The sequence below is a fragment of the Pseudomonas sp. NPDC087803 genome, from assembly GCF_044742995.1.
In the GTDB taxonomy this organism is placed as follows: Bacteria; Pseudomonadota; Gammaproteobacteria; order Pseudomonadales; family Pseudomonadaceae; genus Aquipseudomonas.
In genome coordinates, this window is sequence record NZ_JBIUVO010000011.1 from 69,270 (window position 1) to 111,134 (window position 41,865).

Sequence of the window (41,865 nt, forward strand, 5' to 3'; positions counted from 1 at the left end):
AGCGAGGGCACCCTGAAACTGGTGCAGGACGTGCTCGCCGATTACCTGAAGACCGGCCCGACCCAAAAAGAACTCGACGACGCCAAACGCGAACTGGCCGGCAGCTTCCCGCTGTCCACCGCGAGCAACGCCGACATCGTCGGCCAACTGGGCGCCATGGGTTTCTATAATCTGCCGCTGAGCTATCTGGATGACTTCATGCGTCAGTCCCAGAGCCTGACGGTCGAGCAGGTCAAAGACGCGATGAACAAACACCTGAGCACGGACAAACTGGTCATCGTCAGCGCTGGCCCGACCGTGCCGCAAAAGCCGTTACCGGCCCCATCTGATAAACCTGCCGAGCAACCGCTCGGGGTTCCGGAGCATTAATGGCTACTCGTCCTAAAAAACCTGCGCAGAACGTCCACAACGGTGTGAACCAGCTGCGCATCATTGGCGGCGAATGGCGCAGCCGCAAACTGAGCTTCCCCGATGCGCCGGGCCTGCGCCCGACGCCGGACCGCGTGCGCGAAACCCTGTTCAACTGGCTCGCGCCGTATGTGGCCGGGGCCAAGGTGCTGGACCCGTTCGCCGGCAGCGGCGCGCTGTTTCTCGAGGCACTGTCGCGTGGCGCAGCCATGGGCCAGGCGCTGGATGCAAGCCACGTTGCGGTGTCGAGCCTGAAAGAACACCTCGGCACCCTGCGCTGCACCAACGGCCAGGTGCAGACCGCCGACGCGCTGCGTTATCTGGAAACCCAGGTCGCCACGCCGTTCGATCTGGTATTTCTCGATCCGCCGTTCAACCAGAACCTGTTGCCAGCCGTCTGCACTTTGCTGGAAGAACGCCAATGGCTGGCGCCGGATTCGTGGATCTACACTGAAAGCGAGACCGCGCCTTCGACGCTGGGCCTGCCGGGCAACTGGCGCCTGCACCGCGAGCAGAAATCCGGGCGGGTGTATTACGCGTTGTGGCAACGTATGGCAGACATCGCCGGTTAACTGAAATTTTGCGCTAAATCTGTGGCGAGGGAGCTTGCTCCCGCTGGGTCGCGAAGCGGCCCCTTTTTCAGCAGCGAGGCCTGCTGCGCAGTCCAGCGGGAGCAAGCTCCCTCGCCACAAAAGCGTGCGTACTCTGCCCACAAAGCTGCATCGAGAATCATCGTGCCCGCTTCTTCAGAACGCTTCACCCCCGCCTTCGGCCTCGGCAATCCGCACCTGCAAACCTTGTGGGGGCCGCTGTGGCGCAAAACCGTCCACCTTGATCGCGAGCGTGAACGCCTGTGGCTGGACGACGGGGATTTCCTCGACCTCGACTGGCATGGCCCGCACAGCGCCGAGGCGCCGTTGGTACTGGTGCTGCACGGGTTGACCGGCTCTTCCAATTCGCCCTACGTCGCCGGAATCCAGGCGGCCCTCGCCGCGCAAGGCTGGGCCAGTGTCGCGCTGAACTGGCGCGGCTGCTCCGGTGAACCCAACCTGTTACCGCGCAGCTATCACTCCGGCGCCAGCGAAGACCTCGCCGAAGCCATCAAACACTTGCGCGCCAAGAGGCCACTGGCGCCGCTGTATGCGGTCGGTTATTCCCTCGGCGGCAATGTGTTGCTCAAGCATCTGGGCGAGACCGGCAGCGACAGCGGCGTGCTCGGGGCAGTGGCGGTGTCGGTGCCGTTTCGTCTTGATCAGTGCGCCGACCGCATCGGCCAGGGTTTCTCCAAGGTCTATCAGGCGCACTTCATGCGCGAGATGGTCGCCTACATCAAGAACAAGCAACGCCAGTTCCAGCATGACGGCCGCAAGGATGGCCTGGCGGCTCTGGCGGCGCTCGGTTCGCTGGAGAACATGCGCACCTTCTGGGACTTCGATGGCCGGGTCACCGCGCCGCTGCACGGTTTCACTGATGCCGAGGATTATTATCGCCGGGCGTCGAGTCGCTACTTTCTCGGCAAGATCCGCACCCCGACCCTGATCATTCAGGCAGCGGACGATCCGTTCGTATTCCCCCACAGCCTGCCGACGGCCGAGGAGCTGTCCGCCAGCACCCGGTTCGAGCTGCAGGCCAAGGGTGGGCATGTCGGGTTTGTCGATGGCACGTTGCGCCAGCCCGGTTACTACCTGGAACGGCGCATCCCGCAATGGCTGGCCCGTGTGCCGTCATGAACGACCGGGGCGAGTCGATCCGTTTCTGGCAAACCGCGCCACTGGCCGGGGTCGAGTTGCTGTCGGCGCGCTACATTGAGCATCGCTTCGCCCCGCACGTGCACGACGGTTATGTGATCGGCATGATCATGGCCGGCGCCCAGCGTTATCGCTATCGCGGCGCCGAACACCTGGCAGGCAGCGGCACGCTGGTGCTGATCAACCCGGACGAATTGCACACCGGGCACAAGGGCACCGAGGACGGCTGGCTGTACCGGGCGTTTTACCCCGATACCGGCCAGATCGTGTCACTGCTCGAAGAACTGGAACTGCCCACCGCGCCGATGCCGGCATTTGGCGCGACGCTGTACCGCGACCCGGACCTGGTCAACGGTTTCTGTCAGTTGCATCGCTTGCTGGAAAGCCCGGCCACCGCGCTGCAACAGCAGACGATGTGGCGCGAAATGATGATGCTGCTGTTGCAGCGACATGCGGCGGTGCAGATCAACGGCAAACCGGGCAAGGAACACCGCGCAGTGGTGATGGCCAAGGAGCTGCTGCATGCGCAACTGGCTGCGCCGCCGTCGCTGGAAGAACTGGCGGCTGCGGTGAACCTGTCGCCCTTCCACTTCGCCCGGGTATTTCGCCGCGCCACCGGCATGCCGCCGCACACTTGGCTGATGCAGCAGCGCATCGCCACGGCGCGGGGTTTATTGCAGAGTGGTTGCCTGCCGGTGGAGGTCGCCATGCAACTGGGCTTTGCCGACCAGAGTCATCTGAGCCGACAGTTCAAGCAGGTTTATGGCGTGGGGCCAGCGGCGTATCGCAGTGCCCGACAATCTATCGGCGACGATTAACCCCTGTGGGAGCGGGCTTGCTCGCGAAAGCGGTGTTTCAGCACACATCATGGTTGACTGACACACCGCTTTCGCGAGCAAGCCCGCTCCCACAGGGGTGATTTGTGGTGGTTATTCGCCGGTGGCGATGCCCCGAGAAGGCTCGTTGATCCACTCGCTCCACGACCCGGCATACAGCGAACCCAGCGGATACCCCGCCAGACACAACGCAAACAGGTTGTGACACGCCGTCACCCCGGAGCCACAGTAAGCGACCAGTTCCGCAGGCGAACGCTCGCCGAGTTTCGCGGCAAAGCGCTGCTTGAGCTGTTCCGCCGGCAGGAAGCGCCCGTCGCTACCGAGGTTTTCGCTGAACGCCGCACATTGCGCGCCGGGAATGTGCCCGGCAATCGGGTCGATCGGTTCCACCTCACCCTTGAAGCGCGGCAGGGCCCGGGCGTCGATCAGGGTCAGGCTCGGCTCGCCGAGGCGCTTGTGCAATTGTTCGGCGCTCAGCAGCAGTTTCATGTCCGGCTGACCACTGAAGTTGCCCCGGGTGACCGACGGCGCATCCAGGCTCAACGGCAGACCCGCCGCGTGCCAGGCCTTGAGCCCGCCGTCGAGGATGAACACGCCGTCGCGCTTGCCCAGCCACGCCAGCAACCACCAGGCACGGGCCGCATAGGCACCGGGGCCGTCGTCGTACAAAACCACATCGCTGTCGGCATTGATACCCCACGCCTGCAGACGTTCGATCAGCGCCGCCGGCTCGGGCAGCGGGTGACGTCCGGTCACACCTTTGATCACCTTGCCGCTGAGGTCACGCTCAAGGTCGGCGAAGCGGGCGCCGGCGATGTGCCCTTCGGCATAGCTGCGCTGCCCGTAGTCCGGGTCTTCGAGGGCAAAACGACAATCGAGGATCACCAGCCCCGGCTGCTCCTTGCGGGCATCCAGTGCATTCGGGCTGAGCAGTTGCGCAATCGGCATAGCGGACTCCTGTGAGCGACTTCGAAATGGGTTTAGCGCCCTTCCTCGAGGGCCTGGGCCAGCGGCACGTAGAACTCGTCGAACAAGGCATTCACCTCTTCGCGGGCCTGATCGGTGACGAATCCGGCTTCCAGCACCAGCACCTGATACACGCCACGCTTGATGGCCTGTTCGCTGAGGTGATTGGAGTTTTCCCGGGTGGTGCACAGAAAGCGCACCCACGAGGTGAGGATGATCCAGGCGTTGATCGTCAGGGACTCGATCTGCACCCGATCCATCTTGAGGATGCCGGCGGCGACGAAGCCCTCGTAGATCGCCATGCCCTGGATCACGCAGCGCTGGGAAAAGCGCCGGTAGCGCGCAGCCAGGTCCGGATCGCTGTCGAGCAGGTGCTCGAGATCGCGATGCAGAAAGCGGTAGCCCCACATCGCCGACAGCAGTTCCTTGAGGTAATAGCGCTTGTCTTCAACAGTGGCGGCACGCCCCTGTGGCGGGCGCAGAAAGCTGTCCACAAGCGTCTCGTACTCACTGAACAGCACGGCGATGATCGCCTGCTTGTTGGGGAAGTGGTAGTACAGGTTGCCCGGAGAAATCTCCATGTGCGCGGCAATGTGATTGGTGCTGATGCTGCGTTCGCCCTGCTGATTGAACAGTTCGAGGCTGTTCTGCACGATGCGCTCGCTGGTTTTTATTCGTGGGGCCATGGCTTGAGCTTTAATTCAGAGTGCGGTGAGGGGCATCTTACGACCTAACCGGAATTGGATAAAACAATGCTGTGTCGGGAAGTCATTTGACTTTCTAGAGCATAGACTCTAGAACGTCATCACTACAATAAATCCGGAGCCGACGATGACTGCCGACATTGCTTATCTGCAAACGCTGCAACAGCCCCTGGAAGAGCTGGATCGGCTGTTCGCGGCACAGCGCGCCGCCTATGCCGCCAACCCGATGCCACCGGCAGACCAGCGCCAGCAGTGGCTCAAGGCGTTGCGCGAATTGCTCAGCCATGAGCGGCAGGCGCTGGTCGATGCCATCAGCGCGGACTTCAGTCATCGCAGCGCCGATGAAACCCTGCTTGCCGAACTGATGCCCAGCCTGCACGGCATTCATTACGCCAGCCGCCACCTCAAGGGCTGGATGAAGTCGTCGCGGCGCAAAGTCGGCATGGCCTTTCAGCCGGCGTCGGCGAAAGTCGTGTACCAGCCGCTCGGCGTGGTCGGCATCATCGTTCCGTGGAACTACCCGTTGTATCTGGCCATCGGCCCACTGGTCGGCGCACTCGCGGCGGGCAACCGGGTGATGCTCAAACTCAGCGAATCGACCCCGGCCACCGGCCAGTTGCTCAAGACCCTGCTGGGGCGAATTTTCCCCGAAGATCTGGTCTGCGTGGTGCTCGGCGAGGCCGATGTCGGCGTGGCGTTCTCCCGGCTGCGTTTTGATCACCTGCTGTTCACCGGCGCCACCAGCATCGGCAAACACGTGATGCGCGCCGCGGCGGAAAACCTGACCCCGGTGACCCTCGAACTGGGCGGCAAGTCCCCGGCCATCGTCTCTCGCGACGTGCCGCTCAAGGACGCCGCCGAACGCATCGCCTTCGGCAAGACCCTGAATGCCGGGCAGACCTGCGTCGCCCCCGATTACGTGCTGGTGCCGCAAGACCGCGTCGGCGCATTCGTCGAAGCCTATCGTCAGGTGGTGAACAATTTCTATCCAACCCTCGCCGACAACCCGGACTACACCGCGATCATCAACGAGCGCCAACTCGCCCGGCTCAATGGTTATGTCAGCGACGCCACGAGCAAGGGTGCGCTGCTGATCCCGCTGTTCGAACAGGGCCAGGGCCGGCGCATGCCGCACAGCCTGCTGCTCAACGTCACTGACGAGATGACTGTGATGCAGGACGAAATCTTCGGCCCGCTGCTGCCGATCGTGCCGTACCAGGATCTCGATCAGGCGTTTGCCTACATCAATCAGCGCCCGCGTCCTCTGGCGCTTTACTACTTTGGCTACGACAAGCGCGAGCAGAATCGCGTGTTGCACGAAACCCACTCCGGCGGCGTGTGCCTGAACGACACCCTGCTGCACGTGGCGCAGGACGACATGCCGTTCGGCGGCATCGGCCCGTCAGGCATGGGGCATTACCACGGCCACGAAGGTTTCCTGACCTTCAGCAAGGCCAAGGGCGTGCTGATCAAACAGCGCTTCAACGCCGCCAGGCTGATTTACCCGCCCTACGGCAAATCGATTCAGAAACTGATCCAGAAACTGTTCATCCGCTAATCATCGTCATCGCCGGGTAATAACAACAATGCACCCAAGCCTGACCGAAACACCTGCCCTGTCGCGCCGTGGCCTGCTGAAATTCAGCCTCGGTGCCACGGCGTTTCTCGCCACCGCCGGCCTCGGCGCCAGCCTCAGTGGTTGTTCATCGAGTGTCGCGGCCAATGGCTTCGTCACCTTGCGCGACGGCGACCTGCTGTTTCTGCGCGCACTGATTCCGGTGATGCTCGAAGGCGCCGTGGCCGCCGAGAAAATACCCGGTGCGGTGGATGGCACCCTGAAGTCGCTCGACTACAGCCTCGATCACCTGTCGCCGGAAATGCTCAAGCTCACCCGACAATTGTTCGATGTGCTCAGCATGGCGGTCACCCGTGGTCCGCTCACCGGGATTTGGGGCAGTTGGGAAAACGCCAGCCCCGAAGCGCTGCGACACTTCCTCGAGCGCTGGCAGAACAGCTCATTGAGCCTGTTGCGCATGGGCCACAGCTCATTGCAGCAGATGGTGATGATGGCCTGGTACACCCGCGCCGAGTCGTGGGCGCATTGCGGCTATCCCGGCCCGCCTACCGTTTGAAACCGAGTCGCGCCCTTCGCGAGCAGGCTCGCTCCCACAGGGATTGCGGTGCAAATGTGGGAGCGAGCCTGCTCGCGAAGGCGCCCGCAAGAACAACAAAAACAAGAGAATCTGATCCATGCCCGTACCCGATCCGTTCCGCGAAGGCCTCGCCCGTGGCTGGAAGACCTACAACGGCGCACAACTGACCGGCGACCTGACGCTGGAAGCCGACGTGGCCATCATCGGCAGCGGCGCCGGCGGCGGCACCACGGCAGAAATCCTCAGCGCCGCCGGCTACAAAGTGCTGCTGATCGAAGAAGGCCCGCTCAAGACCAGTTCCGACTTCAAGATGCTCGAAGACCAGGCCTACAGCAGCCTCTATCAGGAAGGTATCGGCCGCATGAGCAAGGACGGCGCGATCACCATCCTCCAGGGCCGTGCGGTCGGCGGCACCACGCTGATCAATTGGACCTCGAGTTTCCGCACGCCCGAGCCGACCCTCGAGCACTGGGCCAAGGAGCACAACGTCAAAGGCCACAGCCCGGCCGAGATGGCGCCGTGGTTCGAAAAGATGGAACAGCGCCTCGGCGTCGTCCCGTGGATGGTCCCGCCCAACGCCAACAACGACGTGATCCGCAAAGGCTGCGAACAACTCGGCTACAGCTGGCACGTGATCCCGCGCAATGTGCGCGGCTGCTGGAACCTCGGCTATTGCGGCATGGGCTGCCCGACCAACGCCAAGCAGTCGATGATGGTCACCACCATCCCGGCGACGCTGGAAAAGGGCGGCGAACTGCTGTACCTGGCCCGTGCGGAAAAGCTGTTGATCAGCGGCGACAAAATCACCGGCCTGCAATGCGTGGCGATGGACGAGCGCTGCGTCGCGCCGACCGGCCACACCATCACGGTCAAGGCCCGGCATTACGTGTTGGCCGGTGGCGGCATCAACAGCCCGGCACTGCTGCTGCGCTCGGATGCACCGGACCCGCATCAGCGCCTCGGCAAACGCACTTTCCTGCATCTGGTGAACATGTCCGCCGGGCGTTTCGACGAGGTGATCAACCCGTTCTACGGCGCGCCGCAGTCGATCTACTCGGATCATTTCCAGTGGAAGGACGGCACCAGCGGGCCGATGGGCTACAAACTCGAAGTGCCGCCGCTGCAACCAGCGCTGGCGGCGACCTTGCTCGGCGGTTTCGGTACGCAGAACGCCGAACACATGGCCGACCTGCCGCACACCCACGCGATGCTCGCGTTGCTGCGTGACGGTTTCCACCCGGACAGCCCCGGCGGCAGCGTCGAATTGCGCGGCGACGGTTCGCCAGTGCTTGACTATCAAGTCTCGCCTTACGCCTGGGAAGGCCTGCGCCGCGCCTTTCACAGCATGGCCGAGATCCAGTTTGCCGGCGGCGCGAAAGCGGTGATGCCGATGCACGCGGATGCGCGCTACGTGAAAACCCTGGCCGAAGTCCGCACGCTGATCGACAGTTTGAGCCTTGAGCTGTACCGCATGCGCCTGGGCAGTGCCCACGTGATGGGCGGTTGTGCGATGGGTGAAGACCCGAAAAACGCAGTCACCGACAGCCTTGGCCGGCATCATCAACTGAGCAACCTGTCGATTCACGACGGCTCGCTGTTCCCCACCAGCATTGGCGCCAACCCGCAATTATCGGTGTATGGGCTGACGGCACAATTGGCGACATCCCTCGCCGATCGGCTGAGAAATCCGTGAAAACTGCGAATTATCGCGTCGTCTATAGTGCTTTCTTACCCAACAGGCGACTTGGCCGACCGGGACGGCTGCGATACCATCCGACTCCCCAACGGACTCCCGCCAGGACGACGCGATGAACCGAGTGTTGTACCCAGGTACCTTCGACCCTATTACCAAGGGCCATGGCGATCTGGTCGAACGCGCCTCGCGCCTGTTCGATCACGTGATCATTGCGGTCGCCGCCAGCCCGAAGAAAAACCCGCTGTTCCCGCTGGAACAACGGGTTGAGCTGGCTCGCGAGGTCACCAAACACCTGCCGAACGTCGAAGTGGTCGGCTTCTCGACGCTGCTGGCGCATTTCGCCAAGGAGCAGAACGCCAATGTGTTCCTGCGTGGCCTGCGTGCGGTGTCGGACTTCGAATACGAATTCCAGCTGGCCAACATGAACCGCCAGTTGGCCCCGGACGTCGAGAGCCTGTTTCTCACCCCGTCCGAGCGTTATTCGTTCATTTCCTCGACGCTGGTGCGGGAAATTGCCGCGCTGGGCGGCGATATCAGCAAGTTCGTGCACCCGGCCGTGGCCGATGCCCTGACCCTACGCTTCAAAAAGTAGGAGCTGCCGCAGGCTGCGATCTTTGTTTTTTGATCGCAGCTGTCAGTGCCCTTGATCGCACCCGCGTGCACTGCGCTCGCCAATGCGGCACAATTGCGCGCATTGATTTATAGCGCCCGGGCCTGCCGCCCCGGCTGGAGTTAGCATGTCCCTGATCATCACCGACGATTGCATCAACTGCGACGTCTGCGAACCCGAGTGCCCGAACGCCGCCATTTCCCAAGGCGAAGAGATCTATGTGATCGACCCGAACCTGTGCACCCAGTGCGTCGGCCACTACGACGAACCACAGTGCCAGCAGGTCTGCCCGGTGGATTGCATTCCCCTGGACGAGGCGCATCCGGAGACTGAAGAACAGTTGATGGAGAAGTACCGCAAGATTACCGGCAAGGCCTGATCTGGCAATTTTGTAGCGCTCTTTCGGGCCTCTTCGCGAGCAAGCCCGCTCCCACAGTTGGAATGCATTTCAATGGTGGGAGCGGGCTTGCTCGCGAAAGGGCCGTCAGCAACACCGCACAATCCTGATCAGCTCACTCGCGCTGCTCAAACCCCTCCCCTGTACACCCCAAACAGCGCACAAACGCCGCTTTCGCCGGATCCACCACCAGCGCCTGTCCCGCATCGCCCACCCCGCCTCCCAGCGCGGTAAACGGCAGCGATACCACAAACACCCCCGCACCCAGCACCGTTGCCACCACCAATAAAGGTCGGGCAATCAGCAAATCGCCGATCATGGCGTAGGCGGGAGGGTTCTGGATGGCGTAGCGCGGATCACCGCTGCCGTTTTCCGCGGCCTGGACAGCCAGGCTGGAACACAGCAGCAGTGCGGCAAACAGGACTTGCAAGGACTTCATGGCACGATCCTTCGGGCTGAACAGTGAGACAACTCACTATAGACCGTAGGACTTTTTCAGATTTTTGCCTCAGGTCTGGCAGCGCGGACAGAACACACTGGCCCGTTGACCGAGCTTCACTTCGCGCAGGCCGGTGCCGCAGACTTTGCAGTGCTCACCGCCACGGCCATAAACGAAGAGTTCCTGCTGGAAGTATCCCGGTTGCCCGTCACCGCCGATGAAATCACGCAAGGTGGTGCCGCCGCGCTCGATGGCTGCAGCGAGGATGCGTTTGATCTCGATCGCCAGCTTCAGATATCGCGCCCGGGAGATGCTTTTGGCTTCGCGACGCGGATCAATTCCGGCAGCGAACAGCGCTTCGGTCGCGTAAATGTTGCCGACACCCACCACCACCGCGTTGTCCATGATGAACGGCTTGACCGCCATCGAACGCCCGCGCGACAACTGGAACAGGCGCTCGCCATCGAACAGATCGGTCAACGGCTCCGGCCCGAGGCGAATCAGCAACTCGTGATTGAGCGGGTCGGTACTCCACAGCATCGCGCCGAAACGTCGCGGATCGGTGTAGCGCAACGCCAGACCGGATTCCAGCTCGATATCGACGTGCTCGTGCTTGAGCGCCGGCAAGCCGACTTCCACCAGCCGCAAGTTACCCGACATGCCCAGATGGCTGATCAAAGTGCCGACTTCGGCATTGATCAACAAATACTTGGCCCGCCGCTCGACCAGCACGATGCGCTGCCCGGACAGGCGCACATCGAGGTCTTCGGGGATCGGCCAGCGCAACCGGCGATCACGCACGATCACCCGGCTGACGCGCTGGCCTTCCAGGTGCGGAGCAATGCCCCGGCGGGTGGTTTCGACTTCCGGCAATTCAGGCATGGCGTTCTCGAATCAATGCGCGCCGAGGTCGCGGATCGTCTGTTTGAGGGTTTCGAAATCGTAGTCCGACAGGCCCACGTAATCGAGAATCAGCGCACCGATGCTGTTCCATTCGTGGTCTTCGGTCTGATTGCCCAGTACCCGGTAAGACGCACAGATGTGTTCGGCCATCTTCAGGATCGCCAGCAGATTCTTCATCTGGCTGTTGCGCGAGGACTCGTCGCTGAAGATCGCCAGTGCATTGTGGTGATTGGCGATCGCCGTGCTGACGTGCTCCGGCAGGCGCCACGACTTGGCAGTGTAGTAACCGACCACGGCGTGGTTGGTGTTGAACTCGCTGTTTTCGGTGTCCACCACCCGGCACTCGGCGCTGGCATTGGCATAGGCCTTTTCCAGCACAGACATGTAATTGGGGAAACGCTGCAGCATCAAGGGCACGCCGCAGTCGTGGAACAGGCCCAAGGCATAGGCCTCGTCGCCGGCCTGAGTGCCGATGCGTTTGGCCAGGGTCAGGCAGGTCATCGCCACGTCCTGGGCGGTGTCCCAGAAACGGTTGAGGGTAACGATGGTGTCGTCGTTCATCTCGCCCTTGATCGACTGCGCGTTGATCAGGTTGATGATCGAACGGCTGCCCAACAGGTTCACCGCACGCTGGATCGAAGTGATCTTGTTGCTCAGGCCGTAATACGGCGAGTTGACGATTTTCAGCAGAGAACCGGACAGGCCGGGATCCTGAGCGATCAGCTTGGCGATCACCTCCAGGTCCGGGTCGGGCATGTACTGCTCCATTTGCAGATCCACCATGATCTGCGGCTGCGCCGGCACACTGATGCCTTGCAGGGATTGTTGAATCTGTTCGGTGGTCAGCTCTTGGGACATAAGTACACACTCTGGGACAGGCGGCGATTCTAACCTCTAAAAACCGCACGACGACACACCAGTGGGCAATTGTCAGGAACTTTCATTCCCGCTCAGGCTTCGGACTTTGTAAGGCCGACCGGACATTCAAGCACCGGCTCGGCGGTAATTTCCCGCAGACTCAGGAGCTTAACCATGGCTACTTCCCTCACCGGCAAGCGCGTTGCCATTTTGGTAACAGACGGTTTCGAACAGGTCGAATTGACCGGTCCCAAGCAGGCCCTGGAGCAGGCCGGCGCGCAGGTCGACATCCTTTCGGCCGAGGCCGGCAAGGTCAAAGGCTGGAACCACGACAAACCGGCGGATGACTTCGAGGTCGACCAGACGTTTCAGGGCGCCAGCAGCGAGCAGTACGACGCGATAGTCCTGCCGGGTGGCGTGCAGAACTCCGACACCATCCGCATCGACCAGGATGCCCAGCATCTGGTCAAGACCGGCGCCTCCGCCGGCAAACCGATCGCGGTGATCTGTCACGGTAGCTGGCTGCTGATTTCCGCCGGACTGGTCAACGGCAAGACCCTGACCAGCTACAAAACCCTCAAGGATGACCTGGTGAATGCCGGGGCCAACTGGGTCGACAAGGAAGTGGTCAAGGACGGCCACCTGATCAGCAGCCGCCAGCCGGATGATATTCCGGCGTTCAACAAGGAGCTGATCGACGCACTCTCTGCCTGATCTGTGGGTTTGTGAGTTTATGTGGTGAGGGGATTTATCCCCGATGGACAGCGCAGCTGTCCCAAATCGACTTACGCGGTCAGTCAGAAAACTGCGTTGGGGTTTGCGGCTGCTACGCAGCCGATCGGGGATGAATCCCCTCGCCACAGGTAATGTCTTCCACCGGCAATGACTTGCCACATGTCCACTCACCAGCCAATCAGGCCGAGCAACACGGTATACTCCCGCTCTTTTTTCCGGAGCGACGTCATGTCCCTGCCTAGCCTGCGCCTCAAAGCCAACGCCGACCGTCGCCTGCGCAACGGCCACTTGTGGGTCTACAGCAACGAAATCGATGTGGCCGCCACGCCACTGCATGGCTTCAAGGCCGGCGATCAGGCGATCCTAGAAGCCGCCGGCGGCAAGCCACTGGGCATCGTCGCGATGAGCCCGAACAACCTGATCTGCGCGCGCCTGCTGTCGCGCGACATCAAGCTGGCGCTGGACAAGTCGCTGCTGGTGCACCGCCTGAACGTGGCCCTGTCGCTGCGCGAGCGCCTGTTCGACAAGCCGTTCTACCGCCTGGTCTACGGCGATTCCGACCTGCTGCCGGGTCTGGTGGTCGACCGTTTCGGCGACATCCTCGTGGTGCAGATTGCCTCGGCAACCATGGAAGCGCACAAGGATGACGTGATCGCTGCGCTGACCCAAGTGCTCAAGCCAAGCGGCATCCTGTTCAAGAACGACTCCGCCGCGCGTGACGCCGAAGGCCTCAACCGCTACGTCGAAACCGTGTTCGGTCTGGTGCCGGAGTGGGTCGCACTGGAAGAGAACGGCGTGAAGTTCGAAGCGCCGGTCATCGGCGGCCAGAAAACCGGCTGGTTCTACGACCACCGCATGAACCGCGCCCGTCTGGCCCCCTACGCCAAAGGCAAACGCGTCCTCGACCTCTATAGCTACATCGGTGGCTGGGGTGTGCAGGCTGCCGCGTTTGGCGCCAGCGAAGTGTTCTGCGTCGACGCATCGGGCTTCGCCCTCGACGGCGTGGAGCGTAACGCTGCACTGAACGGCTTCGCCGACAAGATGACCTGCATCGAAGGCGACGTCTTCGAAGCGCTGAAGGAACTCAAGGCCAGCGAAGAACGCTTCGACGTGATCGTTGCCGACCCGCCAGCGTTCATCAAGCGCAAGAAAGACATGAAGAACGGCGAAGGCGCCTACCGTCGCCTGAACGAGCAAGCCATGCGCCTGCTGACCAAGGACGGCATTCTGGTCAGCGCTTCGTGCTCGATGCACCTGCCGGAAGATGATCTGCAGAACATCCTGCTGACCAGCGCCCGTCACCTGGACCGCAACATCCAGATGCTCGAGCGCGGCGGTCAGGGCCCGGATCACCCGGTACACCCGGCCATCGCCGAGACCCGCTACATCAAGAGCATCACCTGCCGCCTGCTGCCTAACAGCTGATCGGCCCATGAAACGGGGAGCCTGCGGGCTTCCCGTCTACTTTTTGGCGATGCAATGTCGTCAAATGTCTTTGCTTTTTCCTACAACCAACTTCCTACATGCTTGCAGGACATTTCTGCGCATAACAACAATTAACCACTAAAACTTACAACCGCAGCTTTGCAGCTTTCCCGCTCCGACAAAATTTATAGAAATTTCCTACTTAAGTATCGCTTGCCAATAATTCATTACAACCTATTATTAAGTTGTCACCACGACGGTGACATTCACTCTCAATGAACAAGGAGTTCATACTTATGAAAGCAATTACTCTGGAAACCAACAAAATCGCAAACCTGGCCTTTCTGGTTGCGCCTAAAGCCCGCTAAGTAAGGCTGAACGCTGGGGAGTGCCGGCACCCCAGCGTTCTATTGACCATTTCCAGAGTGAGCATTAGACATGCACATAAATCCTTATTTATTTATATTGCCGCGCACACCCGGACAAATCGTCTGGAACTACAAAGACCACACCCAACATGAACTGGACCTGACTTACTCCTGTCGACTTGCAGAACTTATCAATAACCCGGACAACTTCGACAGATGCAACATCATAGACTCACAACTTCTTAATGCAGGCATATTAACCGTTGCAAAAATAGACAGTCCTGCATGGGGCTGGGATGAACTGTCGAAGATCTATCATATCGGCACCCAGAACATTCCCTGCGAACAGATACCCCGAAATATTCAAGAATGGTCCAGGCAATACCTGAGCCATTGCAGTGCAGTGCTGACTACTCCGGCACCTGCACCCGATCGCCCGATACAACAAGACGAGCCGCGAATCGCCCTGCCCGCCTCCGCGGCATTGACCGTCGCCAGCCTTGGCAATGTCCTGCGTCTGCGGAAAACCTGCCGCTCCTTTACCGGCACGGCGATATCGCTCGGTGACGTGGGCACCCTGCTCTATCTGTCGCTGGGTTTTCTGCGCCATCGCGACAATGATCGCGACGACAGCATCGCCGAAGGCCTCGGTGCCCGGCGCAGCAGCCCTTCGGGCGGTGGACTGAATGCCTGCGAAGGTTTTCTCCTGGCGCGCAATATCGAGGGCCTGGAACCTGGCCTCTATGCCTATCACCCCACAGAACACGCGCTCAGTCGGGTCAATCCATTGCCCGAACCCGCGCTTGGCGATTTACTGGCGGGCCAGCATTTCATCAATAACCTGCCGCTGGGGCTGTTCATCACTGCCCGTTTTGACAAGCTCTGGTGGAAGTATGAACACTCGCGGGCCTACCGCATGGCATTCGTCGAGGCCGGTCACCTGTCGCAGACCTTCCAACTGGTGGCCACGGCGCTGGGCCTGGGCACATGGCTGACCGGAGCATTTGCCGATCGACAGGTCGAAACCCTGCTCAAGCTCGAAGGCAGCGCTGAACAACCGTTGTTCTTTGTTGGCTGTGGTGCCAGCGACGGTCAGGCAATGTGTCAGGAAATGCGCGACCTGTTGCAGGAGACGCATCCATGAGCACACCCACAACAGTTCTGCCCGAAGCCTCTGAGTCCCTGGCGCTTCGCTTCACCCTCGGCGATTGGGACAGCCACGCTTCGGTGCGCACCAGCCGACACGACTACCTGCTACCGCAAGACCTGGCCCTGCAACTGCAAACCCGCTTCTGGTTTCCACCGGCATTCCTGCCGTACCTGTCCCATCCGGCCATCAAAGCCGCCGGCAGCAGCGTCATGCATCGGCTCGCGGCCAATCATCTGGTGCACTTTCTCGACTACACCACGCTGCTTGAACACCGCATCGTCAACCGCGCCGTGGAGACCATCGTCCACGGTGAGTTGCCCGCCTGTATTCCTTCAAGGATGAAAACTGCCGCGCTGCAGCTTTATACCGACGAGGGTTATCACGCGCTGTTCTCCCATCGACTGGCCGAACAGATCGCCGACCTGCATGGTTTCGCCGGTCGTCCGCAGATGCCCCTGCGCATTACCCGCCTGACCGGTCAGATCGCCCGAACGCCGGAGAGCAAACGCCCGCTGGCATGGTTTCTACTCGGTTTCGTCTCGGAAACCATCATCGCCCGGGAGCTGCTGGATGTGTGCCGGGAAACGCTGGTGACCAGCGTGAATGACATGTTGCGTGATCACCTTGCTGACGAAGCGCGCCACAGCCGGTTTTTCTCCGAAGTCTTCCAGTACCTCTGGTTGACCCTGAACAGCCGCCAACGCGCCTTCGCGGCCAGGACCCTGCTGGAAACCCTGGCGACCTTTTTCGAAGTCGACGAGCACTGGCTACATCAGAGCCTGCGCCGCGCCGGCATTGGCGAAGGCGCAATCAAGGAGATTCTCGATGACCTGACCAACGATCAGGCCAGTCGCCAGCGTGCCAGATCCGGAGCCACGGCTACGCTTGCTGCACTCGAAAGGGCCGGATTCTTCGCGCACCCCAACAACCGCAAACTTTTCGCCAAGGCAGGACTGATCGATGCTTGAAGGAAGAACGGTGGTAACGACCCGACAACGACGCGGGGCGGTCAGTCTGCTGTTGGCCATGGTGCTGCTGGGGGTATTTCCGCTGGATGTCCTGCTGCCGTCGTTCCCGGCGCTGGCCGAACACTTCGCCAGCACCCCGACCGATATCGCCCTGTCGATCAGCCTGTTCGCGGTGGGTATCGCCTTTGCCCAACTGCTGATCGGGCCGTTGTCCGACGTCATCGGGCGCAAGGGATTGTTGCTCGCCGGGATGAGCGTCTCGATCCTCGGCGCGATCGGCTGTGTCATGACCCGCGACTACACACTGTTCCTGACCTTTCGCATTGTGCAGGCCATGGGCTGCGGCTGTTTCGTCCTGTCGCAGGCACTGGTGCAGGATCTGTTCGAAGGCGAAGAGCGCGATCGCCTGCGGATCCTGATGGTGACCGCCACCGGGATCTTCATCTCGATCTCACCGCTGGCCGGGACCTTTCTACAGGCGACCCTGGGCTGGCGCGGCAGCTTCTGGCTGTTCATCGCTCTGGCGGCGGTGGTGTTGCTCAAAGCCTGGGTGTTTCTGGACAACAGTCGGCCCGCTGTCAGAGATACACCGATCCATTTTCTCAAGGCTTACCGACGGGTGCTGGCGGACTTCGACTTCGTTGGCTACTGGCTGATCTCGGCTTTCGCATTCGCCTGCCACTTCTCGTTCATTGTCATTTCACCGTTGATCTTCATGGATCAATTGCAGCTGTCAGCCTATGACTTCTCGCTGATCCTGCTGATCTACGGCGTGGCCTATGTCGCTGGCGGCATCATCGCCACGCTGCTGAGCCGGCGCATTTCGCCCGGGCAGCAAATGGTGGTCGGGCTGAGCCTGATCCTGCTGGCGGGGCTGGTGATGCTGGTCATGGCCAGGCACCTGGCGCTCTCGGCGGCCACGGTGCTGATCCCGATGCTGATATGCACCGCCGGCACGACCATCGCGCGCCCTGCCGCCACTTCGCGGGCCATGAGCCTGTTCCCGGAAAACGCCGGCACCTCGGCCTCCGCAGGCAGCACGATCATTTTCATCTGTGGCGGCCTGATCAGCGCCCTGATCAGCCTGAGCCCAAGCAACCTGCAAGCCACGCTCGGCTACTGTTTTGTCCTGCTCAGTTGCATCGCACTGGCGTTGAACAAGCGGATCAGCCACCGCGCCAGAGTCATCGAAACCAGCGCCATCACGCCCTCTGGCAGCGATTGAGCCTGCCAGTCGTCATGCCAGACACACCGTCGGCACTGGAACAACGCTTTGCGCCATTCCCTCCAGACGCCAGCGGTGTAGAATCGGCTGATTCATCGCCATTCATCCCCCGGCGGGTTTATGAGCTCAGGCTGAGGCAAGCGGCGATCCCGCAAAGTCATCGGCAACATCCAGGACACACGGCCATTTCTGAGTGTTCCAGACGTCAATAGAAGCTCACTCCCTTTTGATACCTGATTAGCCGCCCGGAGTGCTCCATGCCAGATTACCGCTCGAAAACATCCACCCACGGCCGCAACATGGCCGGCGCCCGCGCACTGTGGCGTGCCACCGGGATGAAAGATGACGACTTCAAGAAGCCGATCATCGCCATTGCCAACTCCTTTACCCAGTTCGTGCCGGGCCACGTGCACCTCAAGGATCTTGGTCAACTGGTTGCCCGGGAAATCGAACGCGCCGGTGGCGTAGCGAAAGAATTCAACACCATCGCCGTCGACGACGGCATCGCCATGGGTCACGACGGCATGCTGTATTCGCTGCCGAGCCGCGAGATCATCGCCGACTCCGTCGAGTACATGGTCAACGCCCACTGCGCCGACGCCATCGTCTGCATCTCCAACTGCGACAAGATCACCCCGGGCATGCTGATGGCCGCCCTGCGTCTGAACATTCCGGTGATCTTCGTTTCCGGCGGTCCGATGGAAGCCGGCAAAACCAAACTCGCCTCCCACGGCCTCGACCTCGTCGACGCCATGGTGATCGCCGCCGACTCCAGCGCTTCTGACGAGAAGGTTGCCGAGTACGAGCGCAGCGCCTGCCCGACCTGCGGCTCCTGCTCCGGCATGTTCACCGCCAACTCGATGAACTGCCTGACCGAAGCCCTGGGCCTGGCATTGCCGGGCAACGGTTCGACCCTCGCCACCCACAGCGACCGCGAACAGCTGTTCCTGCAGGCCGGCCGCACCATCGTCGAGCTGTGCAAGCGCTACTACGGCGAGAACGACGAATCCGTGCTGCCGCGCAACATCGCCAACTTCAAGGCGTTCGAGAACGCGATGATGCTCGACATCGCCATGGGCGGTTCGACCAACACCATCCTGCACTTGCTGGCTGCGGCTCAGGAAGCCGAGATCGACTTCGACCTGCGCGACATCGACCGTCTTTCGCGCAGCGTGCCGCAACTGTGCAAAGTGGCGCCGAACATCCAGAAGTACCACATGGAAGACGTGCACCGTGCCGGCGGCATCTTCAGCATCCTCGGTTCGCTGGCCCGTGGCGGTCTGCTGCACACCGACCTGCCGACCGTGCACAGCCGCAGCATGGAAGAAGCCATCGCCAAATGGGACATCACCCAGACCGACGATGAGGCAGTGCACCACTTCTTCAAGGCCGGCCCGGCGGGCATCCCGACCCAGACCGCGTTCAGCCAGTCGACCCGTTGGGAAACCCTCGACGACGACCGTGAAAACGGCTGTATCCGCAGCTTCGAACACGCCTATTCGAAAGAAGGCGGCCTGGCCGTGCTGTACGGCAACATCGCCCTCGACGGCTGCGTGGTGAAAACCGCCGGCGTCGACGAGTCGATCCACGTCTTCGAAGGCAACGCGAAGATCTTCGAAAGCCAGGACAGCGCCGTGCGCGGCATCCTCGCCGACGAAGTGAAGGAAGGCGACATCGTCATCATTCGCTACGAAGGCCCGAAAGGCGGTCCGGGCATGCAGGAAATGCTCTACCCGACGTCGTACCTGAAGTCCAAAGGTCTGGGCAAAGCCTGTGCGCTGCTCACCGACGGTCGTTTCTCCGGCGGTACTTCCGGTCTGTCGATCGGCCACGCTTCGCCAGAGGCTGCGGCCGGTGGCGCGATCGGTCTGGTGCAGGACGGCGACAAAGTGCTGATCGACATCCCGAACCGCTCGATCAACCTGTTGGTCAGCGATGAAGAACTGGCTGCGCGCCGGGTCGAGCAGGACAAGAAAGGCTGGAAACCAGTCGAACAGCGTCCACGCAAAGTGACCACCGCCCTGAAGGCCTACGCCCTGCTGGCGACCAGCGCCGACAAGGGTGCGGTGCGCAACAAGGCGATGCTCGACGGGCTGTAAGTTTTAGCCGCCGAATAAAAATGCCCCGCCAAGTGCGGGGCATTTTTTTGCCTGACCAAAATATCCCAGACACAGAAGATCAAAACGGTGGGAGCGGGCTTGCTCGCGAAAGCGGTCTACCGGTCAAAAAACCTCTCGCCTGACACTCCCTCTTCGCGAGCAAGCCCGCTCCCACAGGGGACTGTCAGTGATTCTGGAATCTGCGCTCCAACACAGAATTGGGTCTTACTGAATTTCTTCTGGCTTGACGATCACCCAGTTCTTGTCAGCCGTCACCGGCAATCCTTCCTTGGCCTGCGCCGCCGCGTGCTTGGCCATCATGCCGTTGAGCTGGGTCATGTATTTGTCCTTGCGGTTGACCCACAAGTGAATGCCGCCCTTGGCTACATCCACATCGTGGAACAGCATGTAGCCGTCGCTGCTCGGGGTGTCGCCGCCGACCAGTACCGGTTTTTTCCACTCATCAATGTAGGTCAGGATCGCCGCGTGTTTGCCGGCCATCCAGGTCGCCGGGGTCCACAGGTACGGGGTCAGTTCGAGGCCGAGGTTGGCCTTCTCGTCATACTTGCCGGCGGTGATCTGCTTGCGCGCAGTAGTCAGCTCGCCGGTTTCGCGGTTCTTCAGCAACGTGGTTACGCCGATCACGTTCTGCGGTTTGACGTTGTAGCCGTACTTCGGATCGGCCGCGACCATGCGCACCAGCTCTTCGGAGGCGGCGGTCATTACGTAGACCTCGATGCCGTTCTCCATCAGCTTGTTGTACAGCTCAGCCTGGCCGGTGAAGACTTTCGGCGGCTGCACATCAAGGTTCTTCACCACGTCACCGTCGTAATAAGTGGTCGGAACCGGTTTGCCCGACGCCATCAGCTCATCGACGTAGCCCTTGAGTTCCTTGAGGGTGAAGCCGGAGAACACCTGCGCCACCCATGGGTAGCAAACCATGTCGTCGACTTCGCACAAGCGATAGTAGTAACTGAACAGGCTTTCCTTATGGTCGGCGGTGTCCTTGAACGGCATCAGTTTCAGCGAGGGATCGAGTTTGTCGCGGGTGATCAGGCCCTTGTTTTCCATGAACGGCAGCAACGACTCTTCGAGGTCGTAGCGGTAACTGGTGTTGTCCATGTCGAACACCGCGTAGTTACCCTTGTTGGCATTGGCGGCGATCATCGCGTCCAGTGCCTTGGCCTGATCCGCCGGCCAGTGCTTCAGATCGGTGGCGAATGCGTGAGCGGCCAAGCCCAATCCAAGAACCACAGCGAGCATTTTCGGTGCGAACTTCATCGACGTTTTCTCCCTGACTGAAAGACATCGACGCTAACAAATAAGTGTGACAGTCCTCGTCTGTCAGCGACCGTCCACGTCCCCTCAACGCCAGTTGCTTAGCCGAGAGCGACACGCGCTTATTCCAAAAACGACGGACAACCTGCGATTTCGGTATTAATTCAATGGAAATCAAACTGTTAGGCTTGCCGGTTCGCAGTCGCCCAAGAATGCGACTGGCACAAGTCTTATCGGAGTCTTCATGAATCTGCCGCTGATCCTCAATCTGCTGGTGTTCCTCGCCCTGCTCTTCGGTCTGGCGCAAACCCGCCACACTACGTGGAGCCTGGCGAAAAAAGTCCTGCTCGCGCTGGTGCTCGGCGTGGCGTTCGGCGTCGCCCTGCACACCGTTTACGGTGCCGGCAACCCGGTACTGAAAACCTCGATCGGCTGGTTCGATCTGGTCGGCAACGGCTACGTGCAGTTGCTGCAAATGATCGTGATCCCGCTGGTGTTCGCCTCGATCCTCAGTGCGGTGGCACGTCTGCACAACGCCTCGTCGCTGGGCAAGATCAGCTTCCTGACCATCGGCACGCTGCTGTTCACCACCGCGATTGCGGCGCTGATCGGTATCGGCCTGACCAACCTGTTCGGTCTCACCGCCGAAGGCCTGGTCGCCGGTACTCAGGAAATGGCCCGTCTGCAAACCATCCAGACCGACTACGCCGGCAAGGTTGCCGACCTGAATGTGCCGCAGCTGCTGCTGTCGTTCATTCCGCAGAACCCGTTCGCCGATCTGGCCCGGGCCAAGCCGACCTCGATCATCAGCGTGGTGATCTTCGCCGCGTTCCTCGGGGTCGCGGCGCTGCAACTGCTCAAGGATGACGTCGAAAAAGGTCAGAAAGTGATCAACGCCATCGACACCCTGCAAGCCTGGGTAATGCGTCTGGTGCGTCTGGTGATGAAGCTGACCCCGTACGGCGTGCTGGCGCTGATGACCAAAGTGGTCGCCGGTTCCAACCTGCAGGACATCATCAAGCTCGGCAGTTTCGTGGTGGTCTCGTACCTCGGTCTGGGCCTGATGTTTGTCGTGCATGGCCTGCTGGTGTCGGCGGCCGGGATCAACCCGCTGCGTTTCTTCCGCAAGATCTGGCCGGTGCTGACGTTCGCGTTCACCAGCCGTTCCAGCGCGGCGAGCATTCCGCTGAGCATTGAAGCGCAAACTCGTCGTCTGGGCATTCCGCAGTCGATCGCCAGTTTCGCCGCCTCGTTCGGTGCGACCATCGGCCAGAACGGTTGCGCCGGTCTGTACCCGGCGATGTTGGCGGTGATGGTTGCGCCAACCGTCGGCATCAACCCGCTGGACCCGCTGTGGATCGCGACGCTGGTGGCGATTGTCACCCTGAGTTCGGCCGGTGTGGCCGGGGTCGGTGGAGGCGCGACGTTTGCTGCGCTGATCGTGCTGCCGGCGATGGGCTTGCCGGTGTCGCTGGTGGCGCTGCTGATTTCGGTGGAGCCGCTGATCGACATGGGTCGTACGGCGTTGAACGTGAGTGGTTCGATCACGGCCGGTGCGATCACCAGCCAAGTGATGCAGCAGACCGATAAAGCACTGCTGGATGCGGATGAGCATGCGGAGCTGGCGCAGGCTTAAGTTCTTCTTTACCTGACCTGCCCTCTTCGCGAGCAAGCCCGCTCCCACATTGGATCTGTGATCGACACAAATCCAATGTGGGAGCGGGCTTGCTCGCGAAGCTCTTAAGCTTTTTCCCAGACTTCGAAGTTGTACGCGGGCTTGTCGCCCTCAGCCGGATTCGGCACATTCGACACCAGCTTCCACTGGTTCAGATCGAACTCCGGAAACCACGCATCGCCCTCCGGGCTCAGCGCCACTCGGGTCAGATACAGACGATCCGCCTGCGCCAGCCCTTGCGCATACAACTGCGCGCCGCCAATCAGCATCAACTCATCGACGCCCTGCGCTTTCGCCCATTCCTCGGCGCGAACCACCGCGGCTTCCAGCGACGGATACACCTCTGCCCCTTCCAGCCGCAGATCCGGCTGACGGCTGACCACGATGTTCAAGCGCCCCGGCAGCGGACGGCCGAGGGAATCCCAGGTCTTGCGGCCCATGATGATCGGCTTGCCGAGGGTCGTGGCCTTGAAGTATTTGAAGTCCCCCGGCAGGTGCCAGGGCATGCTGTTGTCGACGCCGATCACGCGGTTTTCACCGAGGGCTGCGATCAGGCTGAGGGGGAGTGATTTAGTCATGCCGGCGAGGATACCAGAGCCTCGCTTGACCCGATAAGCGCCACAGCGGTTATGCTCACTGCTCAATCGAGCAACGGAATGGCGCGTGACTGAACTGACTCCACTGCAAAACCTCTGGCTGAGCGAGACCATCCGCCTGCGCGAAGAAAACGCAGGTCCCCTGGAAGATCTGGAAGCCAATCGTCTGGCCCGCGCGGCCGGCGGCGATCTGCCGGGCCGTATTCAGCGCCGCGCCGTGTGGCTGGCCGAGCGCGACGGACTGAGCGCAGCACTCCAGCACTGGCTGCAAGGCGCGCGGCTGGCGCTGGTGCTGCTGGTGATTTTCGCGCTGCTGAGCGGCGCCGGTCTGGCCTTCGCCGCGCTGAGCCAGACACCGGTCAATGTGTTCTGGGCCCTGGGCAGCCTGCTCGGGCTGAACCTGATTCTGCTGCTGAGCTGGGCGCTGGGGCTGATCTTTGCCGGTGAACACGGCGCCACTCTCGGGCGTTTGTGGCTATGGCTCAGCGAAAAATTCGCCCGCGATGCCAAAGCCGCGCAACTGGCGCCGGCCCTGCTGCTGATGTTGCAGCGCAGGAAACTCAATCGCTGGGCGCTCGGCACCTTGGTCAATGGCCTGTGGTTGCTGGCGCTGCTCAGCGCACTGGTGCTGTTGCTGACACTGATGGCGACCCGGCGCTACGGTTTCGTCTGGGAAACCACGATTCTCAGCGCCGACACCTTTATCAGCCTGACTCAAACCCTCGGCGCGCTGCCGGCTCTGCTCGGCTTCAACGTGCCGACCGTAGAGATGATCCGCGCCAGTGGCGGCGCAGCGCTGGATGTCGAAAGCGCGCGGCAGGCCTGGGCGACCTGGCTGGTCGGTGTGCTGGTGGTCTACGGCGTGCTGCCGCGCCTGCTGCTGGCGCTGTTGTGTTTCTGGCGCTGGAGTCGCGGCAAAGCCGCGCTGACGCTGGACCTGAACCTGCCCGGTTACGCCCAGTTGCGTGAGCGGCTGATGCCGACCAGCGAACGTCTCGGCATCAACGACGCGGCGCCGCAGCAGTTGCATCGGGTCGAAAGCAGCGTCAGCGAACACGTCAGCGACGGCGCTTTGCTGGTCGCCATCGAACTCGACGACCAGCGCCCGTGGCCACCGGCCCTGCCGAAAACCGTGAGCAACGCAGGCATTCTCGACAGCCGCGAATCGCGGCACAAACTGCTCGAACAACTCAGCCGTTTCCCCCCGGCGCGTCTGCTGATCGCCTGCGATCCACGGCGTTCGCCGGATCGCGGCAGCCTCGCGCTGATCGCCGAACTGGCGCGCAACGCCAGCGCCACCCGCGTCTGGCTGCTGCAAGCACCGCCCGGCGAAGCGCTGGACAGTGCCCGCCTCGGCGACTGGCACGTCGCGCTGCAACAACTGGAGCTGCCGTTCGCCGATTGCGCGCCGTTGAACTGGCTGGAGACAGGTCATGACTGATGCCCGGAAAGCGCCGCTGAAACTCGCGGTGGTCGGCCACACCAACGTCGGCAAGACTTCGCTGCTGCGCACCCTGACCCGCGACGTCGGTTTCGGCGAAGTCTCGCACCGGCCGAGCACTACTCGACATGTCGAGGGTGCGCGGTTGTCGGTGGACGGCGAGCCGTTGCTCGATCTTTACGACACGCCGGGACTGGAAGACGCCATCGCCCTGTTGGATTTCCTTGAGCGTCTGGAACGCCCCGGCGAACGCCTCGACGGCCCGGCGCGACTGGCGCGGTTTCTCGACGGCAGCGAGGCGCGCCAGCGTTTCGAACAGGAGGCGAAAGTGCTGCGGCAGCTACTCGCCTCCGACGCCGGTCTGTATGTGATCGACGCCCGCGAACCGGTGCTGGCCAAATATCGCGACGAACTCGAAGTGCTGGCCAGTTGCGGCAAACCGCTATTGCCGGTGCTGAATTTCGTCAGCAGCGCCAACCATCGCGAACCGGACTGGCGCGAAGCGTTGGCGCGGCTCGGCCTGCATGCGCTGGTGCGCTTCGACAGCGTCGCGCCGCCGGAAGATGGCGAGCGGCGCCTGTACGAAAGCCTCGCGCTGCTGCTGGAAAACGCCCGTCCGCAACTGGAACGCTTGATCGCCGATCAACAGGCCCAGCGCCTCGCACGCCAACAAAGTGCGGCGCGTTTGATCGCCGAATTGCTGATCGACTGCGCCGCCTGCCGACGCAGCGTGGTCAGCGAGGCCGAGCAGGAACAGCAAGCGATCAGCGAACTGCGCAAAGCCGTGCGCCAGCGTGAACAGAAATGCGTCGAAGCGTTGCTCAAACTCTATGCGTTCCGCCCGCAGGATGCGGCGGCGAGTGATCTGCCGTTACTCGATGGGCGCTGGGGCGATGATTTGTTCAACCCGGAAACCCTGAAGCAACTCGGTGTGCGCGTTGGCGGCGGAATTGCGGCAGGTGCAGCGGCGGGGGCTGGGGTGGATCTGCTGGTCGGCGGGATCACCCTTGGCGCTGCGGCATTGGCCGGTGCGATTGCCGGCGGCGCCCTGCAAACCGCGCGCAGTTATGGCAGCCGCTTGCTGGGCAAGATCAGAGGACAGCGGGAATTGACCGTGGATGACGGCGTGCTGCGGCTGTTGGCGTTGCGTCAGCGACAGTTGCTGCTGGCGCTGGATCAGCGCGGGCATGCGGCGATGGAGGCGGTTCAGGTCGCCACCCCGCAGGACAAGACCTGGCGCGAGGGCAAGCTGCCCGAAGCGCTGAGCAAGGCGCGGGCGCATCCGCAGTGGTCGTCGCTCAATCCGCATCCAAAGCTGAATCAGGCGGAGCGGCAGGAGCAGATTGATTTACTGGCTGCAGAGCTTTAGCGCCTGATCCGGCCTCTTCGCGAGCAAGCCCGCTCCCACAGTTTGATCGCATTCTTTATGGTGGAACTCGGTCGAATGTGGGAGCGGGCTTGCTCGCGAATGGCGCGACTCGGTGACATGAATTACGCAGCCAGCAGCCGCACCGCTTTCTCCTTCAATACACCCAGATTCATCACCGGCACCCCCATCTCCTTGGCCAACTCATCCCACTGCCGCATACGCAAACTCACCGCACACAACGGATCACGCTCAAACGCCTCAGCTTCTGCCTCCGTCATCACCCCACCCTGATACTCCAGCGTCCGGCGACTCGCTTCACTCAATCGCTCGAAATACCCCGGCTCACGCAAGGTCAGATAGCGCTTGGCCTGCACGTGATATTCCACCAACCGCGCCATACGCTCGCTGAATCCCGCCTCACGCAAATAATCCGCCCCCAGCCGCTCATGGCTGACCACACCATAACCGCCCATGTTCTCGGCGCCTTCGGCACACAGATGGCCGATGTCATGGAAGAACGCCGCCAGCACCACTTCATCATCAAAGCCTTCAGCCATCGCCAACTGCGCTGCCTGTGACATGTGCTCGATCTGCGAGACCGGCTCGCCGATGTAATCACTTGCACCAAAGCGTTCATACAGCGCAAACACCCGGTCAACGACTTGCGCATGCGCCGCCATCACATTTCCTCCAGCAATTGCGCCACGTTGTGCTCGGCCAGTGCCGGACCGACGCTCATGCCGACTCCGGTGTGCATCAGCGCCACACTCAAGCCCGGTGCCGGGCGCAGGAATGAGAACGGACCCGGCCCACGGGAACCATAAACGCCCTGCCAACGCTCGACCACTTGCACCTTGCAGCCCAGCGTCTGCTCGGCCAGTTCGAGCATCCAGTTGTCCACTTGCTCGGCGTTGAACGGCGACGGATCGCTGCCGTAATGGTGCGAATCACCGATAATCAGCTCGCCATACGGCGTCGGACTGATCAGCAGGTGAATGCCGTTGTCGTGCAGGTGCGGCTGTTCGCGCAGGATCTGTGCCTGCACCGCCGCCGCTTCTGGCAAATCGGCGAAGGCGCCGTAGTGTACGCAGCTCAAACCGGTGAGCAAGGCGTGTTGCAGGTTCAGCTCGACCTGCGGTTTGGCGCGGAGCATTTGCAGGCGGCAGATTTGCGGATCGAGTGCGGCAATCGGCTCGGCCAGCAGGGTCTGATAATCGTGGCCGGAGCAGACGATGATTTGCTGCGCCGTGAAACTGCCCGCGGTGCTGTGCAGGCGCCCCGGTTCGACGTCACGCACCAGCGTGCTGAAGTGAAACTCGACGCCGAGGTCGCGGCGCAGATAGTCGATCAGCGCCGGGATCGCTTCGCGCGAGTACAGCTGTTGATCGTCCATGCCGTGCAACGCAGCGCGATGGTGGCTGAACTGGCCGTGGTACAGATCACGCAGGGCAGCGCCGCGCAGCAAGGCGACGTTGTACCCGTGTTCCACGGCGCGGCCATTGCAGAAAGCTTCGAGCAATTGTTCTTCGGCTTCGCTGCGGGCGAACAGGTATGAGCCGTTGCGCTTGATCGGCAGACCGGCGAGTTGCGCCCAGTCGCCCCAGATCTCGCGGCTGGCCTTGGCCAGTTCGAGCATCGCACCCGGCGGCTGACCGGTGACCAGCGCCTGACCGAAGTTGCGCACCGAGGCGCCGAGGGGCGTGGCGGTGCGTTCGAAAACGCTCACCTTGAGGCCGCGTTTGGCGGCGGCGTAGGCATGGGACAGGCCGAGGATGCCGGCGCCGACGATCAGCAGGTCTTGGTGTTGGGTCATTTAGAGGTGCTCTGAATGAGAGACCGTCATCGCTGGCAAGCCAGCTCCCACAGGTATCGAGGTGTGCACAAAATTCGTGTTCACCGCAAAACCCTGTGGGAGCTGGCTTGCCAGCGATGGGGCCCTGTCAGTCGATAAAGATCTTACTTGGCGACAACTTTCTCGGACTTGCCGTCATAACGCTTGCGCCATTCGGTCAGGATCTCGTCGCGGTTCTTCGAGGCCCAGGCGAAGTCGTTCTTGATCAGACGCTGCTCGTAGTCGGCCGGCAGTTCGGTCTGCGGTTTGGCGATACCCGGCTGGGCGAGGACGGCGAAGTTCTCTTTGTACAGATCCATCGCCTCGGCGCTGGCGGAGAAGTCCGCGAGTTTTTTCGCCGCGTCTTCATGCGGGGTGCCTTTGATCACCGCAGTCGCCTCGATCTCCCAGCCCAGGCCTTCCTTCGGCAGGATGATGTCCAGCGGCGCGCCCTGGCGTTTCAGCTGTACCGCCGGATATTCGAAGGAAATGCCGATCGGGAATTCGCCCGCCGCCGCCAGTTTGCAAGGCTTGGAACCCGAGTGAACGTACTGGCCGATGTTCTGGTGCAGACCGTCCATGTAGGCCCAACCCTGTTTCTCGCCAAAGGTTTGCAGCCAGGCGCTGACGTCGAGGAAACCGGTGCCGGACGACGCCGGGTTCGGCATGACGATCTTGCCCTTGTACTCAGGTTTGGTCAGATCCTGCCAGCTCACCGGTTTGCTCAGGCCCTGCTTCTCGGCTTCGACGGTGTTGAAGCAAATGGTCGCGGCCCACACGTCCATGCCGACCCAGGCTGGCGGGTTGGCGGCGTCGCGGTAGTTCGCGCCGATCTTGCCCAGATCCTTCGGTGCATAGCTTTGCAGCATGCCTTGCTGATCGAGGATCGCCAGGCTCGAAGCGGCCAGGCCCCACACCGCGTCAGCCTGCGGACGGGCCTTTTCGGCCAGCAGTTTGGCGGTGATGATCCCGGTGGAATCGCGCACCCACTTGATCTCGACGTCCGGGTTGGCCTTCTCGAACGCGGCCTTGTAAGCGGTCAGTTGCTCGGCTTCGAGGGCGGTGTACACCGTCAACTCGGTTTTTGCCGCGAAGGCATTCAGGCTGAAAGTAGCGAGCACAGCAGCGGCCAGGGCCATAGGCTTGAACATGATCGTTTTCCTGTAGGTGAGTTGAGGCTGTAGGGATAAGTCGTCAATCAGTGGCCGGGCGCGGTTTGCCGCCAGGCCTGGGAACGGCGCAGCAAGCCGCGCGAAGCCCACGCCAGCAGCAAGGACACGCCTGCCGAGGTGAACAGAATCAGGCTCGACATCGCCGCCGCGCCGCCGACGTTGCCGGCGTCATCCATGTTCAGCACCGCGACCGCCGCGAGGATGGTGTCGGGGCTGTAGAGGAAGATCGCCGCCGACACCGTGGTCATCGCCGAGACGAACAGGTAGCGCACGATGTCCAGCAGCGCCGGCAGGCAGATCGGCACGGTGACGCGCAGGTAATGGCGGTACAGCGGCGCCTTGAGCGACAGCGCGGCGGCTTCGAACTCGGCGTCGAGCTGGCGCAGCGCGGTGGTCGCGGTCATTTGCGCGGTGGTCAGATAGTGCGCAATGGTGCAGACGATCATCAGGGTCATCGTGCCGTACAGCACGTGCAGCGGGTTGCCGCTGAGGTTGAAGAAGAAGACGTAACCCAGACCGAGCACCAGCCCCGGCACTGCCATCGGCACGAAACTGAGCATGCGCAGGGTCAGGTTGAGGCCGCGCTGGCTGCGGGTTTTCTCCATCAGGTAAGCGCCAGTGAAGATCAGCACGCTGCCGATCAGTGCCGTGCCCAGCGCCATCTTCAAGCTGTTGCCGTAGGCCAGCCAGCCACCGCCGGCGGTCTCGTTGAACTGGTAGTGATTGAGCGACAGCGACAGGTTGTACGGCCAGAACTTCACCAGCGAGGAAAACACCGCCATGCCGAACACCAGCAGCAACGCCGCGCTGATCAACAAAACAGTCGCCAGATAACAGCCATCACGCAATTTCGACGGCGCCGGTTTGAACACCTGCGCACGGCCGCTCATGGAATCACCATGCCGGCGGCGCAGCCAGGCATCGACGCCGAAGCTGAACAGCGCCGGCAGCAACAGCACCATGCCGATCAGCGCGCCGCGACCGAATTGTTGCTGGCCGACCACGGCTTTGTAGGCTTCCAGCGCCAGCACTTGATAGTCGCCACCGACCACCACGGGTACACCGAAATCGGTGATGGTCAGGGTGAACACCAGACAGAACGCGGCGAACACTGCCTGCCGGGTCGCCGGCCAGGTGATGCTGCGAAAAGCCTTGGCCGGACTGGCGCCCATGCTCGACGCGGCATCAAACAGCCGCGCGTCGGCCAGCGACAACGCCGACAGCAGAATCATCAGCGCATGCGGAAAGGTGTAAATCACCTCACCCAGCACAATGCCCCAGAACCCGTAGATGTTGTCCGAAAGCAGTCCACGCAACATGCCCTGGTTGCCGAACAGATAAACCAGTGCGATACCCGGCAGCATCGACGGCGCCATCAATGGCAGCAGGGAAATCCCGCGCCAGATGCCCTTGGCCGGAATCAGTGTGCGTTGCAGGGCGTAGGCGAACAGGTAGGCCAGCGGTACGACGATGGCCGCGACGCTGAGGGAAACTTTCAGGCTGTTGCCGAGCAGCCAGTGGAAATTCTCGCTGGTCACCAGCTCCTTGGCGGCGAGCCAGCCACCGCCCTGCCCGGCCTCGCTGCTGAAGCCGCGCCAGAAGATCGCCAGCAACGGTAGCAGCACAGCGACACCGAGCAGTAACAGCAGCAGGAGTTTGCCGCCGAGGACGAAGATCCGGTCACCGACCTCGGCCCCGGACACTCGCCGCGCCTGCTTGTGCGGTAGCGGCAGTGCGATGTTCGCGCTCATCAGGCAAACACCTGCAGGCTGCGCGGTGGCAAGGCGACCATGATCTGCTGGGCACCGAGGCGCGGCATGGCTTCCGGCGCCAGTTCAGCGAGCAGCGCGTGGCCCGGCAATTGGTCGAGTTCGAAGCTCATGCGGCAGCGATTGCCGAGAAAGGTGATCTCACGGACTTTCGCCGGGAACAGGTTTTCTTCGTGCACCAACGGATTGACGCTGATTGCTTCCGGACGGCAGAACAGTCGGCCCGAAGCGCCGCTGACGCTGCCATCGGCCAGACGCACATCCATCCCGCCGACCCGGGCGTGACTGGCGCTGCTGCGCTGGAACGGCAGCCAATTGCCCTGCCCGACGAACTCGGCCACAAACGGCGTGGCCGGGCGATTGTAGATTTCCTGCGGAGTGGCGTACTGCTCGACGCGGCCGTTGTTCATCACGGCGATGCGGTCGGCCATCAGCATGGCTTCGTCCTGATTGTGCGTGACCATCAGGGTGGTGATGCCGAGGTTGCGCTGCAGTTGGCGCAGCTCGGTGCACAGATGCTCGCGCACTCGGGCGTCCAGCGCCGACATCGGTTCATCGAGCAACAGCAGCGACGGCGCCGGGGCCAAGGCACGAGCCAGGGCGACACGCTGTTGCTGACCGCCGGACAACTGGCCCGGGAACTTTTTCTCACTGCCGGTGAGGCCGACCAGTTCCAGCATCTGCCCGACGCGGCGGCGCACTTCGTCACGACCACTGCCGGCGAGGCCGTAGGCAATGTTCGCTTCGACGGTCAGATTGGGGAACAGTGCGTAGGACTGGAACAGGATGCCGTAGTCCCGTGCCTGCGGCGCGAGGTGCGAAACATCGCGGTCGCCGAGGTACAACTCGCCGCTGTCCTGCTTCTCCAGCCCGGCGATGCAGCGCAGCAGCGTGGTCTTGCCACAGCCCGACGGACCGAGCAGGCATACCAGTTCACCGGCCGCGACATCGAGGGAGACGTTATCCAGTGCGGTGAACGCGCCGAAGCGCTTCTGCACGCCGCGCACTTTCATCGGCGCACCGGGGTTGATCAGGGCAGTTGCGATTGCAGGATTCATGGACAGACCTCATCAAGCTGATGGGGCCAATCCTAGAGTTGTAATGCGTCCGTCATGTGGCAGTGAGGCAAAAACGGCTGATAGTGGTATTCGGGGATTTTGGTTCAGATTTCAAGTCATGTGTTGCCTGGTCTGACGCCTTCGCGAGCAAGCCCGCTCCCACAGGGGATAGTGTTCACAACACAATTCCAATGTGGGAGCGGGCTTGCTCGCGAAGAGGCCGGCATGGGCACTGAAGAAATCAGGCCGGAGACATTTCCTGAGCCAACCCCAGAAACGCCGCCGGCAACCGTGCGCCTTTGCGCTCCTTGAGGCAATACAGATACTCGGGAATCTGCGGCGCATTCTCTATGGTCAGCACGCGCAATTGCGGATCGTGCGGCACTTCCTGGCGGGCAATGATGCTGATGCCGATATTGCGCAGCACCGCCTCACGGATCGACTCGCGGCTGCCGATCTCCAGCAACGGCCCGAAACTGACCCCGGCGCTTTCCAGCAACGCCTCGGTCAAACGGCGGGTGGTCGAGCCGGATTCGCGCATCAGCAAGGTATGCCCGGCCAGCGCGCTCAACGCCACATGCTCCTGCGCCGCCAGCGGATGGTTGCGATGCACCGCCAGCACCAGTGGATCGCTGCCGAGCACCCGGCGAATCAGCCGCGCATCCTCCAGCAACTGCGACGACGCCGCGACATCCACCCGGTAATCCTCCAGCGCTTCGAGCACCTGCTGCGAGTTGCCGATTTCCACCGACACTTCCACCTGCGGCAAGCGCTCGCGGAAGGTTTTCACCAGATCGAGTATGTAATACGGCGCGGTGGCAGCGATGCGCAGCGTGCCCTGCACCTGACCGCTGTTGCGCAGGAAGAACTCGATATCGGCCTCTTGCTGCAATAGCGCCTTGACCATCGGCAGCAACCGCGCGCCTTCGTCGCTGACACTCAGGCGCCGACCGCCACGGTAGAACAGCTCCACCGAGTACTGACTTTCCAGATTACGGATCTGCGTGGTCACGGTGGGTTGGCTGAGGCCGAGCTTTTTCGCCGCCAGCGTAATGCTGCCCAGGCGGGCGACCATATAAAACGCTTTCAGCTCGGCACTCAGCACAACCATCCCTCATCGTTTATTTGCGCAGCAGGCGCAAACCGTTGAACACCACCAGCAGGCTCACGCCCATGTCGGCGAATACCGCCATCCACATGGTGGCGAGTCCGGCGAAGGTTACCCCAAGAAAGATAGCCTTGATCACCAGCGCCAAGGCGATGTTCTGTTTCAAGATGCTCGCGGTGTCGCGCGACAGGCTGATGAACGCCGGGATTTTGCGCAGATCGTCGTCCATCAGGGCGACATCGGCGGTTTCAATCGCGGTGTCGGTACCGGCAGCCGCCATGGCGAAACCGATTTCGGCGCGGGCCAGTGCCGGCGCGTCGTTGATACCGTCGCCGACCATGCCCACCCGATGCCCTTGCTTGTACAGGTCTTCGATGGCCTGCAGCTTGTCGGTCGGCAGCAAGTCGCCCTTGGCCTGATCAATGCCGACCTGCGCGGCAATTGCCTGCGCGGTGTGCACGTTGTCACCGGTGAGCATCAGGGTTTTCACGCCCAGCGCATGCAACTGGCGGATCGCTTCGCGGCTGGATTCCTTGACCGTGTCGGCCACGGCGAACAGCGCCAGCGGGCCGGAACTGTCGAGCAGCAACACCACGGATTTGCCCTGCTTTTCCAGCGCAAACAGCTTTTCTTCCAGTTGCGGCGAGCACAGACCCAGCTCCTCAACTAGACGGTGGTTGCCCAGGTGATAGGTCTGGCCGTTGACCTCGCCCTTTACGCCACGCCCGGCCAGCGCTTCGAAGTTATCCACAATCAGCGCTGCGAAGTTTTTACCCACAGCCGCATTGGCGATGGCCAGCGACACCGGGTGATCGGAACGCCCGGCCAGCGCGGCGGCAATCGCCGGGGCTGTGGCGTCAGCGGTCGGGTCCAGCGACAGGTAATCGGTCTGCACCGGTTTACCGTGGGTGATGGTCCCGGTCTTGTCCAGCGCCAGATAGTCGAGCTTGAAGCCGCCCTCCAGATACACGCCACCCTTGACCAGAATGCCTTTACGCGCCGCTGCCGCGAGGCCGCTGACGATGGTCACCGGGGTGGAAATCACCAATGCACACGGACATGCCACCACCAACAGCACCAGTGCGCGATAGATCCAGTCGAACCAAGCCGCGCCCATGAACAACGGCGGGATGATCGCCACGGCCAAGGCCAGGACAAACACCACCGGGGTGTAGATTGTCGAGAACTGGTCGACAAAGCGCTGAGTCGGCGCCCGTGCACCCTGAGCCTGCTCGACGGCGTGGATGATCCGCGCCAGGGTCGAGTTGTTCGCCGCCGCAGTCACCGTGTACTCCAGCGAGCCGGCCTGGTTGATGGTGCCGGCGAAGACTTTGTCGCCAACGGTTTTCTCTACCGGCAGGCTTTCCCCGGTGATCGGCGCCTGATCGATGGTCGAGCTGCCGCTGACCACCTCGCCGTCCAGCGCGATGCGCTCGCCGGGTTTTACCCGCACGCGGGCGCCAAGTTCGACGCTTTTAACCTCTTTTTCGACCCAGCTGCCGTCAACTTGCTGCACCGTGGCCTGTTCCGGGGTCATCTGCATCAGACCGCTGATGGCGTTGCGCGCACGATCCAGCGAGCGCGCTTCGATCAACTCGGCCACGGTGAACAGGAACATCACCATCGCCGCTTCCGGCCATTGCCCGATCAACACCGCGCCAGTCACCGCGATGCTCATCAGCGCGTTGATGTTGAGGTTGCGGTTCTTCAGGGCGATCCAGCCCTTTTTATAGGTGGTCAGGCCACCGCTGAGGATCGACACCAGCGCAATGATCGCCACCACCCAGGTCGGCGCGGCGTTGGTGAAGTGGATCACTTCAGCCGCCAGCGCACCGACGCCGGACAGCGCCAGTGGCCACCAGTGTTTTTTCACCGGCGCCGGGGCCGGGGTTTCGACGCCCGCCTCCAAAAGCTCGGCGTGCATGCCCAGCGAGGTGATTGCCTCGGTGATCGGTGCGGTGTTCGGCAGGTTGTGGGTCACGCCGAGCACGCGGTTGATCAGGTTGAATTCCAACTGCTGCACCCCGGCCAGTTTGCCAAGCTTGTTCTGGATCAGCGTCTGCTCGGTCGGGCAGTCCATCGCTTCGATGCGGAAGCTGCTCAACCGGGCGTCAGCGCTGGTCTTTTCGCTCAGTTGCACACGCGCAGGCGCGGCGGCTTTCGACGCGCAGCAAGCATCGCCACCGTGGTCATGCTTATGCACAGGCTGCAATTTGTGGCTGTGGTCGTGTCCCGCGTGGGATTTGTGGTTGTGCTGGGAATCGCTCATTTGGTCGCGTCCATGAAGGTGCCTGTTGCCAAGTAAAGACCCTGTAGCCACTATAGGGTCAAGCACCCATTTGGAGATGGCCGTCATGAAGATCGGAGAACTGGCGAAACTCACCGACTGCGCCGTAGAAACCATCCGCTATTACGAGCGCGAAAACCTGCTGCCGGAGCCGGCGCGCAGCGACGGTAACTACCGCGTCTACACCCAGGCCCATGCCGAACGCCTGACCTTCATCCGCAACTGCCGCACCCTCGACATGACCCTCGAAGAAATCCGCAGCCTGCTGGCCATGCGTGACAGCCCGCAGGATCAATGTGCAAGCGTCAATACGCTGATCGACGAGCACATCCAGCACGTCAAGGCGCGGATCGATGGCTTGCTGGCGTTGCAGACGCAACTGCTCGACCTGCGCCAACGCTGTGGCGAAGGGCCGGGGGCGGATCAGTGCGGGATTTTGCAGCGGCTGGAGGTGAGTGGCGGGGTTGTCGCGACGGAAGTCGAACACTCCCACGTAGGCCGCAGCCACGGCCATTGAGCCGTACCCAAAACCCAATGTAGGAGCTGCCGCAGGCTGCGATCTTTTGATCCTATAAACAGCAAGATCAAAAGATCGCAGCCTTCGGCAGCTCCTACACAGGGCCGATCATTCCCCCCATCAAGGGGGAATGATCACTGCGGGATGGCTTAGACCGCCATCGGCGCGGTCATTGGCGCATGGTGCTCGTAGCCTTCCAGCGAGAAATCGCTCGGTTCCACCAGTTCCAGCCACTCCGGCTGATACACACCGGTCTTGGCAAACTCCGGCACGCGGTCGGAGATTTTCAGTTTCGGCATGGCGAACGGCTCGCGCTTGAGCTGTTCGTTGAGCATATCCAGGTGATTCTCGTAGACGTGCGCATCACCGATGAAATAGGTGAACCAGCGCGGCGTGTAGCCGGTCAGGCGCCCGATCAGGCTCAGCAGCGCGGCGCCTTCGGTGAGGTTGAACGGCGTGCCCAGACCCAGGTCGTTGGAGCGGATGTAGAGGGTCAGGGAGATCTCTTTGGTCTCGACGTTCGGGTGGAACTGGTACAGCAGATGGCATGGCGGCAAGGCCATTTCATCGAGCTGGGCGACGTTCCAGCCGTGGAACAGGATACGGCGGCTGCCCGGATCGTTGATGATCGTGTCGACGCACTGACGCACCTGGTCGATGGCTTTGTACAGCACCACGTAAGCCTGACCGTCTTCTTCGCCCTGGGCGATCTGCTTGTAGCCGTTGCTCAGGGTCTGTTCGATGGCGGCGGTGTTGCTCAGCGGGATCTGCTTGTACGCCGGCCATTTGCGCCATTGCACGCCGTAGATTTCGCCGAGGTCGTCTTCGCCCTGACGGAACGGGTTGGCCAGCCACTGCGCGTTTTCGTTGGCGTTCTGGTCCCAGACCTTGCAGCCCAGCGCACGGAATTCAGCGGCATTGTTCACGCCACGCAGAAAACCGCACATCTCACCGATGGCCGATTTGAAGGCCATCTTGCGGGTGGTGATCGCCGGAAAGCCTTCCTGCAGATCGAAACGCAGCATCGCACCCGGGAAGCTGATGGTGTTGATGCCGGTGCGGTTGGCCTGTTTGGTGCCGTTCTGGATGACGTGCGAGACCAGTTCGAGATATTGCTTCATGAGTTACCTGTGTCCTTTGAGCCCCGGCGTCGCGCGCCGGGGTTCGTAGTTTAAGCGGTCGGCGCGAGCGGCGCTGCCGGCGCACGACGATAGGCCAGCCAGATCAGGAACAGCCCGCCGACGATCATCGGCACGCACAGCACTTGACCCATGGTCAGCCAGTTCCAGGCCAGGTAGCCCAGTTGCGCGTCCGGTACGCGGACGAACTCGACGATGAAACGGAAGATGCCGTAAAACAGCGCGAACATGCCCGATACCGCCATGGTCGGACGCGGTTTACGCGAGAACAGCCACAGGATCAGGAACAGCGCCACGCCTTCGAGCGCGAACTGATACAGCTGCGACGGGTGACGCGGCAACTGTGCCGGATCGCTGAACGGCGGGAAGATCATCGCCCACGGCACGTCGGTCGGCTTGCCCCACAACTCGGCGTTGATGAAGTTGCCGATACGCCCGGCACCCAGACCGATCGGCACCATCGGCGCAACGAAGTCCATCAGCTGGAAGAAGGTCTTGCCGTTACGCTTGCCGAACCACAGCGCGGCGAGCATCACCCCGATGAAACCGCCGTGGAACGACATGCCGCCCTTCCACACTTCGAAAATCAGCGTCGGGTTGGCGATGTAGGCGCTCAGGTCATAGAACAGCACGTAACCCAGACGTCCACCGACAATCACCCCCATCGACAGCCAGAACACCAGGTCGGAAAGCTTCTCCTTGGTCCAGGTCGGGTCGAAACGGTTGAGCCGGCTCGAGGCCAGCAGCCATGCGCCGCCGATGCCGACGAGGTACATCAGGCCGTACCAGTGGATTTTCAGCGGACCGATGGCCAAGGCCACCGGGTCGATCTGCGGGTAAGGCAGCATTGCGACTCCTCGTTAGAGTTGAAACCAAAATTCCCGGGCGACGCTGCCACCTCAGGATTAAGCCAGGATTGCCAAATGTGTCAGAGCAGGAAATTCAAACCCACGCAGAACAGCAAAGCGGCGAACAGTCTTTTCAGCAAGCGCGGCGACAACCTGTGGGCCAATCGCGCGCCGAGACGGGCGAAGACCATGCTGGTCAGGGCGATGCCCAGCAGCGCCGGCAAATAAACAAAACCGAGACTATGCGGCGGCAACAACGAATCGTGCCAGCCCAGAATCATGAAACTTAATGCACTGACCAGGGCGATCGGCAGGCCACAGGCTGACGAGGTCGCCACGGCTTGCTGCATCGGCACGCTGCGCCAGGTCAGGAACGGTACGGTCAGCGAACCGCCGCCGACGCCAAAAATCGCCGACGCCCAACCGATCACGCTCCCCGCCACGGTCAGACCGAGTTTGCCGGGGACGGTTCGACTGGCATTGGGCTTGATGTCCAGCGCCAACTGCAACGAGATCACCAAGGCAAATACGCCGATGATCTTTTGCAGGTTCGGCCCGGAAATCGCCTCGGCCGTCAGCGCACCGAAACCGGCGCCGAGCAGTATGCCCACCGCCATCCACTTGAAGATCGGCCAGCGCACGGCGCCACGCCGGTGGTGTTCGCGCACGGCGTTGACCGAGGTGAAAATGATCGTCGCCAGCGACGTACCAACCGCCAGATGCGTAAGGATCGACTGATCGAAACCCTGCAAAGTAAAACTGAACACCAGCACCGGGACAATGATGATCCCGCCGCCCACCCCGAACAGCCCGGCCAGCACGCCCGCACAGGCGCCCAGCGCCAGATAGAGCAGAAATTCCACGGCCGTCTCCCCGACGCATCCCCAAAACCGGAGCGGCATGGTAACGGATGCATGCCCTTTGGCTCCACTTGCGATGGATGCACGGACGACGACTGCGTAGAGTGAGCAGAAAACACACAAGGACCACCTTATGTGCCTGATCGTTTTCGCCTGGCGCCCGGGCCATGCCCAGCCGCTGATCGTCGCGGCCAACCGTGACGAATTCTACGCCCGCCCGAGCCTGCCGCTGGCGCCATGGGCCGACGCGCCACACGTGCATGCCGGGCGCGATCTTGAAGCGGGCGGCACGTGGCTTGGAATCGGCGCCAACGGGCGCTTTGCCGCGCTGACCAATATCCGCGATCCGCACCAGCCACCGGCGCGCAAGTCGCGGGGCGAGCTGGTGGCGCGGTTTCTCACGGGCGATGCGTCGATTGATGATTATTTGAGCGATGTGGTCGCTCGCGCGCCGGAATACGCCGGGTTCAACCTGCTGCTGGGCAATGCCCATGAGCTGTGGCACTTCAATGCGCGGACGTCCGAGCCAGTGATGCTCGAACCGGGGGTTTACGGGCTATCGAATGCCGGGCTGGATACGCCGTGGCCGAAGTTGCTCAAGGCCAAGGCTGCGTTGAGTGCGGTGCTGGATGATCCACAGCCTGCGCATTTGCTGGATCTGCTGGGCGATGCGCAGACCGCAGCGTTTGCCGAACTGCCGGACACCGGGGTCGGGCTGGCCACCGAATCGCTGCTGTCGAGTGTGTTCATTGCCAGCCAGAGTTACGGCACGCGGGCGAGTACGGCGTTGATTGTGCAGGCGGATGGAACGCGGCGGATGGTCGAGCGCAGTTTCGGGCCGTATGGCGGGCATTTGGGCGAGGTGGAGATCAATACCTGAAAGTGAGCAACCATTGTGGCGAGGGAGCTTGCTCCCGCTCGGGTGCGAAGCAGCCGCAGTCCGGCCAATGCGATCTCTCAGGAGAATCTCATTGACCGGATTGGGAGCGCTCCGCACTCCAGCGGGAGCAAGCTCCCTCGCCACAGGGCCATCAGCCTTTTAAAGGGCCTTGTTGACCGCCGGCGGATTGATCTTCGACAGCCCGAGATTCTTCAGCGCCAGTTGCAGCGAGCTGTGGATCACTTGCGGGTTGTCGATGGTCATCAGCTCGGCCAGCAGATCCTTGGCCTTGCTCAGGTTGATCTGACGCAGCATCCACTTCACTTTCGGCAGGTTGGTGGCGTTCATCGACAGGCTGTCGAAGCCCATCGCCATCAACAGCACCGCTGCCGCCGGATCACCGGCCATTTCGCCGCAGATGCTCACCGGCTTGCCTTCGGCATGCGCGTCGCGCACCACGTTTTGCAAGGCTTGCAGCACTGCCGGGTGCAGGTAGTCGTAGAGGTCGGCCACTCGCGGGTTGTTGCGGTCGACGGCCAGCAGGTACTGGGTCAGGTCGTTGGAGCCGACCGACAGGAAGTCCACCTGCCGTGCCAGTTCCTTGGTCTGATACACCGCGGCCGGAATCTCGATCATCACCCCGATCGGCGGCATCGGCACGTCGGTGCCTTCGTCGCGCACTTCGCCCCAGGCCCGGTGGATCAGGTGCAGGGCTTCTTCGAGTTCGTGAGTGCCGGAGATCATCGGCAGCAGGATCCGCAGGTTGTTCAGGCCTTCGCTGGCCTTGAGCATCGCGCGGGTCTGCACCAGGAAGATTTCCGGGTGGTCGAGGGTCACGCGAATCCCGCGCCAGCCGAGGAACGGGTTGTCTTCCTTGATCGGGAAGTACGACAGCGATTTGTCACCGCCGATGTCCAGGCTGCGCATGGTCACCGGTTGCGGGTGAAACGCGGCGAGCTGTTCGCGGTAGATCGCCAGCTGTTCCTTTTCGCTCGGGAAGCGCTGGTTGATCATGAATGGCACTTCGGTGCGGTACAGGCCGACACCTTCGGCGCCACGCTTCTGCGCCCGCGCCACATCGGCCAGCAGGCCAGTGTTGACCCACAACGGCATGCGGTGGCCGTCGAGGGTCACGCACGGCAGATCGCGCAGGGTGTCGAGGCCCAGCGCCAGTTGCTTCTCTTCTTCGACCACCTCGGCGAACTGCTTGCGCAGCACATCGCTGGGGTTGGTGTAGACCTCGCCGCGGGTGCCATCGACGATCACTTCGATGCCATCGACCTTGGCGTACGGCAGGTCGACCAGGCCCATCACCGTCGGAATGCCCATGGCTCGCGCCAGAATCGCGACGTGCGAGTTACCCGAGCCGAGCACCGAAACCAGACCGACCAGCGTGCCTTCCGGCACCTCGCCGAGCATCGCCGGCGTCAGTTCTTCGCTGACCAGAATGGTTTTTTCCGGGTAGACCAGGTTCTGCTGACGCTCTTCCTGCAGATACGCCAGCAGGCGCCGACCGAGGTCTTTGACGTCCGACGCGCGCTCGCGCAGGTAGGCGTCGTCCATCAGTTCGAAACGGTTGACGTGATCGGTGACCACCTGACGCAGCGCGCCCTGGGCCCATTGGCCGGTCTTGATCACGGTGGTGACTTCGCTGCCCAGCGAGGCATCGTCGAGCATCATCAGGTAGACGTCGAACAGCGCGCGCTCTTCCGGGCGCAACTGGGTCGCGAGCTTGGCGGACAACGCGCGCATGTCGGCGCGCACGCCTTCGATGGCGGTCTTGAACAGCGCCAGTTCGGCGTCGATGTCGGTGATGGTTTTATCTGGCACGACGTCCAGATCCGCTGGCGGCAGCATGACCACTGCGGTGCCGACGGCCGCCCCCGGCGAGCCCGGTACGCCGACGAACTTGGCTTCCTGAATGCCCTTGCCCTGACGGCCCAGACCACGGATCGAACCGGTGGCCTCGGCGTGGGCGATAACCCCGGCGAGCTGCGCGCTCATGGTCACGAGGAAGGCTTCTTCACCTTCGTCGAACTGGCGACGTTCTTTCTGCTGGATGACCAACACGCCGACGACGCGGCGGTGGTGAATGATCGGCGCCCCGAGGAACGAGGCGTAGCGCTCCTCGCCGGTCTCGGCGAAGTAGCGGTAACGCGGGTGATCCGCGGCGTTTTCGAGGTTCAGGGGTTCTTCACGCGTGCCGACCAGACCCACCAGACCTTCGTTGGGTGCCATGCTGACCTTGCCGATCGAGCGCTTGTTCAAGCCCTCGGTGGCCATCAGGACGAAGCGGTTGGTCTCGGGATCAAGCAGGTAGACCGAGCAGACCTGGCTGCCCATGGCCTC

The 41,865-nt window shown here is 62.0% G+C and carries 38 protein-coding genes (1 of these 38 cut by a window edge); 20 read left to right on the forward strand and 18 right to left on the reverse strand.

From position 1 onward, the window contains the following. From ACIOUG_RS09745 to ACIOUG_RS09760, 4 genes are all read left to right on the forward strand, one after another. Positions 1-369, forward strand: the end of a protein-coding gene (locus ACIOUG_RS09745) for a M16 family metallopeptidase (RefSeq protein WP_401064762.1). The gene continues 1,119 nt to the left of window position 1, outside the view; only the last 369 of its 1,488 coding nucleotides appear in the window; its start codon lies off the left edge, out of view; its stop codon occupies positions 367-369. Continuing rightward, positions 369-980: a 16S rRNA (guanine(966)-N(2))-methyltransferase RsmD gene (gene rsmD / locus ACIOUG_RS09750; RefSeq protein ID WP_401064765.1), complete on the forward strand. Its 612-nt coding sequence runs from the start codon at positions 369-371 to the stop codon at positions 978-980. The genes ACIOUG_RS09745 and rsmD overlap by 1 nt, the downstream gene beginning before the upstream one ends. 162 nt (positions 981-1,142) lie before the next feature. Next, positions 1,143-2,138: a hydrolase gene (locus ACIOUG_RS09755; RefSeq protein WP_401064768.1), complete on the forward strand. Its 996-nt coding sequence runs from the start codon at positions 1,143-1,145 to the stop codon at positions 2,136-2,138. After that, positions 2,135-2,974, forward strand: a complete 840-nt coding sequence (locus ACIOUG_RS09760; protein WP_401064819.1) for an AraC family ligand binding domain-containing protein — start codon at positions 2,135-2,137, stop codon at positions 2,972-2,974. The genes ACIOUG_RS09755 and ACIOUG_RS09760 overlap by 4 nt, the downstream gene beginning before the upstream one ends. Positions 2,975-3,085: 111 nt before the next feature. Here the strand turns inward: ACIOUG_RS09760 and ACIOUG_RS09765 are convergent, their stop codons facing one another. Continuing rightward, on the reverse strand, positions 3,086-3,940 hold the full coding sequence (locus ACIOUG_RS09765; protein ID WP_401064771.1) for a sulfurtransferase: 855 nt from the start codon (positions 3,938-3,940) through the stop codon (positions 3,086-3,088). A gap of 32 nt (positions 3,941-3,972) precedes the next feature. After that, on the reverse strand, positions 3,973-4,644 hold the full coding sequence (locus tag ACIOUG_RS09770) for a TetR/AcrR family transcriptional regulator (RefSeq protein ID WP_027610562.1): 672 nt from the start codon (positions 4,642-4,644) through the stop codon (positions 3,973-3,975). Positions 4,645-4,789: 145 nt separating this feature from the next. Here ACIOUG_RS09770 and ACIOUG_RS09775 point away from each other — a divergent pair, with 145 nt between their 5' ends. From ACIOUG_RS09775 to ACIOUG_RS09795, 5 genes are all read left to right on the forward strand, one after another. Then, positions 4,790-6,220 (forward strand): coniferyl aldehyde dehydrogenase, encoded by a 1,431-nt coding sequence (locus tag ACIOUG_RS09775; protein WP_401064774.1) that lies wholly within the window; start codon positions 4,790-4,792, stop codon positions 6,218-6,220. 28 nt (positions 6,221-6,248) lie between these two features. Further along, a complete protein-coding gene (locus ACIOUG_RS09780; RefSeq protein WP_401064776.1) occupies positions 6,249-6,794 on the forward strand; it encodes a twin-arginine translocation pathway signal protein in 546 nt (181 codons plus the stop codon). A 118-nt stretch (positions 6,795-6,912) separates the two neighbouring features. After that, the gene (locus ACIOUG_RS09785; RefSeq protein ID WP_401064778.1) at positions 6,913-8,508 is read left to right on the forward strand and encodes a GMC family oxidoreductase N-terminal domain-containing protein; all 1,596 of its coding nucleotides are present in this window, start codon (positions 6,913-6,915) and stop codon (positions 8,506-8,508) included. Between the two features lie 115 nt (positions 8,509-8,623). Beyond that, positions 8,624-9,103: a pantetheine-phosphate adenylyltransferase gene (coaD, locus tag ACIOUG_RS09790; protein ID WP_003229157.1), complete on the forward strand. Its 480-nt coding sequence runs from the start codon at positions 8,624-8,626 to the stop codon at positions 9,101-9,103. A gap of 145 nt (positions 9,104-9,248) precedes the next feature. Beyond that, on the forward strand, positions 9,249-9,500 hold the full coding sequence (locus ACIOUG_RS09795) for a YfhL family 4Fe-4S dicluster ferredoxin (RefSeq protein ID WP_003195146.1): 252 nt from the start codon (positions 9,249-9,251) through the stop codon (positions 9,498-9,500). A 133-nt stretch (positions 9,501-9,633) separates the two neighbouring features. Here the strand turns inward: ACIOUG_RS09795 and ACIOUG_RS09800 are convergent, their stop codons facing one another. The 3 genes from ACIOUG_RS09800 to ACIOUG_RS09810 form a co-directional block, all read right to left on the reverse strand. Further along, positions 9,634-9,957 carry a hypothetical protein gene (locus ACIOUG_RS09800; RefSeq protein WP_007964160.1) on the reverse strand — a complete coding sequence of 108 codons (324 nt, stop codon included), beginning with the start codon at positions 9,955-9,957 and terminating at the stop codon, positions 9,634-9,636. 69 nt (positions 9,958-10,026) lie between these two features. After that, positions 10,027-10,839: a bifunctional DNA-formamidopyrimidine glycosylase/DNA-(apurinic or apyrimidinic site) lyase gene (gene mutM, locus ACIOUG_RS09805; protein ID WP_003229159.1), complete on the reverse strand. Its 813-nt coding sequence runs from the start codon at positions 10,837-10,839 to the stop codon at positions 10,027-10,029. Between the two features lie 12 nt (positions 10,840-10,851). Continuing rightward, positions 10,852-11,664 carry an HDOD domain-containing protein gene (locus ACIOUG_RS09810; RefSeq protein WP_401064821.1) on the reverse strand — a complete coding sequence of 271 codons (813 nt, stop codon included), beginning with the start codon at positions 11,662-11,664 and terminating at the stop codon, positions 10,852-10,854. Positions 11,665-11,892: 228 nt separating this feature from the next. On the opposite strand from ACIOUG_RS09810, the gene ACIOUG_RS09815 reads away from it, so the two are divergent. The 6 genes from ACIOUG_RS09815 (at position 11,893) to ilvD (ending at position 19,688) form a co-directional block, all read left to right on the forward strand. After that, positions 11,893-12,432: a type 1 glutamine amidotransferase domain-containing protein gene (locus ACIOUG_RS09815; protein WP_401064780.1), complete on the forward strand. Its 540-nt coding sequence runs from the start codon at positions 11,893-11,895 to the stop codon at positions 12,430-12,432. A 249-nt stretch (positions 12,433-12,681) separates the two neighbouring features. Then, complete coding sequence (locus ACIOUG_RS09820; RefSeq protein WP_047596614.1) at positions 12,682-13,878, forward strand: class I SAM-dependent rRNA methyltransferase; 1,197 nt, start codon at positions 12,682-12,684, stop codon at positions 13,876-13,878. 438 nt (positions 13,879-14,316) lie between these two features. Continuing rightward, positions 14,317-15,390: a SagB family peptide dehydrogenase gene (locus ACIOUG_RS09825; protein WP_401064783.1), complete on the forward strand. Its 1,074-nt coding sequence runs from the start codon at positions 14,317-14,319 to the stop codon at positions 15,388-15,390. Then, positions 15,387-16,364, forward strand: coding sequence for a diiron oxygenase (locus ACIOUG_RS09830; RefSeq protein WP_401064786.1), 978 nt, complete (start codon positions 15,387-15,389; stop codon positions 16,362-16,364). The genes ACIOUG_RS09825 and ACIOUG_RS09830 overlap by 4 nt, the downstream gene beginning before the upstream one ends. After that, complete coding sequence (locus tag ACIOUG_RS09835) at positions 16,357-17,589, forward strand: multidrug effflux MFS transporter (RefSeq protein ID WP_401064788.1); 1,233 nt, start codon at positions 16,357-16,359, stop codon at positions 17,587-17,589. The genes ACIOUG_RS09830 and ACIOUG_RS09835 overlap by 8 nt, the downstream gene beginning before the upstream one ends. Before the next feature lie 257 nt (positions 17,590-17,846). Then, complete coding sequence (ilvD, locus tag ACIOUG_RS09840; RefSeq protein WP_086792292.1) at positions 17,847-19,688, forward strand: dihydroxy-acid dehydratase; 1,842 nt, start codon at positions 17,847-17,849, stop codon at positions 19,686-19,688. A gap of 225 nt (positions 19,689-19,913) precedes the next feature. Here ilvD and ACIOUG_RS09845 read toward each other — a convergent pair whose 3' ends face one another. After that, complete coding sequence (locus ACIOUG_RS09845; protein WP_047297167.1) at positions 19,914-20,969, reverse strand: hypothetical protein; 1,056 nt, start codon at positions 20,967-20,969, stop codon at positions 19,914-19,916. Between the two features lie 241 nt (positions 20,970-21,210). Between ACIOUG_RS09845 and ACIOUG_RS09850 the strand changes: the two genes are divergently transcribed. Beyond that, positions 21,211-22,602: an L-cystine transporter gene (locus ACIOUG_RS09850; protein WP_401064791.1), complete on the forward strand. Its 1,392-nt coding sequence runs from the start codon at positions 21,211-21,213 to the stop codon at positions 22,600-22,602. A gap of 104 nt (positions 22,603-22,706) precedes the next feature. Here ACIOUG_RS09850 and ACIOUG_RS09855 read toward each other — a convergent pair whose 3' ends face one another. Then, positions 22,707-23,219 (reverse strand): dihydrofolate reductase, encoded by a 513-nt coding sequence (locus ACIOUG_RS09855; protein WP_401064792.1) that lies wholly within the window; start codon positions 23,217-23,219, stop codon positions 22,707-22,709. Between the two features lie 85 nt (positions 23,220-23,304). Between ACIOUG_RS09855 and ACIOUG_RS09860 the strand changes: the two genes are divergently transcribed. Both ACIOUG_RS09860 and ACIOUG_RS09865 read left to right on the forward strand, forming a co-directional pair. Further along, positions 23,305-24,678 carry a DUF2868 domain-containing protein gene (locus ACIOUG_RS09860; protein ID WP_401064794.1) on the forward strand — a complete coding sequence of 458 codons (1,374 nt, stop codon included), beginning with the start codon at positions 23,305-23,307 and terminating at the stop codon, positions 24,676-24,678. Beyond that, a complete protein-coding gene (locus tag ACIOUG_RS09865) occupies positions 24,671-26,047 on the forward strand; it encodes a GTPase/DUF3482 domain-containing protein (RefSeq protein WP_401064797.1) in 1,377 nt (458 codons plus the stop codon). Before ACIOUG_RS09860 ends, ACIOUG_RS09865 begins: the two co-directional genes overlap by 8 nt. Before the next feature lie 122 nt (positions 26,048-26,169). Here ACIOUG_RS09865 and ACIOUG_RS09870 read toward each other — a convergent pair whose 3' ends face one another. The 7 genes from ACIOUG_RS09870 to ACIOUG_RS09900 form a co-directional block, all read right to left on the reverse strand. Beyond that, a complete protein-coding gene (locus ACIOUG_RS09870) occupies positions 26,170-26,727 on the reverse strand; it encodes a phosphonate degradation HD-domain oxygenase (RefSeq protein ID WP_401064800.1) in 558 nt (185 codons plus the stop codon). Continuing rightward, a complete protein-coding gene (locus ACIOUG_RS09875) occupies positions 26,727-27,860 on the reverse strand; it encodes a TIGR03364 family FAD-dependent oxidoreductase (protein WP_401064802.1) in 1,134 nt (377 codons plus the stop codon). The genes ACIOUG_RS09870 and ACIOUG_RS09875 overlap by 1 nt, the downstream gene beginning before the upstream one ends. Before the next feature lie 143 nt (positions 27,861-28,003). Then, on the reverse strand, positions 28,004-29,029 hold the full coding sequence (locus tag ACIOUG_RS09880) for a putative 2-aminoethylphosphonate ABC transporter substrate-binding protein (protein ID WP_003229178.1): 1,026 nt from the start codon (positions 29,027-29,029) through the stop codon (positions 28,004-28,006). 47 nt (positions 29,030-29,076) lie between these two features. Continuing rightward, a complete protein-coding gene (locus tag ACIOUG_RS09885) occupies positions 29,077-30,801 on the reverse strand; it encodes a putative 2-aminoethylphosphonate ABC transporter permease subunit (protein ID WP_401064805.1) in 1,725 nt (574 codons plus the stop codon). Next, a complete protein-coding gene (locus ACIOUG_RS09890; protein WP_401064808.1) occupies positions 30,801-31,877 on the reverse strand; it encodes a putative 2-aminoethylphosphonate ABC transporter ATP-binding protein in 1,077 nt (358 codons plus the stop codon). The genes ACIOUG_RS09885 and ACIOUG_RS09890 overlap by 1 nt, the downstream gene beginning before the upstream one ends. Positions 31,878-32,118: 241 nt before the next feature. Further along, a complete protein-coding gene (locus tag ACIOUG_RS09895) occupies positions 32,119-32,982 on the reverse strand; it encodes a LysR family transcriptional regulator (protein ID WP_401064824.1) in 864 nt (287 codons plus the stop codon). A 16-nt stretch (positions 32,983-32,998) separates the two neighbouring features. Continuing rightward, entirely contained in the window at positions 32,999-35,254 is a 2,256-nt protein-coding gene (locus ACIOUG_RS09900; RefSeq protein WP_401064811.1) for a heavy metal translocating P-type ATPase, read from the reverse strand. 85 nt (positions 35,255-35,339) lie between these two features. Here ACIOUG_RS09900 and cadR point away from each other — a divergent pair, with 85 nt between their 5' ends. After that, positions 35,340-35,789, forward strand: coding sequence for a Cd(II)/Pb(II)-responsive transcriptional regulator (gene cadR / locus ACIOUG_RS09905; RefSeq protein WP_007964189.1), 450 nt, complete (start codon positions 35,340-35,342; stop codon positions 35,787-35,789). Between the two features lie 149 nt (positions 35,790-35,938). Here the strand turns inward: cadR and ACIOUG_RS09910 are convergent, their stop codons facing one another. The 3 genes from ACIOUG_RS09910 to ACIOUG_RS09920 form a co-directional block, all read right to left on the reverse strand. After that, positions 35,939-36,910: a thymidylate synthase gene (locus tag ACIOUG_RS09910; RefSeq protein WP_027610539.1), complete on the reverse strand. Its 972-nt coding sequence runs from the start codon at positions 36,908-36,910 to the stop codon at positions 35,939-35,941. Positions 36,911-36,960: 50 nt separating this feature from the next. Further along, positions 36,961-37,776 carry a prolipoprotein diacylglyceryl transferase gene (gene lgt / locus ACIOUG_RS09915; protein ID WP_007965581.1) on the reverse strand — a complete coding sequence of 272 codons (816 nt, stop codon included), beginning with the start codon at positions 37,774-37,776 and terminating at the stop codon, positions 36,961-36,963. A gap of 80 nt (positions 37,777-37,856) precedes the next feature. Next, positions 37,857-38,639, reverse strand: coding sequence for a sulfite exporter TauE/SafE family protein (locus ACIOUG_RS09920; protein ID WP_401064813.1), 783 nt, complete (start codon positions 38,637-38,639; stop codon positions 37,857-37,859). Positions 38,640-38,769: 130 nt separating this feature from the next. On the opposite strand from ACIOUG_RS09920, the gene ACIOUG_RS09925 reads away from it, so the two are divergent. Next, entirely contained in the window at positions 38,770-39,516 is a 747-nt protein-coding gene (locus ACIOUG_RS09925; RefSeq protein ID WP_401064816.1) for an NRDE family protein, read from the forward strand. Positions 39,517-39,675: 159 nt separating this feature from the next. Here ACIOUG_RS09925 and ptsP read toward each other — a convergent pair. After that, on the reverse strand, positions 39,676-41,865 hold a 2,190-nt coding region (ptsP, locus tag ACIOUG_RS09930), incomplete at its 5' end, for a phosphoenolpyruvate--protein phosphotransferase (protein ID WP_401064817.1).

Bases quoted from the DNA above. Each gene is read 5' to 3' on its own strand.
- rsmD (WP_401064765.1), top strand. From the start codon at position 369: ATGGCTACTCGTCCTAAAAAACCTGCGCAGAACGTCCACAACGGTGTG.
- ACIOUG_RS09760 (WP_401064819.1), top strand. From the start codon at position 2,135: ATGAACGACCGGGGCGAGTCGATCCGTTTCTGGCAAACCGCGCCACTG.
- ACIOUG_RS09765 (WP_401064771.1), bottom strand. From the start codon at position 3,940: ATGCCGATTGCGCAACTGCTCAGCCCGAATGCACTGGATGCCCGCAAG.
- ACIOUG_RS09770 (WP_027610562.1), bottom strand. From the start codon at position 4,644: ATGGCCCCACGAATAAAAACCAGCGAGCGCATCGTGCAGAACAGCCTC.
- ACIOUG_RS09775 (WP_401064774.1), top strand. From the start codon at position 4,790: ATGACTGCCGACATTGCTTATCTGCAAACGCTGCAACAGCCCCTGGAA.
- ACIOUG_RS09780 (WP_401064776.1), top strand. From the start codon at position 6,249: ATGCACCCAAGCCTGACCGAAACACCTGCCCTGTCGCGCCGTGGCCTG.
- ACIOUG_RS09785 (WP_401064778.1), top strand. From the start codon at position 6,913: ATGCCCGTACCCGATCCGTTCCGCGAAGGCCTCGCCCGTGGCTGGAAG.
- coaD (WP_003229157.1), top strand. From the start codon at position 8,624: ATGAACCGAGTGTTGTACCCAGGTACCTTCGACCCTATTACCAAGGGC.
- ACIOUG_RS09795 (WP_003195146.1), top strand. From the start codon at position 9,249: ATGTCCCTGATCATCACCGACGATTGCATCAACTGCGACGTCTGCGAA.
- ACIOUG_RS09800 (WP_007964160.1), bottom strand. From the start codon at position 9,957: ATGAAGTCCTTGCAAGTCCTGTTTGCCGCACTGCTGCTGTGTTCCAGC.
- mutM (WP_003229159.1), bottom strand. From the start codon at position 10,839: ATGCCTGAATTGCCGGAAGTCGAAACCACCCGCCGGGGCATTGCTCCG.
- ACIOUG_RS09815 (WP_401064780.1), top strand. From the start codon at position 11,893: ATGGCTACTTCCCTCACCGGCAAGCGCGTTGCCATTTTGGTAACAGAC.
- ACIOUG_RS09820 (WP_047596614.1), top strand. From the start codon at position 12,682: ATGTCCCTGCCTAGCCTGCGCCTCAAAGCCAACGCCGACCGTCGCCTG.
- ACIOUG_RS09825 (WP_401064783.1), top strand. From the start codon at position 14,317: ATGCACATAAATCCTTATTTATTTATATTGCCGCGCACACCCGGACAA.
- ACIOUG_RS09830 (WP_401064786.1), top strand. From the start codon at position 15,387: ATGAGCACACCCACAACAGTTCTGCCCGAAGCCTCTGAGTCCCTGGCG.
- ACIOUG_RS09835 (WP_401064788.1), top strand. From the start codon at position 16,357: ATGCTTGAAGGAAGAACGGTGGTAACGACCCGACAACGACGCGGGGCG.
- ilvD (WP_086792292.1), top strand. From the start codon at position 17,847: ATGCCAGATTACCGCTCGAAAACATCCACCCACGGCCGCAACATGGCC.
- ACIOUG_RS09845 (WP_047297167.1), bottom strand. From the start codon at position 20,969: ATGAAGTTCGCACCGAAAATGCTCGCTGTGGTTCTTGGATTGGGCTTG.
- ACIOUG_RS09850 (WP_401064791.1), top strand. From the start codon at position 21,211: ATGAATCTGCCGCTGATCCTCAATCTGCTGGTGTTCCTCGCCCTGCTC.
- ACIOUG_RS09855 (WP_401064792.1), bottom strand. From the start codon at position 23,219: ATGACTAAATCACTCCCCCTCAGCCTGATCGCAGCCCTCGGTGAAAAC.
- ACIOUG_RS09865 (WP_401064797.1), top strand. From the start codon at position 24,671: ATGACTGATGCCCGGAAAGCGCCGCTGAAACTCGCGGTGGTCGGCCAC.
- ACIOUG_RS09870 (WP_401064800.1), bottom strand. From the start codon at position 26,727: ATGGCGGCGCATGCGCAAGTCGTTGACCGGGTGTTTGCGCTGTATGAA.
- ACIOUG_RS09875 (WP_401064802.1), bottom strand. From the start codon at position 27,860: ATGACCCAACACCAAGACCTGCTGATCGTCGGCGCCGGCATCCTCGGC.
- ACIOUG_RS09880 (WP_003229178.1), bottom strand. From the start codon at position 29,029: ATGTTCAAGCCTATGGCCCTGGCCGCTGCTGTGCTCGCTACTTTCAGC.
- ACIOUG_RS09885 (WP_401064805.1), bottom strand. From the start codon at position 30,801: ATGAGCGCGAACATCGCACTGCCGCTACCGCACAAGCAGGCGCGGCGA.
- ACIOUG_RS09890 (WP_401064808.1), bottom strand. From the start codon at position 31,877: ATGAATCCTGCAATCGCAACTGCCCTGATCAACCCCGGTGCGCCGATG.
- ACIOUG_RS09900 (WP_401064811.1), bottom strand. From the start codon at position 35,254: ATGAGCGATTCCCAGCACAACCACAAATCCCACGCGGGACACGACCAC.
- cadR (WP_007964189.1), top strand. From the start codon at position 35,340: ATGAAGATCGGAGAACTGGCGAAACTCACCGACTGCGCCGTAGAAACC.
- ACIOUG_RS09910 (WP_027610539.1), bottom strand. From the start codon at position 36,910: ATGAAGCAATATCTCGAACTGGTCTCGCACGTCATCCAGAACGGCACC.
- lgt (WP_007965581.1), bottom strand. From the start codon at position 37,776: ATGCTGCCTTACCCGCAGATCGACCCGGTGGCCTTGGCCATCGGTCCG.
- ACIOUG_RS09925 (WP_401064816.1), top strand. From the start codon at position 38,770: ATGTGCCTGATCGTTTTCGCCTGGCGCCCGGGCCATGCCCAGCCGCTG.